This window comes from Enterococcus sp. FR204, from assembly GCF_031143325.1.
Taxonomy (GTDB): Bacteria; Bacillota; Bacilli; order Lactobacillales; family Enterococcaceae; genus Enterococcus_B; species Enterococcus_B faecium.
The window spans coordinates 1-57,671 of record NZ_JAKZIW010000005.1; the positions used below are offsets into that span (position 1 = coordinate 1).

Genomic DNA, 57,671 nt, shown 5'->3' on the forward strand with positions numbered 1-57,671 from the left:
TTATAAAAATAAAAGTTGTAGTGGAGGCTACGAAGTTTACTTTGTCTTTTTACACTTAATATTTTTTTGCCATCTTGTAATCAGAATGTTTTGATAACTATCGTTTTCAATTGATGGAAGCTATATTGTTTGCTATCAGTGAAATAAATATATGGTAAACAGTGTTCTTTTTCTTGTTTCCATTATAAAAATCGTATCGGGATTTTTCGTTCTTTTAAATTGAACATTTCTATCTATCCGCGTGTTATCAACAAAACAAAATCAGGTAAATAGTTGACGAAACAGAAATAAATACATAGTATTATGTTTTGAAGCCTAAGTACAACAGTCTATAGAAAAGGAGCGATACCATTGGCAAAACGCATTGACCGAATTTATATGTATGTCAAAGAAAAAACCGCTCATTTAACAAAGGCAGAATATGATCAAGGAGTAACAACACAGGAAATTGCTGAAGTGTTAGGGATTCAGCGAACAAATAGCAGTAAAGATCTGAATCAGCTAGTGCGCGAAGGGAAACTGATAAAGACAGACGGACGACCAGTACGTTACATATATCAAACACTCGTTACGCACGTAAAGCCAGTTACAAAACATGTAGTCAGTTACAAAGAAACGCCGGTCTCTGAAGAAAAAAATACACTCCAAATAGATACTAAGGATATCTTTGCAAAAATCATTGGAGCTAACGGCAGCATGAAAAATTCAGTGGAACAGGCAAAAGCTGCGATTTTGTATCCGCCAAGAGGATTAAATTGTTTGATTACAGGACCTACCGGATCAGGAAAGACTTATTTTGCACACGCGATGTATCATTTTGCAAAAGCGCATCATGTAATAGATGAGGAAACGGAACTGATTGTTTTCAATTGTGCTGATTATGCCAATAACCCTGAGCTTTTGATGAGTCATTTATTTGGGTACGCAAAAGGTGCTTTTACAGGCGCAGATGAAGAAAAAATGGGGATTATCGATCAAGCGGATGGCGGTATGCTGTTTTTGGATGAGATTCACCGGTTGCCGCCTGAAGGTCAAGAAATGATCTTTTACTTTATGGATCATGGAACTTACAGTCGTCTTGGGGAAACAACGAAATCCCATGAAGCAAATGTACGGATCGTAGGTGCGACCACAGAAGACCCAGGTTCTTCTCTATTAGAAACTTTTGTTCGGCGTATCCCAATCAATATCAAACTTCCGGCTTTTGAAAAACGTCCTGCAAATGAGAAAGTCGATTTAGTAAAAATCATGATTGCCCACGAAGCAAACCGCACGCAGCGAAAGATTTCTTTGACAGAAGATGTAGCAAAAGCATTGATCGGCAGTGTGACCTATGGAAATATAGGACAATTGAAGTCAAATATCCAGTTAGTATGTGCACGAGGATTTCTAAATCATATGCAATCACCCGAAATCTCGATCACAATCGATGATTTGACAGAAGGGATTCGTAGCGGATTGATTCAATTAGCAAGCAACCGCAGTGCAATGGCAGAGCTTTCTAAAATATTGGAGCCAAAGATAACTGTAGCACCAAATGATACGATCATGAAAATCCAATCGGACTCCTATGAGTTACCTTATAATCTATATGATATCATCGGAGATAAAGCAGCTTTACTGAAGTCGGATGGTTTGGATCAAGAAGCAATCAATCATTTCATTTCTACAGATATCAACATCCATCTGAAGTCTTTCTATAAAGACCATGGTTTTTCTTTTAATGCAGACAGCAAATTAGCAGAATTTGTAGATCCGAAAATCATAGAAGTGACCAATCAGATTTATGTAATGGTCAAAAGATCTTTACCATATGAGTTTCAGCAAAACTTTATTTATGCTATGAGCTTGCATATCAGTTCTTTTTTGAAAAAAATCAACTTAGGAGAAGAACGGCATACGAATGATAACATCCGTGAGATGGCTTTTGATTTTCCAGATGAATATGCTGTTGCGAAAGAAGTGCGTAGTTATATCGAAACGTATTTTCAAGTGGAGATTCCAGAAAGTGAAGACTATTACTTGACCGTTCTACTCGTCTCGTTACGGGCAAATCAAGCAAGCGGCAGAATCGGTGTAGTCGTTGCAGCTCACGGAAACAGCACAGCAAGCAGTATGGTCCAAGTTGTCCAACAGTTGTTAGATGCAGAGAACGTACGAGCAGTAGACATGCCTTTGGATATGGATCCGAAAACAGCATTGGACCGAATTGAACGCAATGTACAAGAAGTAGATGAAGGAAGCGGGGTCATACTCTTAGTAGATATGGGGTCCCTTGCGTCGTTTAATTCGCAAATTCAAAGAGACACTGGGATTCCAGTACGTACTGTTGATATGGTAACAACTTCTCTAGTTTTGGAAACTGTACGAAAGGTCTCAGTATTAGGGACAGATCTAGATATGTTGCATGAATCATTGAAAAATTTTCGAGGTTACGCAGAAATATCTTCTGTAGAATCTGTTCAGGAAGCAAAACCTATTCATAAGAAAAAAGCTGTTTTGGCTATCTGCGCATCTGGCGAAGGTACAGCACAAAGAATCAAAGAATTGATCGAACGAGCGGTAAACAAGCGTCAAGAAACAGAATTAGAAGTTCTAGCTTTGTCGATTGTGAAAGTGAAAGAAGAACTGCCAGTTATCCAAAAAGAATATCAGATCATAGCTACTACTGGGATTACTGATTTGAATATCCAAGCCCCATTTATTCCTTTAGAACGTTTTATTGATCAAAATATCGAAGTCATTTTGGATCAGTTGCTGATGGAATCAGAATTGGAGGAAACTGAATTCATCTCCCTAGATGAAGAGTCAGCTAAAAATACGTGTGTTGAGTTTATCTCTGATAACTTCATCTTTATTAATGGTAGTAAGTTAATCGATCCAATGTGGCAATTTTCTACACAAATCTCTCAGACGACGGGAATCGGCGATGAAGAATATGGATTCAAAATCAACCTAGTGATGCACACAGCAGGAATGATCGAACGTATTATTCGGAATGAACCATTGACTGTGGAAGAAAACGAATTGACAAATACAACGAATGATCCTCTTTATAGCCAATTGGCAGCCTCAGTTGTTCTGTTGGAAGATCAGATAAAAGTAAAAGTGCCGATAGAAGAAATGTATTATCTGCTACGTCTAGTCCATAATCAGTTAGATAAAAAAGAATACACTGTGCCATGAATACACAAAACCGATACACTTTTATAGTGTATCGGTTTTGTGTATTGGTTAAGAATCCTTTAAATTCAATTAGTGTATCGTAAAAAAGTTGGCACGCTTTTTGCTTATAGTAGTGTGTGCTAGGAGGTGGTTGTTCACACAGAAATGATAGGGGTTTCTGTGAAGTAGTGAGGAAGAAGGAGTTTTGCAGATGGATATTCGATTGGCACGTATAGATGATCGTTTAATCCACGGGCAAGTCGCAACAGTTTGGTCGAAGCAAACAGGTGTTGAACGTATCATTGTGATCAGCGATGTAGTCGCTCAAGATAAATTGAGAAAGTTTCTACTAAAAGAAGCTGCACCGCCGGGGATCACAGCAAATGTAATAACCGTGCAGAAAATGATTCAAATCTATCATAGTGGATTATTATCACGAGCAAAAGTGATGCTTTTATTCACCAATCCCCAAGATGTTGCAGCGGTTGTCCGCTGCGGTGTACAGTTGAAGTCGTTGAATATCGGCGGTATGAGTTTTACTGAAGGCAAATCAATGATTACCAATTTTGTTTCAGTAAATCAACAAGATATTGATTCCTTTCGTTACTTGAACAGTCAAGAAGTGGAGTTAGAGATTCGAAAAGTACCTGCTGACAGGAAAATCCTTTTGATGGAACTACTAGCGAAAATCAAAAAGGTGTAGCAAGAATGGTTGTTGGAAAAGGTCAAATAATTCTGTTGTAATGGTTAGCAATTATTAATATTTTTGAATTTGTTACAACAAAAGTAAATAGGAGGTATAAATATGGTAGGGATTATCCTAGCAAGTCATGGACAATTTGCTGAAGGAATCTTACAATCCGGTTCAATGATCTTTGGCGAACAAGAAAACGTCAAAGCAGTGATTTTGAAACCAAGTGAAGGTCCAGATGACTTGAGAGCCAAATTGGAAGAAGCGGTTGCTTCTTTTGATAATCAAGACGAAGTGTTATTCTTAGTTGATTTATGGGGCGGAACACCGTTCAATCAATCAAACACATTATTCGAAGAGCACAAAGATAAATGGGCAATCGTCAGCGGTTTGAATTTACCAATGTTGATTGAAGCCTACGCATCACGCTTTTCAATGGAATCTGCTCATAAAATTGCAGCACACATTATTGAAACAGCAAAAGACGGTGTAAAAGTAAAACCGGAAGAATTAGAACCGGCAGAAGCACCGAAAGCAGCAGTTGAAGACGCACAACCTAAAGGAGCACTTCCAGAAGGAACTGTGGTCGGAGACGGGAAAATCGATATTGTATTAGCACGTGTTGACTCACGTCTGTTACATGGACAAGTTGCGACAGCTTGGACAAAAGCAGTGCAACCAAACCGTATTATCGTTGTTTCAGATGCAGTATCAAAGGATGATCTGCGTAAGAGACTAATCGAACAAGCTGCTCCTCCAGGTGTAAAAGCAAATGTTATTCCTATTAGCAAAATGATCGAAGTGGCAAAAGACCCTCGTTTTGGAAATACCAAAGCATTGCTTTTATTTGAAAATCCTGAAGACGTATTGACAGCTGTTGAAGGTGGCGTGGACATCAAAGAATTAAATGTTGGATCAATGGCGCATTCGGTTGGTAAAGTCGTTGTAAGTAAAGTATTGTCTATGGGACAAGAAGATGTTGAAGCGTTTGAGAAGCTTAAACAAAAAGGTGTGAAATTCGATGTACGTAAAGTACCTAATGATTCACGCGATAACATGGATGATATTTTGAAAAAAGCAAAAGCTGAATTAGCAAAAGCTGAATTAGCAAAAGCGTAATAAATAATATTAAAATTTATAGGAGGCTTATCATGTCTATTATTTCAATAATTTTAGTCGTATTAGTTGCCTTTCTAGCTGGTATGGAAGGTATTCTTGATGAATTTCAATTTCATCAACCACTAGTGGCGTGTACATTGATCGGTTTAGTTACCGGTAACCTCGAAGCTGGTATCGTACTTGGCGGTACGCTTCAAATGATCGCTTTAGGTTGGGCAAATATCGGTGCCGCTGTAGCACCAGATGCTGCATTAGCATCAGTAGCATCAGCAATTATTTTAGTTTTAGGTGGACAAGGTGTTAAAGGTGTTCCTTCTGCGATCGCGATTGCCGTTCCTTTGGCTGTTGCAGGGTTGTTCTTAACAATGATCGTACGTACAATCGCTGTTCCAATCGTTCATTTGATGGATGCGGCTGCTGAAGAAGGAAACATCCGTAAGGTTGAAATGTGGCACATCATTGCTGTATGTTTACAAGGGGTTCGTATCGCGGTCCCAGCAGCAGCGTTGCTATTTATCCCAGCACAAACTGTGCAATCATTCCTTGAATCAATGCCAGCATGGTTAACAGATGGTATGGCTATCGGTGGGGGAATGGTCGTAGCTGTGGGTTACGCTTTGGTAATCAACATGATGGCTACAAAAGAAGTATGGCCATTCTTCGTTATTGGTTTCGTTGTAGCTGCAATTTCTCAATTAACATTGATTGCTCTAGGTGCTTTAGGTGTTGCATTAGCTCTTATTTACTTGAACCTTTCTAAAATGGGTGGTTCATCAAATAATGGAGGCGGAAGCAACTCTGGTGACCCTTTAGGCGACATTTTGAATGACTATTAATCTTGAAGGAGGAAAATAAAATGGCAGAAGAAAAAATCAAATTATCAAAAAAAGATCGTTTAGCTGTTGCGTGGCGCTCTACCTTCATTCAAGGTTCATGGAACTACGAACGTATGCAAAACGGTGGCTGGGCATTTTCTATGATTCCAGCAATCAAAAAATTATACAAAACAAAAGAAGAACGTTCTGCAGCATTAAAACGTCACTTGGAATTCTTTAATACACACCCATACATTGCTTCTCCAATTTTAGGGGTTACATTGGCACTGGAAGAAGAACGTGCGAATGGCGCGCCTGTTGATGATGTAGCGATTCAAGGGGTTAAAGTAGGTATGATGGGTCCTTTAGCTGGCGTTGGTGACCCAGTGTTCTGGTTTACAGTACGTCCAATGCTAGGTGCACTAGGTGCTTCATTAGCTATGGGAGGAAATATCCTTGGACCAATCATCTTCTTCTTAGGTTGGAACATTATTCGTTGGGCATTCATGTGGTATACACAAGAATTTGGCTACAAAGCTGGTTCTAAAATTACTGATGACCTTTCTGGCGGATTGTTACAAGACGTAACAAAAGGTGCTTCAATTTTAGGGATGTTCGTATTAGCTGCCCTGGTACAAAGATGGGTATCAATCAAATTCTTACCAGTTGTATCAACTGTAAAATTAGATAAAGGTGCTTACATCGAATGGGATAAATTGCCTTCAGGTGGTGAAGGAATCAAGAGTGCATTTGAACAAGTTAATAATGGCTTAGCCCTTTCTCCTGAAAAGGTAACAACATTACAAGACAACTTAGACCAATTGATTCCTGGTTTAGCTGCATTAGGGTTAACATTGTTATGTATGTGGTTGCTTAAGAAAAAGGTTTCTCCAATCGTTATCATCCTTGGTTTATTCGTAGTCGGTGTTGTTGGACACGTCATCGGACTTTTATAATCCATAAAAATATAGCTCGGGCGTTGTCCCGAGCTTTTTTTATATAGTATACTGTTCATAAACAAATATCTGGAGGGAGAAAATGGTTCAATCAATCAATACAAAAGTAGACTTGGTAATTGATGCTACTTCGTTTACGGGTCTGACAGATTACGGGCAAATCATGATAGGTGATAATGGTTTTGAGTTTTACCATGCGCGAGATAGACGCAAATATATCCAAATTCCATGGGAAGAAGTGGATTATGTACTAGCATCAGTCATGCTAAAGGGAAAATGGATTCCTCGATATGCCATTCAAACGAAAAAAAATGGTACATATACATTTTCTTCCAAAGAACCTAAAAAAGTACTTCGTGCGATCAGAGAATATGTAGATGAAGATAGAATGGTCCAATCATTGAGTTTCTTTGATGTAGTGAAACGTGGTATTCGTAGTATGTTTAAACGCAAGTAAAAAATAAAGAAAACTTCTAAGAGGAGGTTTTCTTTATTTTTTTACTTTGCAGAAGAAAATATGAAATAGCAAAACCAATTATTTGTCCCCTTTAAATCCCATATGCTAAAATTGATTAGCAAAGAAGGAGGTTATATTATGAGTTGGTTATGGACATTGATTGTTGGAGCCGTGATCGGAGCAATTGCAGGTGCAATCACCAGTAAAGGAAATTCGATGGGCTGTGTAACGAATATCATTGCTGGACTAGTCGGTTCAAGTATTGGACAAGCGATTTTCGGCGAATGGGGACCAAAAGCTGCAGGTATGGCACTTATTCCATCTATTTTAGGCGCAGTGATTTTGGTAGCAGTTGTCTCATTTTTCTTTGGAAAACGATCATAAGTTTTTACAAAATAGTAAACTAAAAGGAGTTGCAGCGAGACTGTGACTCCTTTTTGGCTTTATTTATTTAAAAGAAAAAGAAGTTTTCCGGAAATTTTTATTTAACTGTCGTGTACGAAGAAAAGTTTGCTATAATAGAAAAAAGCGTGCAAAGAAAGAGGGAGTTTCATTATGATGCTACGTGTAGAAAAATTGCGCAAAAAAATGCAAGAAGAAAATTTGGATTCATTTTTGGTTACCAGTCCGTACAATCTTCGTTACTTAACGAACTTTACAGGTACGACAGGATTAGCTGTTATTACTTTGGAAAAAGCATTTTTTATTACTGATTTTCGTTATACCGAGCAGGCGGCAGCGCAGGCTCAAGGGTTTGAAATTATTAAAAATGTCGGACCTATTTTTGATGAGGTAGCAAACTTAGTACGCAAAGAAGAACTGCACTCATTAGCCTTTGAGGAAACAACAGTCTCATTTTTAGAATATTCGGTTTTAGAAGAAATCATCGATGCGGAATTAGTACCTGTTTCACAGATGATCGAAGAACTCAGAGAAGTGAAAGATGAAGAAGAAATCGCTATTATCGAAAAAGCATGTCATATTGCGGATATGGCATATGATCACATCCTGAAAATGATCCAACCGGGCATGACTGAGATTGAAGTCGCAAATCAACTAGACTTTTATATGCGTTCTCTTGGCGCTTCAGGTGTTTCTTTTGATACGATCGTTGCTAGCGGATTGCGTTCGGCTATGCCGCATGGTGTAGCAAGCAAAAAAATCATCGAACAAGGCGACTTGATCACATTGGACTTTGGTTGCTATTACGAAGGGTACGTTTCCGATATGACACGTACATTCGCTATTGGTGATCCTGGGGAAAAATTAAAAGAAATTTATCAAATAGTCTTAGATGCTCAATTAGCAGTTATTGATGCTGCAAAACCAGGAATGACTGGTGTCCAATTAGACGCAGTTGCTAGAGATTATATTTCAAAACATGGTTACGGGGAAGCATTTGGACATTCTACAGGACATGGGATCGGTCTAGAGATCCACGAAGGACCAAACGTTTCTTCTCGTGCAGAAAAGCAATTTGTACCAGGAAATGTGATCACTGATGAACCAGGGATCTACTTACCAGGAATCGGTGGAGTACGTATTGAGGATGACTTGTTGATCACAGAAGATGGAAATCGTGTGTTGACTCGTTCACCAAAAGAATTGATCATCTTATAGTTTCATCAATAGAAGAAGTAAGCGTAAAAATCAGTGTTCACAGACTTTGTTATAGAAAATCACTCGATTTAATGATACACTATAGAAGAACTTTTAAGCTGTAAGAGATAATAAAGTTGGGTGTTTTCTCCAATTCATAGCAGTTTGCAGCTGATCGGCGGCAGTTTTCTTACCACGTGATCACTATAGCCGCATCATAGAGAATTCGGATGTATCTCGTGCTTAGGCAAAGGGAGGAATAAATAAATGGCAGATGAAAAAAATTTGATTTTAAACGCAAACCAAGATTTAGGAGAGATCGTGATCGCTCCTGAAGTCATCGAAGTAATTATCGGGATTGCAGCTTCTAAAGTAGAAGGCGTATACGGAATGCGCGGAACTTTTGCCAGCAATGTCACTGAATTATTAGGACGTGCAGCTCACGGAAAAGGTGTTTACTTAGCAAACGAGGAAGATGGCTTGAAAGTAGATCTTTACTGTTATCTAGAATATGGTGTTTCAGTTCCTAAAGTAGCAATGGAAATGCAGGAACGGGTCAGCCAGCAAGTCCTTTTCATGACGGATATCGATTTATCTGAAGTCAATATCCATGTAGTAGCTGTTGTTCCTGAAAAATTAGAACAACCAACAATCGAAGAACTTTTTGAAGACGAAGAGGAAGAGAATGAATAAAGAATTATCAAGACACGAGATTCGGGAAATGGCATTGCAGGCTTTATTTCCATTAGACTTCAATGCAGACCTAACAAAAGAAGATGCGATTTTCAACGCAATCGAATTAGACCACCGCGACATGATCAACGAAGATGAATCAGAGTTTGTTCCTGTTTATCTTGATACGCTAGTTGGCGGTGTCTGTGCAAAAAAAGATGAATTGGATAAAGTGATTGAAAAACATTTGAAAAACAATTGGCACATCAATCGGATCTCAAAAATGGATTTGGTGATCTTGCGTATCGCGATTTTTGAAATGACTTATGTGACAGATGTACCAGCGGCTGTTGCTTTAAATGAAGCAATCGAGTTGGCAAAAACATTTAGTGATGACCGTTCACGTAAATTCGTCAACGGTGTTTTATCCAATGTATTGAAAGAATTAGAAGCTGGGGCGTAAGTCCTAGCTTTTTTCTATGAATCATCATAAACCTGTTATAAATCGGGAAAATTCTATGGTAGAATGAAAACACAAAAAATATCTGGGAGTGGTTAGATGGCAGAATTGATTAACGGAAAAGAATTAGCTGAAAAAATGCAGGCAGAGATTGCTGAAAAAATCCAAAAATTGAAAGATAATGGTATCCATCCCGGATTAGTCGTTTTATTGGTAGGGGAAAATCCAGCCAGCCAAATCTATGTAAGAAATAAAGAACGTGTAGCAAAAGAAATCGGAATCCATTCATTGGTAGAGCGTTATCCTGAGACGATTTCTGAAGACGAACTACTTGCAGAAATTGAAAAATACAATCAAGATCCTAGTTTTCATGGTATATTGGTCCAATTACCATTGCCAAAGCATATAGATGAAGAAAAGATCCTGTTAGCTATCCGCCCTGAAAAAGACGTAGACGGTTTTCATCCGATGAATTTAGGCAAACTCCTTGCGGGTAAACCGGACAAGATTCCTTGTACTCCATACGGCATCATGAAAATGTTTGAAGCTTATTCTATCGATCCGGCGGGTAAACGAGCAGTAGTTATCGGACGAAGCAATATCGTCGGTAAACCGATGGCTCAGCTACTCTTGATGGCAGATGCAACTGTTACTGTTGCTCATTCTAAAACCGAAAATCTGGCTGAACTGGCACAAGAAGCAGATATTTTAGTCGTAGCAATAGGACGTGGACATTTTGTCACAAAAGAATTCGTAAAACCAGGTGCTGTAGTGATAGATGTAGGGATGAACCGTGATACTAACGGTAAGCTGATCGGTGATGTGAAATTTGATGAAGTGGAGCCTGTTGCAGGCTGGATCACCCCTGTGCCAAAGGGCGTAGGGCCAATGACCATCACGATGCTGATGTATCAAGCCGTAAAATCTGCCGAAGCTTTTGGAGCAGGTGAATAGATGGCACAAGAATATTTAACTGTCACTACATTAACGAGGTATTTGAAACGTAAATTTGATGCCGATCCTTATTTAGAACGCGTATATTTAACAGGCGAAATCTCGAATTTCCGTTTACGTGCCAATGCCCATCAATATTTCAGCTTAAAAGATGACCATGCAAAAATATCTGCTATTATGTTCAAAGGAGCATTCCAAAAATTACGATTCCAGCCAAAAGAAGGAATGAAAGTCCTTGTCGTTGGGCGTATTTCATTATATGAAGCGGGAGGTTCTTATCAAATCTATGTAGAGCACATGGAGCCTGATGGAATAGGTGCTTTATATCAAGAATTGGAAGAACGAAAAGAAAAGCTGATGAAGGAAGGCCTTTTTCAAGGGCCTAAAAAAATGCTGCCACGTTTCCCAAAGCGAATCGCGGTCCTTACCAGTCCAAGCGGAGCGGTTATCCGCGATATCATCACGACGGTGAAAAGAAGATATCCAATTGTCCAATTGGTTTTGTTCCCAACAGTTGTACAAGGAAACCAAGCAGCGGACAATGTTGTCAGGAATATCCAGAGAGTAGAAGAGATGGGCAATTTCGATACAATGATCATCGGTCGTGGGGGTGGTTCGATTGAGGATTTATGGCCGTTTAATGAAGAGCGGGTTGCTCGGGCGATTTATCAAGCTAATACGCCGGTGATTTCATCTGTAGGACATGAAACAGATACCACGATCGCTGATTTAGTAGCAGATGTTCGGGCTGCCACTCCAACAGCAGCTGCAGAATTAGCTGTTCCTGTTTTGTCAGAAGAGTTGATGCGCATTCAAGAACGGCAAGCTAGATTGCAGCAGGCGTTTGTACGCCAGATCCAGCGCAAACAAGAACGGTTCGAGCGTGCTCGACGTTCCTATGTATTTCGGCAGCCTGAAAGATTGTATGAAGGTCAGACCATCAAATTAGACCAGTTGAAACAGCGATTATATCAAGCTACACAGCAAATTTATCATGCGAAAGAAAAACAAACGATCGCATTAAGCCACCAATTGGAACAAGTGGCTCCGCTTTATCGAGTTAAAGCAGCTCGCCAAGAAACTGCTTATCTAGAAAAACGCTTAGAAGAGAAAATCCAACAATATATGAAACAACAGCAGCAGCGTTTTGCTCAAGCTGTTCAATCTCTTGATTTGTTGAGTCCATTGAAAATCATGGGAAGAGGCTACAGCTATACGACGTTAAATGATCAAGTAGTAAAAAGTGTCTCCGAGATTCATCAAGGGGATTTGCTGACGATCCATTATCAAGATGGAATCGTTAAAGGACAAGTACAAGAGATAGACAAAGGAGAATAAAAATATGGAAAATCCAACTTTTGAAGAGTCACTGCAAGAATTAGAAAAAATTGTCATGCAGTTAGAACAAGGAGACGTTCCATTAGAATCAGCTCTAGATTCGTTTAAACGAGGAATGGAATTAAGCAAACATTGCCAAGATACATTAGCTAAAGCAGAAGAGACCTTGACGAAAATGATGACAGAATCAAATGAAGAAGTTGATTTTGACGGAAACGAGGAAAGCTGAGATGAGATTAACTGACTTTTCAGCTATTCATCTACCTGCTGTAGAAAAAGAAATCTTGTCTTTTTTAGATGAGCATACAACGGATAGAGGACTCTATGATGCGATGAGTTATTCAGTGAAAGCAGGCGGGAAAAGAATACGTCCCTTATTACTTTTAACGGCCGTTGCTTCCTTTGATGAGCCTATTGATGTTCCCGTCTATCAAGTAGCAGCTGCTTTAGAAATGGTGCATACGTATTCCTTGATCCACGATGATTTGCCTGCGATGGACAATGATGATCTTCGTAGAGGAAAACCTACCAATCATAAAGTATTCGGCGAAGCATTAGCTATATTGGCCGGAGATGGTTTGCTTACAGGAGCGTTCCAGCTAATCAGTATGGCACACTTAGGTAATTCTCCTAAGCTTCTGCTGCTTCAGCAATTAGCTGTTTGTGCGGGATCACAAGGTATGGTTGCTGGGCAAGCTGCAGATATCGAGAGCGAATCGAAAAAGCTTTCTTTAGAAGAATTAGCATTTATTCATGAAAGAAAGACAGGGCATTTGATTCGTTATGCCTTGCTGGCTGGTGGCATATTAGCGAAGCAACCTGAAGAAATCATATTGCTACTTCAACGATTAGCCGAACATTTAGGTTTGGCTTTTCAGATAAGAGATGATCTACTCGATGTGATTGGTACAACGAAAACATTAGGGAAAACAGCTGGTAAAGATGAACGTATGGAAAAAAATACTTACCCGCGTTTATTAGGCCTAGAAAAGACACGTGAGGCGTTGGAGATTGAACTGTTATCCGCCAACAAGATCATAGACAAATTAGAAGAGGACGTTTTTTCTTTTAATGGCGGGCTGATGCGCCAGATGATCAAGCAATTTGATGTGGAGAAATGAGGGAAAGAATGGAAAAAGAACGCGTAGATGTATTAGCGGTCAAACAAGGATTATTTGAAACAAGAGAACAAGCCAAACGTTCAGTGATGGCTGGTTTGATTTACAACGAAAAAAACGAGCGGTTTGATAAACCGGGAGAAAAAATTCCAGTGAGTAGTGAATTAAGAGTCAAAGGTAAAAAACTTCCTTATGTTTCTCGGGGGGGATTAAAATTAGAAAAAGCACTCAAAGCATTTGATCTATCTGTTGAAGGAAAAACATTGTTAGATATTGGTGCATCCACTGGCGGATTTACTGATGCAGCTTTGCAAAATGGCGCAAAAATGAGTTATGCTTTAGACGTTGGCTACAATCAGCTAGCTTGGAAAATAAGACAAGATCCTAGAGTCGTCGTAATGGAAAGAGTGAATTTTCGTTATGCAAAACCCGAAGACTTTACCTTAGGAATTCCAGAAGTTGCTGTTATCGATGTTTCTTTTATTTCACTAAAACTGATGCTGCCTCCATTACATGCTATTTTAAAAGAAGAGGGAGAAGTGATTGCTTTAATCAAACCCCAATTCGAAGCAGGCAGAGAAGCTGTAGGGAAAAACGGAATTGTTCGTGACCCTCAGACCCATCAAAAAGTTTTAGAAGACATTTTGTCATTTGCGGCACAAGGTGGATATGATGTGCTGGAATTAAGTTATTCTCCGATCACGGGGGGAGAAGGAAATATCGAGTTCTTGGCTCACTTGAGGAAAGTACCCGAAAGCGGAACAATCAATTCAGCTATTAATATGGCAGAAGTGGTTTCAAATGCACACGAACAGTTTGACCATAAATAAATTGTAACTGTGAAAATCAAGTGAGAAGTATGCGGATTCTTCTTTATTATACCAAGGAAATAAGCTATCATTGATTAAGAAGAATATGCTAAGGAGCGAAGACGTAATGAGAAAAAAAGATCGGCATCGTTTGATTACTCGATTGTTGAGTGAGCAAGATATCCGAAAGCAGGAAGAATTTGTTGAAATCCTGAAAAGCAAAGGAATATCTGTTACTCAAGCTACGATTTCCAGAGATATAAAGGAACTGAAACTGATCAAGGTACCGGCTTCAGATGGCGGCTACCGTTATAGCATACCAGCTGAAACAAACGAAGATGTAAATACTAAATTGGAAAAACTATTAAAAGACGCTTTCGTGGCAGTTGACCAAATGGAAAAATTTGTTATTTTGAAAACATTGCCGGGAAATGCTTCGGCAGCAGCAAATTTGATTGATAAACGTTACAAGAAAGAATTATTTTCGATTATCAATGATGACGATAATGTTTTGATGATTACACGAACTGAAGACCAGGCAGTTTTATTGAAGAAAGACTTCCTGCATTACCTTTAAGTTGAGGAGCGAATGTGATGCTACAAGAAATCAGTATTACTAACTTTGCGATTATTCCGGAATTGCGGCTTTCTTTTCACGAAGGAATGACCGCGCTGACCGGAGAGACTGGTGCGGGTAAATCCATTATTATCGATGCTTTAGGTCTGTTAGCAGGAGGAAGAGGTTCAAGCGATTATATACGTCAAGGAGCAGAAAAATGTGTGCTTGAAGGGTTGTTTGAACTACCAAAACAAGAAGGATTCTCTGAACTGATGGTTGAATTAGGGATCGAAACAGATGAGGACAATCTGATTGTTCGACGGGATATGTCCTTAACTGGAAAAAATGTTTGTCGAGTGAATGGTCATATCATCACATTAGCTAATTTAAGAAGAATCGGCAGTTATTTAGTAGATATCCAAGGACAAAACGAACATCAGGAACTGCTCCAGCCTGAATCACATCTTGCTTTATTGGATCGTTTTGGAGATGTAGCTTTCCAACAGAAGAAAAAGAGTTATCAGCAAGAATATATCTCTTATCGTGAGCTGGAAAAAAGGGTACGAAAAGTGCAGCAAAATGAAAAATCCTATGTTCAGAGAATAGATATGCTCCATTTCCAGCAAGAAGAAATAGCTGCTGCTGATTTGCAAGTCGGAGAAGAAGAGAAATTAAAAGAAGAAAGAGAAAAACTTAGCAATTATCAAAAAATCGCTGATGGATTAGCTGCAGGTTACGGAGCACTGACGAATAATGAACAAAACAGTGTAGATGGTGTTGGCTTGGCCGTTTCAGAACTGCAAGGGATCGCCCATCTAGATGTGGAGTATGAAGCAATTTATGAAAATATCCAAAGTGCTTACTATTTGCTGCAAGATGCAATCGGCGATATGAGTCGTCAGATTGATTTATTGGAGTTAGATGAGAGTCGTTTAGAAGAAGTGACGCAACGTTTAGAATTAATCCGACAGTTGAAACGTAAATACGGCGAATCCATTGAGTCAATATTGGCTTACTATGACGAAATCACCGAAGAGCTAGCTTCTTCTGATTTTTCAGAAGGTCAATTGGACAAAATGAAAGCGGAACTAGAGCAAAAAGAGCTTCTACTTCAGCAACAAGCCGCAGATCTTCATGAAGCGCGTAAAAAAATCGCAAAAGAATTGGAAAAATCCATTCTGCATGAATTGAAAAGTCTGTATATGGAAAACACTGAGTTTGAGGTACGTTTCTTAAAAGAAGAAAATAGACAATTGAATCATGATGGATTTGACCAAATCGAATTTTACATTACGACCAATCCAGGAGAGCCACTGAAGCCTTTGGTGAAAGTCGCTTCTGGTGGCGAACTGTCTCGGATGTTGCTTGCTTTGAAAACTATTTTTTCTTCTGAGCAAGGTGTGACAAGTATTATTTTTGATGAAGTGGATACAGGTGTGAGCGGAAGAGTTGCACAAGCCATCGCAGATAAAATTTCTCAAATATCGAAATACTCTCAAGTTTTGTGCATCACTCATCTGCCTCAAGTTGCTGCAGTCGCCGACTATCAATATTATATTGTGAAAGCAGTGATTGATGGACGTACGCAAACTTCTGTTTCAGAGTTGAAAACAAAAGAAAGAGAAGAAGAAATTGCACGTATGCTGGCTGGAAGTGAGATTACAAAACTCACACTCGAACATGCAAAAGAACTATTGAAACTCGCAAAAAGGACCTGAGCCACCTCGCAGTGGTTCAGGTCCTTTTCAGCAGCTGATAGCTATATTTTATTTTTACATGACACTCATTACAGCAGTCAATACAACAGATCCAATCGTTAAAATCAGCATTGTCCAAATGACAAATTTTGTTACTTTAGCAAAAGTACTTGTTTGTTTTTTTTCACGCATTGTTTTCAACCTCGTCATTAATTAGTTGATTCAAGTGTACAATCTTTTTGCCATTTCCACAAGAGGGCTTTTTTATAAAAACTCCCCTTTTTTTAAATAATAGGTAGTTACGATACAAATAAATAATGTTAATAGAACTAGCCATATAAAGGCATCATCCCTTTCAGCAATAGGTAACTTAATGTTCATTCCATAGATACTGCCGACGATTGTCGGTATAGTTAAAATAATCGTTAAAGAAGTTAAAATTTTCATAATATTATTCAGATTATTCGATACGATTGCTGAAAAAGTCTGATTCATTTGTTCTACTAGTTTTAATTGAATGCGAGAAGTAGTCATTGCCTGCTCTGTTTCCACCAATACATCACGTAAATGATTTTTCAAAGCATGATTTTCTTGGAAAAGTTTATTTTGCGCTAGTTCTTTCAATGCATCTAAATTAGCAGAAGTCGCTTCTCTGAAATAAACGAGGCTTTTTTGGATATCCATGATTTGATAAAGTTGTTTGTTTTCAGTGGATACTTGAAGTTTGGCTTCCAAAGTATCGCATTGAGATTGAAGCGTAGCTAAATAACTGTTGTAAGAGAGTGTGACCTGCCAAATGAATTGAAAGAAGATATTGAGATTAGGCGAAATATCACTTTTTGGAAAGGTCTGGCTAAAGACTTTCTTTAAAAACAGTGGTTCATGATTCGTAATTGTGATAAGCTTCTTTTTGGGCGTCAAAATAATAGAGAGCGGGTATGTATCCACTTGAAAATAACCGCTAGGACTTGTTTTAGCAAAAGGATATTGTAACAATAATAACGCTGGCTTTGTCAACTTTGATTGATTGAATTCTTCTGTACGGGAATTTTCTGCATCGTCCAATATGGAAGTGATGTAATCTGACGGAATTTCAAATTGATGTGTCAGCTGATGAATCTCTTCTTGATTAGGACGTTCTACACAATACCAGATCGTTTGGTCAGTTTCCTTTCCGGTATTACGCAGTTTCTCATTATCTAATGTAAAATATTTGATCATGATTTTCCTCCTGTTGCCTGTTTCTTTTATTATAACGGATAGGGAATTGGAATACATGGAATGTGTTTGTAAGATATAGAATATAACTGCATAAATTTAAATAAAATGAAACAGTTGTGTAAAGTATATACAGTATACTTGAAGCAACGATAAAAAAGGAGTTTACGTTCATGGGCACATTCACACCACTTATCTTGTTTTGGTATATTTACCCGGTAATCGTTTTGTTTGGTTGCCAATTTCTTGTAAAATTATTTTCGTTAAATCGTCGTTTTAAAATAAAAGCCCCTGATTTGGCGATTCCTTTTTTGTGGGGCGGTATGCATGCATTGTCTAGAAATACAGGGACAATTTCTATCTTGCCGTTTTTCTTTATTTCTGTTTTGCTAATGGGAATTTGTATTGCTGTTTTTCAAGCATATTATTATGAAGAAATTATTTATCCGCGTTATTTCAAGATGACTTGGCGTTTGGTTTTTCTGTTGACAATCGTCTTGTACGCTGTCTTGATCATTGTGAACATACTTTCTTACCTATGAAAAAAATAGAAAAGCTGTAAAAAGTCTTTTAAAAGGCTTTTTGCAGCTTGATTTTTAAAAAAATGTTTATGAATAAAAAAAGTTGTTCCCGGATTTCCCAGAAAAGGTGGTAGAAAGTGGGGGATTGTGGTAGACTAATTTTAGTTAGTGGAGGAATGGGGGGCTTTCAATGTTGATGGGTGAATTCCAACATAATATTGATGCAAAAGGACGTTTAATCGTGCCCTCAAAACTTCGTGAAGAACTTGGCGAAAAGTTTGTTCTGACACGCGGATTGGATGGCTGTCTTTTCGGCTATCCGATGAGCGAATGGAAAAATCTGGAAGCTAAACTGAACGAAATGCCGTTGGCTAAAAAAGACGCACGTACTTTTGTGCGATTCTTCTATTCGGCTGCCACTGAATGCGAACTTGATAAACAAGGACGAATCAATATACCCAGCACGTTAAGAAATTATGCAGCTTTGACAAAAGGTTGCGTAGTCATCGGTGTATCTAACCGAATTGAAATTTGGGATGAGACACGATGGCAAGATTTTTCTGCAGGAGCAGAAGAGAACTTTGACGAAATTGCTGAAAGTATGATTGATTTCGGACTATAAGAATAGGAAGAGGCTGACTAATGACTGAAACATTTCAACACTATACAGTCATGTTGAAAGAAACGGTAGATGGATTGAACATCAAACCGGATGGCGTTTATGTAGACTGTACACTCGGCGGTGCCGGACATAGTGAATATTTATTAAGCCAACTAAGTTCTAAAGGGCATCTGTATGCGTTTGACCAAGATCAAAAAGCAATCGATCACGCCAAGCTGCGTTTAGCTTCTTATGTCGAACAAGGTATGGTCACATTTATCAAAGCGAATTTCAGAGAATTAGAAGAACGCTTGAGTGAGCATGTAGATAAGGTAGACGGCATTTTGTATGATCTAGGGGTTTCCTCTCCTCAGCTAGATGAAGCAGAACGTGGATTTAGTTATCATCAAGATGCACCGTTGGATATGCGCATGGATCAGTCAGCTCCTTTATCCGCTTATCACGTAATTAATGAATATTCCTACCATGAATTAGTAAAGATTTTCTTCCGCTATGGCGAGGAGAAATTTTCCAAACAAATTGCTCGTGAAATCGAACGAGTACGAAAAACAAAACCAATCCAAACAACTGGTGAGCTTGTCGAAATCATTAAACAAGTCATCCCAGCTCCCGCAAGAAGAAAAGGCGGGCATCCTGCAAAAAGAATTTTTCAAGCTGTGCGGATTGCAGTAAATGACGAACTCGGTGCCGAAGAGGCCTCTTTAGAACAGGCAATCCGGTTATTGAAAGTCAATGGAAGAATCAGCGTAATCACATTCCATTCATTGGAAGACAGAATTGTCAAAAGTATGTTTAAAGAATATAGTACGGTACAAGATCTACCACCGGGACTTCCTGTCATACCTGACGAATTCCAACCAGAACTGAAAGTCATTACTCGTAAACCAATCCTTCCTTCAGAGGAAGAGCTAGCAGAAAACAATCGATCACGCAGTGCAAAGTTACGTATTGCAGAAAAAATAAGAATGAAAGAGGAGTAGAATGATGGCAGAATTAAAGAAAATGCAAGATTACGAATATGATTTACCTGAATTGGTGGATCAGCCAGAACAACAAATGCCTGATTCTTCTTCGAATCAAGAAATCATTCTTCCACAATCACCGGCAAAACGATTGAAGCAGATTTCTGCTTTGGAAAAAATTGCTGTGGCAAGCGTGGCGATTGCTATTGTTGCTTTATGTGTTTTAACAGTTATGCTGCGCACAAATATCAGCGGAGCTGAAAAAGAAATCACGTCAATACAAACAGAAATCAATGATAAAAAGCAAGAAAAAACGAGTTTAGAACAAGAAAAAAACGAACTTTCTCGTACTGAACGGATTAAACAAATCGCAGAAGAAAAAGGATTGTCTATTAATGACGACAATTTAAGGAAAGTGAAGTAAATGAGTCTTAAAAATAAAATTCGGCGGTTTATGGAAAAGAAAAATCTAAATCCGATGAACAATCGCAAAAAAGTAGGTATCATTTTATTTGCTACGAGTATTGGATTGTTCTTTTTATTTGCCGTCCGTTTCTCGTATATCGTTATTGGAGGTCATGTTGCTGGTACCTCATTAGCTGAAAAAACAAAACAGTTGTACCAAGGAAGTGAAGTAGTAAAAGCAAAAAGAGGAACGATTTATGATCGTAACGGTGTGGCGCTCGCAGAAGATGCCTCCTCTTATTCAATTAAAGCGATACTCTCAAAAACATATACCTCTGGGGATAAAAAACTGTATGTTGAAGAAAAGAATTTTGATAAAATAGCAGAAATCCTGCATAAGAATCTTTCTATAGACAAAAAAGATGCACTGAATATTTTAGAAGACGGCGCAAAAAAAGAGCTGTATCAAGTTGAATTTGGTAGCTATGGGAAAAATATCTCCCAAGAAACCAAGCAAAACATCGAAGCGGACATGAAAAAAGAAGGTGTCGCTGGTCTTTACTTTGTCGACCATCAGGCTCGGATGTATCCAAATGGCGTCTTTTCTTCTCATTTTATTGGATACGCAGTTCCAGACAAAGATGAGAATGGCTTAGTTGGTAAACTAGGTTTGGAGTCTGCTTACAATGATATCTTGAGCGGTAAAGATGGTAAGATTATTTATCAAAAAGATAATTTTCAAAATCCTCTGCCAGGTACAGTGGCAGAAGAAGAAAAAGCTGTCGACGGACAAGATATCTACACGACTTTAGACAGCAGACTACAAAGTTATTTAGAAACACTGATGGATCAAGTAAATGAAGAATATCAGCCAGAAGAATTGACAGCAGTCCTGATGAAAGCAAAAACCGGAGAAATCTTGGCAATGGGACAACGACCTACTTTCAATCCTGAAACAATGGAAGGATTGACTGGAAAAGATGCTATCTGGCGTAATTTCTTGGTACAAGATAGTTATGAACCAGGATCAACCATGAAAGTTTTCACTACTGCAGCTGCTATCGAAGAAGGAGAATTCAACGAGAATGAAACCTTCCAATCTGGAAAAATCCAAGTAGAAGATGCTACGATCAATGACCATGACTTTGGTGAAAAAGGTGTGCTGACCATGCGTCAAGCTCTTTCATGGTCAAGTAACGTCGGGATGGTCATATTGGAACAGCGATTAGGCGGACGATGGTATAACTATTTACAAAAACTAGGATTTGGACAAAGTACTCATTCTGGACTAGATGATGAAGTAAACGGTGCTTTACCTACATCAAATATTGTCGACCGAGCAATGAGTGCTTATGGACAAGCGGTAGGTGTGACGAATTTCCAAATGATGAAAGCTTTCACTTCTATTGCTAATAACGGTACAATGATTCAACCTCGATATATCAGCAAAGTGGTGGATCCCCAAACTGGAGAAGAGCGAACAACTCAAACAGAAGTTCTAGGGCAACCTTTTTCAAAAGAAACAACAGAAAAAGTCCGTGAATATATGAGAGATGTTGTCGAAAGCGAAAACTACGGTAGTGCTTATGGTGTATATAGTGTACCTGGATACAATGTATCGGCAAAAACAGGAACAGCCCAAATCGCTTCTGATACAGGGGGATATCAAACAGGAGATACAGCCTACCTGTATTCGATTGTGGAGATGGTTCCTTCTGAAGATCCAGACTATGTCTTGTATCTAACAATGAAACACCCTAAGACATATGATCGAATGGCCTTGGCTAAAATCGCAAATCCATTGATGAAACGGGCAATGGATTTTAAAGAAACTGAAGAAGATTCAGATACAGAAACAAAAACAGAAAAAGTATCCGTAGCCGATTATCGTAATCTTGAAGCGGACGTTGCAGCAGCTGATGCTCAAAAAAGTGGACTGCAACCTGTAGTGATCGGTAATGGTAAAAAAGTACAAAAACAATCTACTGCCAACGGTGATCAGTTGATCTCTGGAGAAAAACTGATCCTATACACTGGTGGTGATAAGCTGATGCCTGACGTAACAGGATGGTCAAAAGCAGATATCATGAAGCTGGGGAAAATCCTCGGTATTGAAGTTAGTTTTGATGGAGATGGTTATTGTGTCAAACAAGAACTTGCTCCATATGAAAAAATCACTGAAGACAAACTTAGTTTTACTTTAGAAGAATAAGAAGAGAAATAGGAGAGAAAAGAGCATGGAATGGACACAAGCATTGATTCCCATTGTCAGCAGTTGTGCAATGACAATTGCCGCAATGCCGCTATTTATTGGTTACTTTCAAATGAAAAAGCAAGGTCAGGCGATTCGTGAGGAGGGACCAAAGTGGCACAATAGCAAAGCCGGAACTCCTACAATGGGCGGCTTAGTGTTTCTGATCGGCTCTATTTTGACAGGAATTTGGGTTGGAGCTTGGCAAAAACAGCTAACTCCTACTCTTTTCATCTTGCTTTTTGTATTAGCGTTATACGGAGTAATTGGCTTTCTTGATGATTTTATAAAAATATTCAAGAAAAGAAACATGGGACTGAACTCGAAGCAGAAATTGATTGGACAGATTCTAGGGGGAATCATCTTTTATCTTGTTTACCGTTCTGAAGGTTATCCAGGTGTATTGAATTTCTTCGGACTAGATCTACCTTTAGGAATCATTTATGGTATTTTCGCTCTCTTCTGGCTTGTTGGATTTTCAAATGCGGTAAACCTGACAGATGGCATCGATGGATTAGTTGCTGGCTTAGGAAGTATCTCTTTTGCAGCTTACGGTCTAATTGCTTGGCATCAGCATCAGTATGATGTATTAATCATCTGCTTAAGTGTTTTAGGAGGTTTACTGGGTTTCTTCGTCTACAACAGAAAACCTGCCAAGATTTTTATGGGAGATGTCGGTTCATTAGCGTTGGGCGGACTTTTAGCGGCAATTTCTATAATGCTAAACCAAGAATGGACATTGCTTTTGATTGGTTTGATCTATGTTATGGAAACAGCAAGTGTGATGCTTCAAGTTACTTCCTTTAAGCTTACAGGAAAACGAATTTTTAAAATGTCTCCAATTCATCATCACTTTGAAATGTGCGGATGGTCGGAGTGGAAGATTGATACAGTTTTTTGGTTGATCAGCATTGTGACTTCGTTGATCACATTATGGATCGTTTGGTAGGAGATGACGGGAAATGAAAAAAATATCAACATATGAAAATAAGAAAGTGCTTGTCTTAGGACTCGCAAAAAGCGGAGTAAGCGCGGCCAAATTATTACATGAATTGGGCGCACTTGTCACCGTTAATGATGGAAAACCTTTTGACGAAAATCCGGAAGCACAAGAGCTGCTTTCTTTAGGGATAAAAGTAATAACAGGTAGTCATCCAATCGAATTGTTGGATGAAGAATTTTCATTGATGGTCAAAAATCCAGGGATTCCCTACAGTCATCCTTTAGTAGCAAAAGCCCAAGAAATGGGTATTCCGGTAATTACGGAAGTTGAGCTAGCTTACGAAGTAGCGGAATGCCCAATTATTGGGATTACAGGAACGAACGGAAAAACAACGACAACAACGATGACAGGACTACTACTGAATGCAGGAGCAGATCAAGGAATTGCACGTTTAGCGGGAAATATTGGGTATCCAGCAAGTGGTGTCGCGCAAGAAGCGAAACCAGAAGATAAAATCGTGATGGAGTTATCTAGTTTTCAACTCATGGGAATCACAGATTTCCGCCCTCATATAGCGGTGATTACCAATATCTATGAAGCACATATTGATTATCATGGTACAAGAAAAGAATATGTCAAAGCTAAATGGAACCTTCAAAAAAACATGACAGAAAAAGATTATCTGATCCTTAACTGGAATCAGTCAGAACTACAAGAATTAGCGCAAAGAACAAAAGCACGTGTACTGCCTTTCTCGACAAAAGAAGTGTTGGAAGACAGTGTGTATGCTGACGATTACTCAATATACTATAAAAAAGAAAAAATAATGGAAATATCTGAACTTGGCGTACCAGGTAAGCATAATGTAGAAAATGCACTAGCTGCTATTTCTGTAGCAAAATTGTATGGTATATCAAATGAAGCTATACGAGAAACGTTGAATTTATTCCATGGCTTACCACATCGTACGCAATATGTAGGAGAAATCCAAGGCAGAAAATTTTATAATGATTCAAAAGCAACCAATATTTTAGCGACTAAAATGGCTCTAAGTGGATTTGAAACGTCTAAGGTCGTGTTATTGGCTGGCGGATTAGACAGAGGAAATACATTTGATGAATTAATTCCTTCATTAAAAGGAATCAAAGCAATGGTCGTATTTGGCCAAACAAAAGAAAAGTTGATGGATGCTGGAAAAAAAGCAGGCATCGAGACAATAGTAACAGCCGATTCTGTAGAACAAGCAGTTCCTTTAGCATTAGAAAACAGTACAGATGGTGATGTAGTTTTATTATCACCAGCGAATGCCAGCTGGGATCAATACCCAAATTTTGAAACTAGAGGAAACAGATTCATGGAAGCTGTGAACCGATTAAAATAGAAAAAGTAGAAGCGAGCGATAAAAAATGAAAATTTTGGTTACAGGCGGAGGAACAGGGGGACATATTTATCCAGCTCTTGCCTTTGTCAATTATGTAAAGACTCAAGAACCGAATGCTGAATTCATGTATGTGGGAGCAAAACGAGGTCTAGAAAACAAAATCGTCCCTGATACAGGAATGCCTTTCCATACCTTGGAGATTCAAGGATTTAAACGAAAAATTTCCATGCATAACATCAAGACGGTCCGATTGTTTCTTAAGAGTATCCGTCAAGCAAAAAAAATCCTCAGTGATTTTCAACCAGATATCGTTATCGGTACTGGAGGATATGTTTCCGGAGCGGTAGTGTACGCTGCAGCCAAAATGGGTATTCCAACAATTATCCATGAACAAAACAGTGTACCAGGTGTTACCAATAAATTTTTAAGCCGATATGTGGATCGGATCGCTCTTTCATTTAAAGATGCGGCTTCCTTTTTTCCTGAAAACAAAGCAGTTCTTGTAGGTAATCCTCGAGCACAAGAAGTAGCAAATACTAAAAAATCAGATATTTTGAAAACATTTGGTTTGGATCCAGAAAAGAAAACAGTCTTGATTTTTGGCGGTAGTCAAGGAGCACTTAAAATCAATCAAGCAGTATCAGTTTTTTTAAGTGAATATATTCCTTCTTCTTACCAAGTTTTGTATGCTTCAGGAGATAGATATTATGAAGAGATCCTAAATAAAATAAATCCTGAAATACAAAATATTAGTGTCCAGCCTTATATCAAAAATATGGCAGAGGTCATGGCTTCCAGTGATCTGCTGGTGGGGCGTGCTGGTGCAACTTCGATCGCAGAATTCACAGCTCTGGGGTTACCGGCAGTGTTGGTTCCCAGCCCATATGTTACGAATGATCATCAGACTAAAAATGCAATGAGTCTTGTTCACGCAGGAGCAGCAAAAATGATTGCAGATAATGAACTAACAGGTGAATCACTAAGTCAGACAATCAACGAAATCATGGGTGATGAAGAATTGCAAAAGCAAATGTGCCGAGCTTCTAAAGAACAAGGAATCCCTGATGCTTCAAAACGTCTTTATGACTTAGTAAAACAAATAATCAAAAAATAAAGGCGGTGGTCTTAGTGAGTAAGAAAAAAGAACCAAAAAAATTGTCTCATCCGTCTTCTGATGAAAACAATTTGACTCCTTGGCAAAAGGCTAACCGAAAATATCTGGCAGAACAAGAGATGAAAAACCAAGAGCCAAAAAAAGAAGACATAACATTAGATACACCCCTTTCAGATTCTGAAGAAGAAAAAACGGTTCAAGAGGAACAGCAAGAAGAAAGCCAGTCCGAGAAAAAAATCGAATTTTTTGAAGAGATCAAGCAAAAGAAAAACGGTGGGCCATATAACGGTTCTTTTTTGAACCGGCTGCCCAATTTAAAAAGTCAACGGCACAAAGTACTATTTCGTCGGTTAGCTTTGATCATCACTGTATTGGGTATACCGCTGATTTTTTTGATCTATTATGTTTCTCCTTATAGCAAATTACAAGCAGTTGCAGTATCAGGCAATAAGACAGTCAACAGCCAAGAAATCATCTCTGATACAAAATTGTCATTAGGAGAAAATGTTTGGGGACAGTATTTTCATCGATCTACTTATATCGATCGCCTTAAAAAAGCACAGCCAAGAATCGAAACAGCAAATATACATTTCAAAGGGATGAATGAATTCGATTTGGATGTAACAGAATATAAAGAGATTGCTTTGATCGCAAAAAACAATCAATACTACCCAGTGATTGAAAATGGAACAGTATTAGATGAAAAAGTAGCAAATCCTACAAAAAATCTCCCTATCTTGGAAGAGTTCAAAGACTCTGCAAAAATCAAAGAATTAACAAAGCAATACAATCAGTTATCATCAGAATTACAAAAAGCAATTTCTGAAATCAAGTACACGCCAAGAGCAAGCAATAAAAATCTGATCCAATTGAATATGAATGACGGCAATCAAGTTATTGTAAATATCAATAATCTTGCGAACCAAATGAAATATTATTCGCAAGTAGCCAAAGATATGGATGAAAAAGGTGTGATCGACATGGAAGTTGGTATCTTCTCGCATCCTTACGGTAGCACTCAAGAAACGGAAGAATCGGGCCAATCGGAAGAAACAACTGAAAGTGAAGAAAATGCGGATCAAACAAACGAATCAAGTGAAGAGGCAGAAACGCAAGCAGCACAAACACCTGGATCGTCTAACACAAACGGATCATCTGATTCAAATGATTCAAGTGAAACAAGTCAAATAGAAGATAATCCAAGTACAACTCCGTCAAGTTTAAATGAAAATTGATAAAACAACTTTAAAAAGTAAGAATGTACTTTCTAAAAACCAGTAATTTATGGTAGAATTGGAAGCAGTGAATATATCTATTAATAAGTATATTTTAAAACGGACGCTAGTTGTTCGCTTGTATATGGAATAGTAAGTAGGAGGGAATCCCATTCATGGCAAAAACAGGAATGTATGTAGGCCTTGATATTGGAACGACATCTGTTAAAGTTGTCGTGGCTGAATATATCGACAGCCAAATGAATATTATTGGAGTAGGAAACGCAAAATCAGAAGGGATTAACCGAGGCATTATCGTTGATATCGATAAAACGGTCCAAGCGATACAACGAGCAGTACGACAAGCAGAAGAAAAAGCAGGTATCCAGATCAAAGGCGTAAGTGTCGGTTTGCCAGCAAACATGCTTGAAGTAGAAAATTGCCAGGGAATGATTGCAGTTAACGGAGATTCAAAGGAAATCACCGATGAAGATGTCAGAAATGTGGCTTCAGCTGCCCTTGTTCGTTCAATACCTCCTGAACGTCAAATCGTGTCAATATTGCCACAAGATTTTACTGTCGATGGGTTCGAGGGAATCAAAGATCCTCGTGGAATGATCGGCGTAAGATTAGAAATGTACGGTCTGTTGTTTACAGGACCTAAAACGATCATCCATAACATACGTAAATGCGTGGAAAATGCCGGATTAATCGTCAACGAAATGGTGATTACTCCTTTAGCGCTGACTGAATCAATTCTTTCTGACGGAGAAAAAGATTTTGGTACGATCGTCATTGATATGGGTGGCGGCCAAACAACAACGGCTGTTATGCATGATAAGCAATTGAAGTTTACCAATCTTGACCAAGAAGGTGGCGAATTTGTCACTAAAGATATCTCTATTGTATTAAATACGTCATTTAACAATGCAGAAGCGTTGAAAATAAACTACGGTGATGCATACCCAGAACGGACATCACCAGATGAAGAATTTCCAGTAGATGTGATTGGTCAGTCAGAACCAGTGAAAGTCGATGAACGCTACTTGTCAGAAATTATTTCAGCTCGAATGGAACAGATTTTCAACAAAGCAAAAGATGCATTGGACCAAATCGAAGCATTAGAGTTGCCAGGTGGCGTCGTATTGACAGGCGGAGCTGCTAGTCTTCCTGGTGTTGTGGACTTGGCACAAGAAATCTTCGGCGTAAATGTAAAATTGTATGTTCCAAATCACATGGGGCTGAGAAACCCGGTATTTACAAATGTAATAAGTATCGTGGATTATTCAGCAAACTTGAGTGAAGTGTATCAATTGGCAAAAATTGCTGTTACGGGTGAAACCTCAGCAGCTCGTCAAATGGTAGTTGAACAAGAAACAACAAACACATATGAGAGCTATGAAGCACCTGAAGAAACAATCTACGATGAGCCGGAACCAAAAGAGTCCGGAGAAAATGTAAAAAATAAAATCAAGGGTTTCTTTACAAATATTTTTGATTAATTCATCCTGGGAGGAATAAGATATGGAATTCTCAATTGATAATAATATCAATGACGGCGCAGTAATCAAAGTCATCGGAGTCGGTGGTGGCGGTGGAAATGCTGTAAACCGAATGATTGAAGAAAACGTTAAAGGTGTTGAATTCATTACAGCCAACACAGATGTGCAAGCATTAAAAAATTCAAAAGCTGAAACAGTTATCCAATTAGGCCCCAAATATACTCGTGGTTTAGGTGCTGGTTCTCAGCCAGAAGTTGGACAAAAAGCGGCAGAAGAAAGTGAACAATCCTTACGCGAAGCTTTAGACGGTGCAGATATGATTTTCATCACTGCAGGAATGGGTGGAGGAACCGGTACAGGTGCTGCACCAATCGTTGCAGGTATCGCGAAAGAATTGGGCGCATTGACTGTTGGTGTCGTGACACGTCCATTCACTTTTGAAGGACCGAAACGTGGCCGTTTTGCTGCAGAAGGTATCGCTCGTTTGAAAGAAAATGTGGATACATTATTAATTATCTCAAATAACCGTTTATTAGAAGTTGTAGATAAAAAGACACCGATGCTTGAAGCTTTCCGTGAAGCAGATAATGTTTTACGACAAGGTGTACAAGGTATCTCTGATTTGATCACAGCGCCAGGTTACGTTAACCTTGACTTTGCTGACGTGAAAACAGTGATGGAAAACCAAGGTACAGCATTGATGGGGATCGGTGTGGCTAGTGGAGAAGATCGCGTAGTAGAAGCAACGAAAAAAGCAATCTCCTCTCCATTGCTTGAAACATCTATTGATGGAGCTGAACAAGTACTTCTTAACATCACAGGCGGTTTGGATATGACATTGTTCGAAGCACAAGATGCTTCAGATATCGTAGCAAATGCAGCAACTGGCGATGTAAATATCATTCTAGGTACATCTATCAATGAAGAAATGGGCGATGAAATCCGTGTGACGGTCATCGCAACAGGTATCGATGAATCAAAAAAGGAACGCAAGTCTAGCCGACCAGCTAGACAAGCACAAATGCAATCACCTGCTCAAAAGACTGTATTAGATATGGATCAAGCTAAACCAACTTCTTCAGAAGAAGAAAACAGTTTTGGCGATTGGGATATCAGACGTGAACAAAATGTTCGTCCTAGAGTTGATGATTCCAATTTTGACAATATCGAAAAAAAAGAATTTGATACATTCAACCGCGAAGAAACAAAATCTCATGGCGATGATGAATTAAATACGCCACCGTTTTTCCGTCGTAAAAAATAAAGGAGAGGAAGAGCACATGATTGCTGACAACTTGCAGAAAATCAAGCAAGAAATTCAGGATTCGTGTGCTCTTGTTCATCGTGATCCGAAAGAAGTTACATTAGTAGCTGTAACAAAATCTGTTGAATCCGCTCAAGCTGAAGAATTGGTTAGAGCTGGCGTTATGAATTGTGCAGAAAACCGAGTAGATAAACTATTACAAAAGAAACAAGATTTATTTGATTTTCCTGAAATAAAGTGGCATTTAATTGGTAATTTACAGCGCAGAAAGGTAAAATTGATTGTAAATGAAATTGATTACTTTCATGCGTTGGACAGTTTAAGATTAGCAGAAGAAATCCAGAAGCGGTTAGAGAAAGAATTATCCTGTTTTATTGAAGTAAATGTTTCTGGTGAGGAATCGAAACATGGAATTTCACCAGATGAGCTTTTACCGTTTGTGGAATCTTTAGCTGCCTGCACAAAAATCAAGGTTGTTGGGTTAATGACTATGGCGCCTAAAGAAGCTTCTGATGAGCAAATCCATAAAGTGTTTGGTACGCTGAAAGAATTGCGTGATCTTGTTCAAGCAAAAGGTTATGCCCATGCACCATGTAGTGAATTAAGTATGGGGATGAGTCAAGACTTTCAAATTGCGATTGAAGAAGGTGCAACATTTATCCGTGTAGGAACAGCGCTATTCAAAGACGAATAAAGGAGGAACAAAAATGCCGCTTTTAAACAGAGGAGCAATTGCTAATTTTTTCGGATTAGCTGATGAGGAAGAGTACGAATACCAAGATTATCCTGAAACAACAAAAAAGGCTGTACAGCCAACTAAAAAAAATACAACACAGAATCAATCAACTCATTCTGTATCTGCTGCGAATACTCATGAAAAACAAAAAACGGCGACTTCACGTCCTGTAACGCATGAAAGTATTCAGCCGGCTGAAAAGAAAAAAGTAATTGAACTACATCAATCACCTACAAAAACTGTAGCGAAAGAAAGAACAGCTTCAAGAACCTCTACACAACCTAAAGCAAATCTTGCTGGAAAAATCACTGTAATGGAACCAAGAGCTTATTCTGAAGCTATGGCGATTGCTAAACGAATCATTGCTGGAGAAGCAACCTTAGTGAATTTTCATTTAGTAGAAGAAAAACAAGCGAGAAGAATCGTTGATTTTCTAACAGGAACAGTTTATGCACTAGATGGAGATATCAAACGTGTTGGAGATGAGATTTTTCTTTGTACACCGACTGGGATGGAGATTGACAGTTCAACCGCTCAATCTTTTGCAGATGCGAATTTGTTTGATCTGTAAGAGGAGGAACTACGATTTATACTATTGCACTATTACTTCATTTACTTCAACGGGCAGCCTATTTCTATAGCATTATCTTGATGGTATATGCATTGCTCTCTTGGTTTCCAGGCGGATATCAATCAGGGCTAGGACGATTATTAGCTAAGATCTGCGAACCATATATCAGTTTGTTCGATCGTCTGCCTTTGAGGATTGGACCCTTGGATTTCACAATTTTAGGGGCAATCCTGATCTTGAACTTAGCCGTACAAGGTTTAGCACAGATCGTTATATGGATAACTGTCCATTTAGTTTATTGATTGAAGCAACAAAATCTTTATTCTCAGAATAGATAGGAGGGGAAAATTTTGGATGCAAATGTATACCAGCACTTTCGGGCAGATGAACGTACATTTATCGATTCGGTAGGCGATTGGATTGAACAAGTTCAAGGACAATATGCACCCTATCTGACCGAATTTCTTGACCCAAGACAATCCTATATTTTAGAAACACTGATTCGACAAAGCAGTGATTTGCGTTTCATGTTTTATGGCGGATATAAACAGGCAGAAAGAAAAAGATGTTTGATTTTCCCCGATTATTACGAACCTGTAGAGGAAGATTTTGAGACAGCATTGTATGAAATTCATTATCCTAGCAAATTTGCCAGCCTAAGTCATGGGAAAATCCTTGGAACTTTAGTGGGAACGGGGATCAAACGCTCTTACTTTGGCGATATCATCTCGGACGGTGATCGCTGGCAAGTATTTATTGCAAATGAGGTGGATCATTTTGTTGCTGCACAAGTAACAAAGATTGGAAAGGTTGCTGTACGCTTGGAACCAATCAAATACACAGAAATGATTATGCCGAAAGATAGCTGGACACAAGAAAGAGGAACAGTTAGTTCCATGCGACTAGACAGTGTGATCTCTGAGATTTATAATATTTCCAGACAGCGGTCCAAGCAGCTGATCGAAGCTGGTAAAGTAAAAGTGAACTGGACAGAAAATACAAGACCTGATTTTGTACTTGAACTATTAGATATTATTTCAGTCAGAGGTTATGGCAGAGTCCAGATCCAAGAACTTGAGGGGAAGACGAAAAAAGAAAAGTACAGGGTACTGTTCGGTGTATTACGTAAATAAAATAAAAAGGTGGTTTACTCATGGCTTTAACTCCATTAGATATCCAAAATAAGACATTCCCGACAAAAATGCGGGGATATAATCAAGACGAAGTAGATGATTTCTTAGATTTAGTTGTTCGTGACTATGAGGAATTGACTCAAAGAAATCGAGAATTAGAAAAAGCAGTCAAACATTCTGAAGAAAAACTTGAGTACTTCAATGAATTAAAAGATGCTTTGAACCAATCAATCATCGTAGCTCAAGATACGGCTGATAAAGTAAAAACAAGTGCAAGCAAGGAATCCGAAGTGATCGTTACTTCTGCACAAAACAAAGCAGATGAGTTAGTTGCGAACGCTGAAAAACGTGCACATCAATTAACAACTGATGCAGAAGAAAAAGCAAGAAAAATCTTGACAGATGCAACAGAAAAAGCAAGACAGCTTGCGACAGAAACTGAAGATCTTAAGAAAAAAACACGAGTATTCCATCAACGTATCAGCTTGATGCTTGAGTCTCAATTAGAACAAGTGAAAAGTCCGGAATGGGATGAAATTTTACAACCATTCTCCAGCTACGTGACTGACAGCCATGAAGTGATCAAAGAAGTTTTAGCAAAACAGCTTGACAATGAAAATGATACTGATGTAAACTCAGACACAGGAGTCATAGAAGCACCTATGACGGCATTTGATACACAGGCTATTGATATCTCGATCGTGCCTGGTGAAAATGAAAACGAGTAGAACAGAAAAGCACTTTGTTATTCTTAAAGCGAGCCGATGAGAGTGGAAGTTCGGTAAGACACTGCATGGTGAAAGATCCTCTACTTGAGACCTGCTTTTCCGAAATTAGAGTAAGAAGCAGCGGCTGACCTCGTTATTGGTCACAGAGAGTTTGCACTAGATAGATGCAACTAAATTTGGGTGGTACCACGGCATGTTCGTCCCTTGCGGCTGAACATGCTTTTTTGTGTCCGGAAAACAAATAAAGGAGTGTATGGTTGAATGAAAATGAAAGAAACCTTGCAATTAGGAAAAACAAAATTCCCTATGCGTGGTAATTTGCCAAACCGAGAAGGCGAGTGGCAAAAAGAATGGGAAGAAAATCGAATCTACCAAAAAAGACAAGAGTTGAACGAAGGAAAACCTAGCTTTGTTCTTCATGATGGACCTCCATATGCCAATGGTAATATCCATTTAGGACATTCATTGAATAAAATCAGTAAAGACATTATCATTCGTTCAAAATCAATGTCTGGCTATCGTGCACCATATGTTCCAGGATGGGATACACATGGATTGCCGATTGAACAAGTATTGGCTAATAAAGGCGTGAAACGTAAAGAAATGTCCATGGCAGAATACTTGGAAAAATGTCGTGAATATGCACTTTCCCAAGTAGATAAGCAACGAGCAGATTTCAAACGCCTAGGAGTTGCAGGAGATTGGGAACATCCTTATGTTACATTAGATCCTTCTTATGAAGCTGCACAAGTACGCGTATTTGGTAAAATGGCTGAAAAAGGCTATATTTACAAAGGATTGAAACCAATTTACTGGTCTCCGTCAAGTGAGTCTTCTTTAGCGGAAGCTGAAATTGAATATAAAGATGTAAAATCTCCATCTATTTTTGTAGCTTTCAATGTCAAAGACGGCAAAGATATTCTTGATGAAGATACAGCTTTTGTCATTTGGACGACAACACCATGGACATTGCCAGCAAACCAAGGTATTGCTGTAAATCCAAAATTTACGTATGTATTGGTGGAAGCCGATGGCCGTAAGTTTGTCGTAGCGAAAGATTTGCTAGAAACAGTCCAATCAGAAATCGGTTGGGAAAATGTAACAGTTCTAAAAGAATTTGCTGGACAAGAAATGGAATATATGACTGCAAGTCATCCATTCTATGAACGTGAATCACTTGTGATTTTAGGCGATCATGTTACTTTAGACGCTGGTACTGGATTAGTCCATACTGCTCCAGGACATGGGGAAGATGACTATATCGCTGGTAGCAAATATAAACTATCTGTAGTGTCACCTGTAGACTCAAAAGGATTGTTTACAGAAGAAGCACCTGGATTTGAAGGAATCTTTTATGACAAAGCAAATCCTATGATCACTGATCTATTAAAAGAAAAAGGAGCTTTGCTGAAGCTAGATTTCTTTACTCATAGTTATCCTCACGATTGGCGGACGAAAAAGCCTGTGATCTATCGGGCAACTCCACAATGGTTTGCATCTATCGATAAATTCCGTCAGAATATTTTGGATGAAGTAGAAAAAGTAGAGTGGGTTATCCCATGGGGTAAAACACGTTTGTATAATATGATCCGTGACCGCGGCGATTGGGTAATTTCCCGTCAGCGTGCATGGGGAGTACCACTTCCGATTTTCTATGCTGAAAATGGAGAAGCAATCATCACACCAGAAACAATCGAACATGTGGCAAAATTATTTGCTGAACATGGATCAATTATCTGGTTTGAAAAAGAAGCGAAAGAACTTCTTCCTGAAGGATTTACCCACCCAGGTTCTCCTAATGGCGAATTTACAAAAGAAAAAGATATCATGGATGTCTGGTTTGATTCTGGTTCTTCTCATGAAGCTGTTTTACGTCAGCGACCAGAATTATCATTCCCAGCAGATATGTATTTAGAAGGATCAGACCAATATCGTGGCTGGTTCAACTCAAGTATCACGACTAGTGTGGCTATCAATGGTGTAGCACCATACAAATCAGTTATTTCTCAAGGATTTGCTTTAGATGGTGAAGGCCGTAAGATGAGTAAATCTTTAGGAAACATCATTGCACCAGAAAAAGTGATCAAACAATTTGGTGCAGATATCCTTCGCTTATGGGTATCTAGTGTAGATTATGAAGCAGATGTTCGTGTTTCTATGGATATCTTAAGTCAAGTGGCAGAAGTATATCGTAAAATCAGAAATACGATGCGTTTCTTATTAGCGAATACAGAAGATTTCGATCCTAAAAAAGATACTGTTTCGTACAATGATTTACGTTCTGTAGACAAATATATGACCGTTCGATTGAACCAAGTAATCAAAGAAATCCGAGAAGAAGGGTACGACAAATATAACTTCATGCATATTTACCGTACAGTTATGAACTTCTTGACGGTTGATCTATCGTCATTCTACCTGGATTTTGCTAAAGATGTAGTTTATATTGAAGCAGAAGATGATTATCAACGTCGTTGCATGCAAACTGTTTTCTATCAAACAGCTGTAGCTTTGACAAAATTATTGACTCCTATCATTCCGCATACAGCAGAAGAAATCTGGTCATTCCTGAAAGAAGAAGAGGAGTACGTTCAGTTAAGCGAGTTTCCTGGTTATGAAGAGTTTGCAAACCAAGAAGAATTGATGGATACCTGGACTGCTTTCATGGACTTCCGTGATAATGTCTTAAAAGCATTGGAAGAAGCAAGAAACAGCAAATTGATTGGTAAATCTTTGGAAGCAAAACTAACTGTTTATCCAAAACAACAAGTTCGTGAAATGTTAAAAGCTTTGGATGCAGATATTGCACAATTATTGATCGTTTCACCAGACTACTTTGAAGTTATGGCAGCAGATGAACAAGTGCCAGATAACGCTATGGTATTTGATGATGTTGCTATTACAGTGGAAAAAGCAGACGGGGAAACTTGCGATCGCTGTCGCCAAGTTCGTAAAGATGTAGGAGTAGATGAAAAACTTCCTCATCTATGCGGTCGTTGTGCAAAAATCGTTGAAGACTTCTATCCTGAAGCTGTAGCTGAAGGATTCGAAGAAAAGTAAAAGGGAAAAGGGGGTGTGACATGTTCTTTGTCACACCCCCTTTTGTTATCAATCGTTTAATTTTCCACGTTCACGATACCAGTTATCTGGTTGCCAGATCCATTCGAATCCGTCTTTTTCAAGTAGTTCGAAAGCTGCTTTAGGTCCCATTGATCCAGCTTTGTAGTTGGGAAAATCCGGTTGTGTTTGGTCCCAAGCTTTTCGAATGACATCCACGATATGCCAAGATTGAGCGACTTCTTCCCAATGAGAGAAGTTCGTTCCATCACCATTCAACGCATCTAATAGTAATTTTTCGTAAGCTTCTGGGCTATTTTCAACCATTTCTGCACTATTTCTAAATTCCAATTTGATTGGTTCCGTTTCAAATCCTTGCCCTACTTCTTTCCCATTCAAGGATAAAGAAAATCCTTCAGTTGGCTGAATATAGATCGTTAGAACATTAGGTGGAAGTGTCGTATCGTCACATGGTTCATCGACAGATGTTTTGAATACATTAACAGGAACTTGTTTGAATACGATGTTGATCCGAGTCCCTTTTTCAGTCAAACGTTTGCCTGTACGTACATAGAAAGGAACACCTGACCAACGGAAGTTATCGATAGTGAATTTGCCTGCGACGAATGTTTCAGTCTCTGATTGAGCATCCACTTTGTCTTCTTCGCGATAGCCCTTGAATTGTACACCATCCAATTCACCTTGAGCATATTGCCCGCGAACGAAGTTTTCTAACACTTCTTCTTCGTTATAAATGCGGATAGCTTTCAATGCTTTGATCTTTTCTGTACGGATTTCTTTTTCGGAAAATGCTACTGGCGGTTCCATTGCAAGTAATGCTACAACCTGTAAAATATGATTTTGCACCATGTCTTTAAGTGCGCCACTATGATCGTAGTAGCCCCCGCGATCTTCTACACCGAGGTTTTCGCCAAAAGTAATTTGGATATTGTCGATATAGCGATTGTTCCATTGAGCCTCAAAAATATTATTGGCAAAACGGATAGCTGAGATATTTTGGATCATTTCTTTTCCTAAATAATGATCAATCCTAAAAATATCTTGTTCTGGGAATACTTCTCTGATTTGCTGGTTCAATTCAAAAGCAGACTGGTAATCAGAACCGAACGGTTTTTCTATGATCAAACGATTGAAGCCATTTTTTGTCATAATATTTTGTGATTTCAAATGAGAAACGATCGTTCCAAAAAATTGAGGTGCCATAGCCAAATAATAGACACGATTACCGTTTAATTGATAGTGTCCATCTAATCGGTCAGACAATTCTTTTAATGTCTGATAATGCGTTGAATCATTTACATCATGGGATTGATAGTAAAAATGGCTTGCAAAGGTAGTTGCTTCTTCATCTGAAGGATTCAATGCACGGATTGTTTCTTTGACAACTTCACGGTAGTGCTCATCGCTCCAGGGACGGCGAGCGGTTCCGATTACAGCAAAATGCTCGCCTAAATTTCCTTTTCTGTAAAGGCGGAACAAAGACGGGTACAATTTACGCTGGGCTAGGTCACCTGTACCGCCGAATATCGTAAACAATACATTTTTTTCATTAGACATGTGGATACACTCCTTTATATTTTATCGACAAAAATCGTGCTGGCCGCCTTGAAGCTGACGGGGATTTTCTTTCTATCATTTTGGATAGTGATCGGTCCTTCATAAGCTGCGATGTCAACGATCTCATATTCTTCGTTGATATTCAGGTCAATAGTGACTAAGTAATCCAACAATTCTTTTTCATCAAGCACTCGTGCGATACGCACTTTTGTACCGACAGGATAGGACTCCAATGTTTGTCGGCGTTCTTCATGGACAACTTCCTCTTTTTTAGGAATCGATCCTCCATGAGGACAATGTTCAGGATGATTCAAATAGTTTTCTAAATGATCTGCAAGATGTTCCGAAGTCACATGTTCCAATACTTCAGCATCATCATGGACTTCATTCCAGCTATAGTCTAAATGTTCAACTAAAAAAACTTCCCATAAGCGATGTTTGCGAATCAGACTGCTAGCTTTTTGCAGTCCGCTTGCAGTCAATTGTACACCTTGATAAGGGGAATGTTCTACAAGCTCTTCTTTCACAAGTTTAGAAATCATTTCACTGACAGATGCAGCTGAGACATCTAGACTAGATACGATTTGTTTATTGTTGACTTTCGTTGTATCTCCACCTAGTTCTAAAATGATTTTCAAATAATCTTCTCGATTTGGTGTCATATTCGATCATCCTTTCATGGTAAAAAACCATCATTAGTAAGTGTAACAAAAAAAACGTTAATTGACTATTTTCTAAATAAAAAACAAAGGATTTTTAGACGTTTTTACAACAAAAAACGAAAGATGATAGAGAAGACTCATTCTTTCGTTTATAAAGGATATATATATACATTGGGAGGGATCTATTTTTCAGATAACAACTTATATGAAGTGTCTGCAGATTCGTCATAAAGAGTTTGTTCGGGATAAGAAAAGATAAGATAAAAACCATACTGATCACGTACGACTAAACGATATTCATCTATTTCTACCACAGATGTGCCAAGAGACTGACCGTTGATCAAAAACGTGTAATCAGATGTAATCTGTAATTGTTGTTTTTGCTGGCTATCACTAAAGAACCATGTACCTTGATACTTTGAGAGTCCTTCTGACTTTTCCGCTTGTTTTTTCTTTTTCAAGTAAATAAAACTTGAGAGAACGGTAATGAGTGAACCAAGAAAATAGATCATTTTTTTTATCACCAAATCACTCCTTTATGAGAAAATAATCGCATAGACATATTCTTTCTTCTTTATTTCATTGTACCGAATAAAAGCTAAAATTTCTCTAAGACTTTCGACTGGTTTTTTTACTGTTTTTCTACAAATTATGATAGGATACATAGTAGGAAGAAAGGTGACATAATTTGAAGTATCAGCAAGTGGAAATAGCTTTTTTTATTGACCGCCCGAATCGGTTTATAGCACATTGTATGAAAAAAGACGGAGAAATAATTATTGCGCATGTCAAAAATACAGGTAGAGGAAAAGAGGTCCTGATACCAGGCGCTGAAGTGGCTATTGTATTTGCTCCTGGACCTAAACGGAAAACCGCCTATGATCTGATTGCTGTAAAAAAGAAGGGTGACTGGTTTAATATCGATAGTCAATTGCCTAATCGGCTGGCAATTGATGGTATTTTAGACGGCACGATCCTTTTACCAGGATTAACTGGTCCATTTACGGTATACAAGCGTGAAGTAACTTATCTTCACTCCAAATTTGATATTTATTTAGAGACGGTGGTCGGACAAAAAGCATTTGTTGAAGTCAAAGGTATGACACTTGAAAATAAAGCGATTGGTGCTTTTCCTGATGCGCCCACACTCAGAGGATTGAAACATATAGGAGAATTAACGTATGCCGCACAAGATGGTTATGCCGCTTATGTCTTGTTTATTGCTCAATTCGAACATCTTCATCTGGCAACGATCCATGAAGAAATGCAACCAGCACTAGCTGATATGGTTCGACATGCGCAGCAAAGCGGAGTTCAAATCCTCGCCTATAATTGTCAAGTATCGGCAGATGAGGTAACTGTCAAGCAGGCCATTCCATTTGATGTAGATATCCCTTTTGAAGATCCTATACAATAGAAAGAAGGTAAAATAATGATCAACTTAGGTATTATCGGAACAAATTGGATTACTCATCAATTTGTCCAAGCAGCTTTAAGCACAAAAAAATATGAATTGACAGCGGTATATTCTAGACATTTGGAAAAAGCACAGGAATTTGGTTCTCATTATGAAGGGGATATCGAATTCGCAACAGATTTGAAGACTTTTTTCAATATTACTCATATGGACACCATTTATATTGCTTCTCCGAATAGTCTTCACTTTAGTCAAGCTAAGCAAGCAATTTTGGCAGGAAAAAATGTGATAGTTGAAAAGCCAGCTTTTTCGACGCCAAAAGAAATGGATGAAATCATCCATTTGGCAAATGAACACAATGTGTATTTTTTTGAAGCAGCAAGAAATATCCATGAATCAGGTTTTAAAAAGATTGCCGATTACTTACCATTAAAAGACGAGATAATCGGTGCAAATTTCAGCTATATGAAATATTCTTCGCGCTATGACCAAGTATTAGATGGAGAAGAACCGAATATCTTCTCGACTCATTTCTCAGGTGGTGCATTGATGGATTTAGGTGTTTACCTTGTATATGCAGCTGTTGCTTGGTTTGGAATGCCAAAAGAAGTCCATTATTTCCCAAGAAAGATTTCTACTGGTGTAGATGGTCTTGGATGGGGGATCTTACGTTATGAGAATTTTGATGTATCGATCCAGCCAGGTAAAATCGGTGATTCTTATTTACCGTCAGAGATTTATTTTGACTCAGGAACGCTAGTGATGAATGGAGTCAATGCAATTGAACAAGCACAATTTCATGATCGCGCGCATAAAGAAATCATTGATTTGGCGGTAACAGCTGCAGAAAATCCAATGACAGATGAAGCAGAGGATTTTGCCAATGTCATGGCTCATCCGAAAGATCCAGCTTGGGGATTGTTGTATGAAGAGTGGATCGAGCTAGCTAGAAATGTGAACCAAGTGATTTATGATTTAAGAAAAAATGGCGGCATCAAATTCGATGCAGATAATGAGGAAGATTTTTAATGAACGAATTTGTACAAGTATTTCCCGAAAATTGGCAGAAAAAATATGAGGATAAAGGGTTTATCTCACCTTCTCTTATTCAACGAGCAGTTTTTCAGCCACTAAGTAATAAACAAAGTATAGTAGCGGTTTCTCCTACAGGTTCAGGTAAAACACTGGCTTATCTTTGGCCTCTACTACTAAACGTGGAACCAGGTGAAGCAAGTGCGTTGGTCATTTTTGCTTCTTCTCAAGAACTAGCTATTCAAGTAGCAGATGTTGCACGTGAATGGGGAAAAGACAAAGAGTTGAAAGTCCAATCTTTGGTGGGCGGAGCCAACGTCAAACGTCAGATTGAGGGTTTGAAGAAAAAACCAGAAATCTTGATTGGTACACCAGGAAGAATATTGGAATTGATGAAAGCAAAAAAAATAAAAGCACATCAAGTGAAAACAATGGTATTTGATGAAGCAGACCAGCTATTTGACGCTGGGAACAGCCAAATCATTGATCAAATTCTTCATCAAGCTCCAACAGAGTATCAGCTAGCCTTTTTTTCAGCGACAGCAGATCGTTCCCTTGAAAGCATTGAAAAAATCACTGGGAAAACGTTTGAGACAATTGACGTGACAGCAGAGGACGATTCTCGAAAAGGACTGAGACATTACTTTTTACGTGTACCGATACGAAAGAAAGATGACTATTTGAGACGTCTCACGCATATAGAAGATTTTCATGGTCTGATTTTCTTTAATCAACTGACTGAATTAGGCGTGATGGAAGAAAAATTGCTGTATAGAGGTGTACCGGTAGGAAGTCTGGCCTCTGATCAGAACAAGCTACTCCGAAAAGCAGCGCTAGAACAATTCAAAAAGAAAATGGTCAGAGCACTTTTGACCACAGATGTGGCGGCTAGAGGTTTAGATATTACAGGTCTTCCTTATGTAGTGAATGCAGAAGTTCCGTTAAGTGAAGAAGCTTATTTGCATCGTTCGGGAAGAACTGGTCGAATGGGTAATGAAGGAATAGTAATTACACTCGTACAAGATAATAATCTAAGAGATTTAAAACGGCTTTTACGTCCATCAAATATAACACTTGAAGAGATTTTTTTATACGGAGGTAAGCTGCAAACTGAGCAGCCAACCAAAGAAGATGCAGCTCCTGCAGTAAATAAAAAGTATGCGAAAACTTTTTCTGGAAAGGAGCAGAACCCAGAATATAACAAAGAAAAAATAAGAAAAAAAGTTAAAAATAAATCAAAAAAAGAGAGAAATAAAGGAGCAAGGCGCAAATAAGCGCCTTTTTATGCTATGATTATGAAAACGGGAACAAAATTGGTTGCCAGAGGAGGGGTTATGTGAAAGAACGTCAAGAAGAGATCTTGCAGCTATTGACAGAAAACCAACAAGGATTGACAGCAAGTGATGTAGCTGAGCGCTTAACTATCGATCGAAGCAATGCAAGCCGATATTTAAGTGAACTATACAAGGCCCATCATATTGTAAAAACCGCTGGCCGACCAGTCGTTTACTCTTTGCCAACGGAAAAGTCAAAATCTGATGAAGTGCATGTCGACTCTTCTACGCAAGTGACTTTTGAAACACTCGTTGGAGAAAATGATTCTTTAAAAGTCAGCATACAGCAGGCAAAAGCTGCGATTCTTTATCCACCGCGGGGGCTGCATACGATTATTTTTGGAGAAACTGGTACAGGAAAGTCGATGTTTGCTGAATGTATGTATCATTTTGCAATCGATTCAGAGATGCTTTCTGCAGATGCGCCATTTGTTTCTTTCAATTGTGCGGATTATGCTCAAAATCCGCAACTGCTCTTTGGACACATCTTTGGGATCAAAAAAGGGGCTTACACAGGAGCAGCTCAAGATAGTCCCGGTCTAATAGCCAAAGCAGACGGCGGTATATTGTTTTTAGATGAGATCCACCGTTTACCGCCGGAAGGGCAGGAAATGCTGTTTACTTTCATTGATAAAGGTATTTACCGTCCGCTTGGAGAAAGTGCACAAGTACATGAAGCATCTGTTCAGATCATTGGGGCGACGACTGAATCTTCAGAAAGCTTCTTATCTACGTTCAATCGACGGATTCCTATGGCAATCACCTTGCCGAATCTTGCTTCACGTTCACTGGATGAGCGTTATGAAATCATCTCTCTTTTTATCAAACAAGAAGCGAATCGTTTGAATCAACGCATCGATATCGAAAAAGAAGCGATTCTTGCCTTCATGCTTTATGATGCGGAAGGAAATATCGGTCAAGTGAAACGAGACTTGAAACTAGTCTGTGCAAAATCTTTTTTACATTACCGTACTCATCATGAGAAAAAGCTAATCATTCGAAAAGAAGAACTTTCCCTTCAAGTACAAAAAGGATTACTGAAAATCAAGGAAATACCGGAACGTCTCGACCGATTCATGGACAGCAAAAGTCAGTATTTGACATTTGAACCAGGATTTGCTGATGTTGTCTGGTCACAAGATCCAGAACGAAACATGCAGGTCTATAACGATATTGAGGAAAAAGTCACTTCTCTTTCCGAAACCGGTGTGGAGAACATTGATCTAGAGACCCTCATTTCAAAAGATGTGGATGCTTATTTCCAGACATATGTCAAAGAATTGACTAAAAGTTCGATTCCCAAAGATCTTTTGCCAGATGAAATCTGGCGGTTAACCAATCAATTGTATGATGTGGCTGAAAAACGGTTAGACCGTATTTATAATGAAAAAGCTCGTTTTGCTTTTGCTTTGCATCTGCAAAGTACATTGGATCGTGTGAGAGAAGGTCATATGATCGTCCACCCAGATTTGAATAACGTACGGAAAAATTTTAAGAAGGAATTTCAAGTAGCAATCGATCTTTCGACGATCATTGAAGAAGAAGAACAAGTTGAGATTCCTTTTGATGAAATCGGCTTTATTAGTATGTTTCTTTCTATCAATCTAGGAGAAAGTGAGCCTGTTAAAGAAAACAAAGTAGATGTTCTCGTATTGATGCACGGCAGACAGACTGCTTCAAGCATGTTGGAGATGGCACAAGAACTATTAGGAACAAAAGTAGGGAAAGCTTTTAATATGCCACTGGTTATGGAAGTTCAAACAATGTATGAAGAAGTGTTACAATATGTCAAAAACTATCAAGGGCATTTGACGAATGGCCTACTCTTGTTAACAGATATGGGATCATTAAACACCTTCAGTGATTTGATTTATGAAGAGACTGGCATTCGGACGAAAGCTATCACGATGACAAGTACCATGATTGTGATAGAAGCGATACGGATGGCAAGTGTTGGAAGAAGCTTAGAAGACATTTATCAAAATATCCAGCTTTCCTTTGAATCGATCGTACGTGATCAGTTCAAAGCGGAAAAGTCTGAAACTTTACAGCGTAAAAAAGCCGTAATCGTGACATGCTTTACTGGTGAAGGAGTAGCTGCCAAATTATATCAGCGTATTATGCCAGTGATTAATCAAAATAAGGTAGAACTGATCCAGATGCAGTTTTTAGAACGTGAATCATTCAAAAAACACATCGATGCCTTATTGGAAGAATATGAGATCAAAGCAATTGCGGGAACAGTTGATGTTGATTATCAAAATATCCCATTTTTTTCAGCCTATGACGTTTTTGATGATGAAAAACTAAATATTTTAAAGCGTATAGCTGATGATGAGATCCCGACAGCTAAAATTGTCGATTCACTTTCTGGATCATTAAGCGATGTCTTTTCTATTGATGAACTGATCCGTTCATTGCAAAAGACAGTTCAGCAGATCCAGACCGATTTGTCGATTATCGTGGAACCTGGAGTAGATACTGGAATCGTTATCCATTTAGCCTTCATGTTAGACGGATTGATCAAACAAGAAAGCCATCGGCAATTTGAGAAACTGTCTATTTTCTCAAAAATTTATCGTTTGGAAATGGATATCGTTCGGGCAAACTTGATGGCACTAGAACGAAAATATCAGGTAAAAATTCCAGAAGATGATATCGCATTTCTTACACAAATGTTTCTTGAAAATAAAATAAAAAAATGAACACACTAATCATACTGTTTACACACTAAACATCTGTGTGCGCACTATAAAAAAGAGCTAAAAAGCATGAAAACGCTATTTCAGCTCTTTTTTTTATTGGCATGCTTCTTGCGTTATATAAAAGTGTAAAAAATAAAAGGAGTGTTAAAAATGGCAAAAAAAACAATCATGTTAGTTTGTTCAGCAGGGATGAGTACGAGTTTATTGGTCACAAAAATGCAAAAAGCAGCAGAAGAAAAAGGGATGGAAGCCGATATTTTTGCGGTCTCTGCCTCAGATGCAGATAATAATTTAGAATCTAAGAATGTCGATGTATTATTATTAGGTCCTCAAGTACGTTTCATGAAAGCTCAATTTGAACAAAAACTTGCGCCTAAAGGTATTCCATTAGATGTCATCAATATGCAAGACTATGGCATGATGAACGGAGAAAAAGTTCTTGCACAAGCAGAAAATCTAATGAAATAAATCAAGTATGCAGTTGGGGGTATAACAACGTGGAAGATCAACAAAATCTAGAAGCCATCATGGGGTTAATCATGTTTGGCGGTAATGCAAAGAGCGATGCAATGGAAGCGATTGCGGCTGCTAAAATCGGTGATTTTGAGTTAGCGGATAGGAAAATCGCTGATGCAGAAGAATCACTTATACAAGCGCATCATGCACAAACAGACATGTTGACACAAGAAGCACAAGGAAATCATATGCAAGTGACATTATTGACTGTTCACAGTCAAGATCACTTAATGACATCTATTGCGTTTACTGATTTAGCAAAAGAAATCATCGAACTTTATCGTCGCGTATACAGCGAATAAATACAACTTCTTTTTTGAACGGAAGAAGAAAAATTTTTGAACGGATTTTTTATTTTGTTATAAGGAGAACTCTCTTTATATAAAAAACTTATAGGAGGAAGTAAAAAATGAACGGACTATCAAGTTGGATGGAGAAATACATCCTGCCGGTTGCCGCAAAAATCGGAGCGCAAAAACATTTAGTTGCTTTGCGTGATGCTTTTATCGGCACACTGCCCGCAACAATGGCGGGATCAGTCGCTGTAATGATCAATGCAATTATTCGTGATTTACCGCAACAGTTTAACAGTACCTATGCTGACAGTTTAGCAGCAGACAAAGGAATCTTTGCCGTATTGAATGTCATCATCGGAATCAATGGTTTTGTCTGGAACGGTACACTAGCAATCGCCGGATTGATCTTTGCCTTTTCTTGGGGGTATAATCTTGCCCGAGCTTATGGAGTAAATGATCTAGCTGGGGGATCGTTGGTTTAGCTACCTTGATTCAAGGTATTTCCTTTGGTCCAGCATTATCAGCAGCATTAGATGTGAATGTTCCTTCAAATGTCGCAGATGCAATTAATAGTTCTGAGATTGGTGCAACGATTGCAGATGGCACACTGTCAGTTGGATTATGGGGTTGGCTAAAACTAGATCATTTGAATGGAAACGCTTATTTTACAGTTATGATCATGGGAGCTATTTCAGTCATTATTTTTTGTGAATTGATGCTTGCCAACATTACGATCAAAATGCCTGATTCAGTACCACCAGCAGTATCTAAAGCATTTGCAGCCATTTTACCAGCGACGATCGCTTTATACGTCATTGCTATTATCAATTATATCGTAGGTCGTGTAGCTGATGGGCAACTGATCATTGATTTGGTGCAAAAATATATTGCAGAACCATTCCTAGGATTATCTCAAGGGTTGGGAGCAGTATTGATCGTCACAGTATTTGTTCAAGTATTCTGGTTCTTTGGTATTCATGGACCAAATGTATTGGCACCAGTGCTAGAGGGAATTTGGGGACAAGCACAACTAATCAATATTGATATTTTCCAAAAAGGTTATAACGGAAAAACTGGTACACCAGCCGTGTTAGATGCAATCGAAGATGGAAAAGCTTATATGTGGGTCCGCGGATCGTTCGATGCTTTTGCATGGTTTGGCGGATCAGGCGGAACGATCGTCTTACTGATAGCTATCTTGATTTTCTCTAAACGTGCAGATTATCTAACAGTAGCTAAATTATCCATTGGGCCTGGTATCTTCAATATCAACGAACCAGTGATGTTTGGTCTGCCAATCGTATTGAATGCAATCATGTTTATCCCATTCTTGATTGCTCCAGTAGTAGCAACAGCAATTGGATGGACAGCTACTTATCTTGGCCTAGTCGCTCCGGTATCGCAGCAAGTCACATGGGTAGTACCGCCGTTCTTATTGTCATTCTTAGCAACAGGTGCGGATTGGCGGGCACCGATCGTAACATTAGTATGTATGGTCGTGACTTTCTTGATTTGGGCACCATTTGTCATCTCTGCAAACAAAATGGACCCTGCCGCAGGAGAACAACAATAAGATGAACGTGAGGAGCGGAACGCTTTAAGTTTCGTTCCTCATAATGAATTTTAGAGGAGGAACTGAAATGATTACAATTGCCAGTGCAATGCAACAAGATGAAATCAAAGAATTGTTAGAAGGATACAATGAAGAAGGAATGACTTTTACATTTAAAGAAAAACAAGGAATCAAGCTGTTCTTTGAAACAAGTGCAGAAGATCCGGAAGTTGCGGCTAAAAAAGCAAAGGAACTGATCAAAGCACAGCCTTGGGGAACAGTCCTTTATTTTCAATCAACAGCTGTTTAGAAAATGGTTTAAAAAGATAGGATGGTTGAGATGATAAAAAACGGTTTATTTTTATGTAGTATTGGTTCTTTGATCGTGTTGTATAGTTTGAATCCACATTCGCAAAGGTATGATTTGTATAGTATGGTCACAGGTCTTTTTCTAACAGGATTAGGAATCTATTTCTTCATGAAGGGAAAAAAAAGAGAAGAAGCAAAGGAGAAAAATAACTAATGGAAATCACGAAAAAATTAAATATTCCAGCATCGTTTTTTTACGATAAAGTTATGGACTCTGTCCTTTTCGATGTACGTAAAGCGACCGGCAAATCAGTAACTAGAAAACAGCTGAAAAATTTGGAGTACGTCAAACAATTCTCGCAAAATAACCGGGCTCGCATAAAAATCGAAGAAGTCATTGAAAACCAGTCTTATAAGTTTCGTACATCGACAACGAAGAATGAATTCGTCGTTCATTATCAAATCAAACCAGCAGACGATTCGACCTGTGAGGTTCATTACACAGAAAAAATGGAGTCTTATGGCATGCTTCAAAAGTTGAATGATATGCTTTTAGGAACGATCTTGATGTACTTTAAGCGGAGACGTTTCAAAAAAATGCTAGAGATGATCGAAGCAACGTATTAAATCAATGAAACATGGTACTATTTAGTTATTGAAAAATGAAGTAAGCTAGAAGGAATTTTTCATAGGAAGATAGGTCTTTCCTGTGAATCCTCACTAGCTTTTTTGTAGGAAGGGGCAGCAAAATGACAAACAAAGTAAGAGAGCTAGGTGTATCTTCGATTGAGGAAATGTTTGATTTAGCCACTTATGCATTTAATGGGGCAGATACACCTGAAAGGCGAGAACGTTTTCGTACACTTGCGGAGAATTCTTGGAATTACGGATTTTTTGATGAGGAGGATCGGCTAACAAGTCAAGTCATGGCAACCCCTTTTCCAGTGAATTTTTACGGACAAGAGTACCTAATGGCCGGCATTGGCTATGTTGCTTCTTATCCAGAAGCAAGGGGACAAGGCGGGATCAATCAGATCATGGAAAAGATCCTTGAAGATTGCCGTGATCGTAAAGTAAGCTTATCTTATCTGGCGCCATTCTCCTATCCCTTCTATCGGCGCTATGGCTATGAACAATCATTTGATAAAATCAGTTATCAACTAAACAGTCGTGATGTGCCGTTTATCAAAAAAAAATCTGGAAAAATAAAGCGTATGGATTTTGAAGATGCAAAAGCTGCAATCAGAAGAATTTATGAACAGATGCCGGAAAACCAACGAGCTGGTCTGAAGCGCGAAGACTGGTGGTATACGTATAAATTCAAGCAAAAAGGCAATTACCAGTTTGCTTTGCATTTTGATGATAATGAGGAAGCAACGGGATATATCGTTTATCAGCTTGCAACGTCTTCCTTTATTATTGCGGAGTGGGGATTTTTGGATCATGATGCTTTTTGCAGCCTTGTTCGCTTCGTAAGTTCTCACAATGGTGCTTTTGAAACATTTGAATATTCATGCGGCTACGGCGGTAATGATCAAAATTATCTATTAGAAAATCCATTTGCTTCTGTAATGATCACACCTTATATGATGGCGAGGATCGTAGATATTTCTTTGTTTTTGGAAAATTATCCATTTAAAAAGAGACAAGCTGCATTTGCCCTACAAATAGAAGAAGATCATTATGCGAAATGGAATGAAGGAATCGTGGAAGTAACAATCGAAAATGGAAAAAATCATCTCTCAAAAGTAGAACAAACAAAACTCCCAATCGTTCGAGGAAGTATCCAACATATCACGCAGCTATTATTAGGGTATCGTAAAGTGGAAGAGTTGGTATTCCAAGAAAGAATACAGGTGACAAAAGAATATGAAGAAACGTTAAGCTCAATCTTGCCACAGCAACAGCCAATTCTTAATGACTATTTTTGATAAAAAACGGGTGATGACAATATTTTTGTCACCACCCTTTTGTTTTTCATTTGGCATTTGAAGGAAAATGTTAAAGTAAATCCTCTTTTTTCGTAAATTTGAATTTTTTGTTTTCTTTTGTTTTAGGGTTTTCTTTTTTGTGGTCTTGGATTGCTTCTTTCGTAATCTTTTCCCGATTTTTTTTAGATGAATCTAAGCGTTCTGCGTATACTTTTTCTTTTGGCTTATCATTCATTGGAAAGAACCTCCCTACATTATTTCATTCTACCTCTAGTTTATCATCTGTTAAGGACTAGTGGAAACGTTTTGCCTAACTTATAAGCTGATTTTTTTAGCAGATAAGCTTGCAAGTAAAAAACAAACAAGCTACAATTGATTTATTGAAATTGTTCCTGTAGCTCAGTAGGATAGAGCAATCGCCTCCTAAGCGATAGGTCGCTGGTTCAATTCCAGTCAGGAACGTACAAATAACCCCTGTATCCTTTGCGGTACAGGGGGTTATTTTGTGTTTGTGCCAAAAATGTGCCGAACTAGTTATCATTTTTATATAAACTATCGAACACAGCATTGATTTTTTCTTTATCCTGATCTTCAAGTTCTCGAACAATATGAAGATAAGTAGGCATTGTAGTTTCTAAACTGCTATGGCCTAAACGTTTCGATACGCTAAGTATATTTACTCCTTGATAAAGTAAAATAGATGCATGCGTATGTCTTAGTCCATCAATAAACAGTCGAAGAGAAAATAGGCAAAAATTGATTACTAAAGAAAAACTTACTAGGTCGACGGTGTAGTTGATTTTCATACTTCAATAGATTCGAATTAAACGATTTCGATTGGCTTATACCAGTCCTATCCGACGAAAGATATATCGTTCTTAACTCTAGCGGTATAACTTGAAGCTTTACGTAAAGCCAATGGGAATGAACTGGAGATGACTTTTTATTATTTTTAGTAATAGCTGATGGGTTAATACTTACAACTTTCCTTTTCAAAGTACCATATAAAAAAACGGTGGGATTGTTTACGGTGGGGTTGTTTAGCGAAATAAAGGATCTAAGCCAATAGCTTAGATCCTTTATTCTATGCTTTATATTATTTTTTGCATGTGTGCGAAAGTATACTCAAGCCCAATCGCCATTTCGGAAAATCGGTACTGTAGAGCCATCTTCACGGATTCCGTCGATATCCATCTTGTCAGATCCTACCATGAAATCTACGTGGGTTTGACTTCTATTCAATCCAGCTTCTGCTAATTCTTCATCGGACATTTCCGTACCGCCTTTCACACTGAAGGCATAAGCAGAACCTAGTGCTAAGTGATTCGATGCGTTTTCATCAAATAATGTATTGAAAAAGATGATGCCAGATTGAGAAATAGGTGAAGGGTCAGGTACAAGTGCGACTTCTCCTAAACGACGCGCACCTTCATCTGTATCAAGCAGTTTTGCTAAGACATCTTCTCCTTGTTCGGCAGAAAAATCAACGACTTTTCCATCTTTAAAAGTAAATTTCATACCCGAGATGATGGTGCCAGCATAACTCAGTGGCTTTGTACTTGAAATGTAACCATCTACTCGATGACTGTCAGGTGCTGTGAACACTTCTTCCGTCGGCATATTTGCCATGAATTTTTCTCCACGAGCATTATAGCTTCCAGCGCCTTCCCAAAGATGGTTTTTAGGCAATCCGATAATGATATCTGTACCGGGAGCAGTATAGTGCAGGGCAGAAAATTGTTCTCGATTCAATTCTTCTGCTTTTTTTGCTAATTTTTCATCATGCTTCTTCCATGCTAAGACAGGGTCTTCTTCATAGACACGAGTCGTTTTGAAAATCTGATCCCATAATGCCTCAACTTGTTTTTCTTCTGGCAGTTCTGGGAAGACTTTTGCTGCCCATTGTTTACCAGCCGCAGCCACGACAGTCCAACTGACTTTATTTGCTTGAGTTGCCTTGCGTAAATTCATTAGTGCTTTGCCAGCCGCTGATTGATAAGACGCTACTCGATGGCTATCTACACCAGCAAATGCATCGGGATCGGCAGAAACAACACTGATCCTGCTTGCTCCTTTTTCAAGCCATTCATCCGCTTGATCGATTTTAGATTGTGGTACATTCTCAATACGATCCGTTGCAGCATGTAAAAGAAATTCTCTTTGGATCTGGTCGTCAGTCCATTGAACGATAACCTCAGCGGCTCCTAGTTTATAAGCTTCTTGTGTGATCAATCGAGCAAGGGGTGCCTGTTCCACGCTGATCTGTAAAACAACTGTGTGTCCTTTTTCTGTGGCTACGCCAGTTTCTGCAATTAAGCGTGCATATTTTTTTAGAAGTTCATTAAAATCAGATAACATAATAAAAATTCCTCCTCACCATTTTTTCTGGTAACTATTAGCATGATACCATTTAATTATGATTCAAACAATGAGGCTTTAAATAAAAAAAGGAGGTTATTTTTTTAAGGTTAAGTTTCATGATATATGTTATTACTTGCTATTTCAGCTTGTGAAGAAAATCAAAAACTAATTTTGCATATCAAAAAAAACATGTTACAATGAAATTAATCAATGGTGGAAGCGTTATAAAAAAATTAAGGAGATTAAAAAAATATGGCAAGAAAAAAGACGATTACTAGAGAACAGATTTTGGCAGCTGCTTATGAAGTAGCTGCCACCGATGGATTTACACGATTTACTGCGAGAAACATCGCGAACAAAATGAATTGTTCCACGCAACCGATTTATCTTGAGTTTAAAAATATGGATGACTTGAGACAAGCTCTTTTTGAGCAGATCTATGATCATTTACAATATGAAGTGTTCACTGTTGAGCATACAGGGAATACGATTATCGATCTTGCTTTTAATTATATCCATTTTGCAAGAAGAGAGAAGAAGTTGTATCGTTCACTGTACTTAGAAGAATATGGTGGAGGAAAAGAGATGCAGAATTTCTCTTATACTTACTTTGTGAATACAGTGAAACGCGATCCAGCTTATGTGAATCTTTCAGAAGAGCAGATCGAATCTTTGTATATTGGGACATGGATCATAGCTACTGGGATCGCAGCTTTGATGTCTTCAAGCATCATCCATCCAACTGATGAACAGATTGAAAAGATGATCCAAGACAGTATAGATGCTATCTTGAAATTCAAAGAACCAATCGAAATCGATTGAATATACTCAAAAGTTCCACAAATCAGTAGATAACAAGAGATGTGTCAAAATAAGGAAAAGTTCGTTTTTCTTACAGCGTATGCATTTTTAACTCCCGAAGAACTCTTCCATGAATGCAATGAATAAAAGAGCCATCCAGATTTATTCAATCTGTACGGCTCTTTTATTGCAAGTATATTAAATTTTTGCGACTAGTTCTTTAGCGAAAGCTTCTAAATTTTCGATATCTTCTTCTTCAGCATTCAGATCCACTTTAACATTTTCGGCTCCTTTTGATGCGCCTGTTTTTGCAAAAGCAGCATCGAAATCATCCACCGATTTGCAGAATTCATCGTAAAAAGTATCACCAGATCCGCAGACACCGTAAATTTTTCCCGATAGATCCAATTCTTGCAAGTCTTCATAAAAGTCTACGATCTCATCAGGCAGATCGCCATCATCGTATGTATAAGTAGCTACTACGCAAATATCTGCCTCCTCGAATTCATCTGCATCTACTTGGGTACATTCGTTGATTTCGACTTCGATATCCAGATTTTCAAATGCTTCTGCAACAATATCGGCGATTTCTTCAGTGTTTCCTGTCATGCTAGCATATACGATTTTTGCTAAAGCCATGATGTGCCTCCTCGTTTATAATTATTTAACAATTATGAATTATACCAAAACATCATTGAAAAGAAAATAAAACCTAGAGACACCTGTGGAATGTCATTTGGCTAAATGTATGCCGCTATGTTAAAATGAGAAGGATTTGTAAAAAGGAGACGAAAATATGATTACTTTAAAATCAGCACGTGAAATTGAAATGATGGCAGAATCTGGAGCTTTATTAGCAGATGTACATAAAAATCTGCGTGATTTTATAAAACCAGGAATCACAAGTTGGGATATTGAGGTATTTGTCAGAAACTATATCGAGAGTCATGGCGGAATTGCTGCGCAAATTGGCTTTGAAGGGTATGAATATGCGACTTGTATCAGTATAAATGATGAAATTTGTCATGGATTCCCTCGTAAAAAGCCTTTGAAAAACGGTGATTTGGTAAAAGTCGATATGTGTATCGATTTGAAAGGCGGCATTTCTGATTCTTGTTGGGCCTATGTAGTTGGAGAATCTACACCTGAGATCGACCGATTGATGGAAGTAACGAAGAAAGCTTTGTACATCGGTATTGAGCAAGCACAAGTAGGGAATCGGATTGGTGACATCGGTCATGCTATCCAAACTTATGTAGAAGGCGAAAATCTAGCGATCGTTCGTGATTTTATTGGTCATGGCGTTGGTCCTACGATTCATGAAGAACCAGCAGTTCCTCATTACGGAGAAGCTGGAAAAGGGTTGCGGTTGAAAGAAGGCATGGTTATCACGATCGAACCTATGGTTAATACCGGAACTTGGAAAATGAAAATGGATCCTAACGGCTGGACTGCGTATACAAGAGACGGCGGACTTTCTTGCCAATATGAACATACATTGGCTATTACTAAAGATGGTCCAAGAATTTTGACATCACAAGGAGAAGAAGGCACTTATTGATCTAGCCAGTCAATAGGTACGGGAGAGGTACATGAAAGTTTGGAACAAAATAAAACAAAATGAAAATCTGATGCGCTTTATTGAGACGACTCAAAAGCGCATCACTGATTCAGAAATGAGTACGACCTCTGTCGTCGTTGCTTATTATTTACTCTTGTCTTTATTTCCATTGATTATTGCTTTTGGTAATATTTTACCGTTTCTCCACATCGATCAAGAGACTGTACTGACCTATTTACGAGAAGTGATTCCTGAGACCGTTTACCAGTTTATCGGTCCTGCAATCAAAGACCTTTTGACACAAAGTTCAGGAGGCTTGTTATCCGTTTCTGCATTAGCGGCTTTATGGTCTGCAAGTCAAAGTATCAATGCTTTGCAAATTGCGATGAATAAAGCGTATGGCGTAGAAAATAGAAAAAATTTTTTGATCGTCCGTTTCTTCTCACTAATTGTCATTGTCTTGTTCATGATTGCTATTAGTGGGGTAACTATCGTTCTTGGGTTGGGACAGCTGATTTTGGATGCTATTCAGCCAATCGTACAAATACCCGTGAACTTTATCGATCAGTTCCAAACTTTGAAGTGGCCAATCACATTGGTAGCTTTATTTGTCATCATGTTCTTGATTTATTTAATTGTCCCTAATGCTCAGTTGAAGTTGAAGACGATCATTCCGGGCACGATCTTCGCTACTGTCGGCTGGATGCTGTTATCACAAGTGTTTAGTATCTATGCTAGGTATTTTGCAACGAGGATCAGCGGTTATCAGATCATAGGAAGTTTTATTGTACTCATGCTTTGGCTTAATTTTGCTGCTACGATCATCATTTTGGGCGGAATCATCAATGCAGTTGTTCAAGAATACGTGACGGGTCATCAAATCAAAAAACGTCGAGATCCAAGCCGAAAATGGTTCAATAAATTGAAAACTAAATTTTCTCATAAAAAAAAGTAGAAACAAGAGTTCTTATTGTAAATTTATATCAGTAATTTATAATAATTATGACTCTTAATTAAAGTAGGTGCCCATATGCTTGTTTCTTTTAGTATGGTTATAAGATTTTTTCTGACAATTTTATTATCACTGATATTAACACCTGTATTCAAAATCATTTCAGTACAAACAGGTATGGTCGACAAACCAAATGAAAGAAGAATAAATAAAGTTCCAATGCCTTCAGCGGGCGGACTGCCTATCTTTATTTCATTTGTTATATCGACTTTATTCTTATTCCGTAAAATTATCCCTCAATCGTATATTGTACCGATCTTGATTGCTTCTTTAGTAATCATAGTCACAGGAGTGCTCGATGATAAATATGAGCTGACACCTAAACAAAAAAGTATAGGGATCTTGATTGCTTCTCTTATTATTTATTTTGTAGCAGATATACGTATTGATTCCTTCACGCTTCCTTTTATTGGATATATCCAACTAGGCTGGCTTAGTTTTCCCGTAACGATTTTTTGGATCTTCGGTATCACGAATGCGGTCAATCTGATTGACGGTTTGGATGGGCTGGCGGCCGGGATTTCATTGATCGGTTTAATTACGATAGGAATCATTGGATATTTTTTCCTCCATGCTTCTACAGTGTATATTCCAGTTGTTATTTTCTGTCTTGTAGCAAGTATTATCGGTTTTTTTCCTTACAATTTTTATCCGGCAAAGATTTATTTAGGCGATACAGGAGCTCTATTCCTAGGGTTTATGATGGCCGTCCTTTCACTACAAGGGCTGAAGAACGTGACTTTTGTTTCATCGATTTCTTTGCTGATCGTCATGGGAGTGCCGGTAACAGACACGTTTTTTGCTATCATTAGGAGAAAAGCAAACCGTGTTTCTTTTTCTACAGCAGATAAAAAACATCTTCATCACCGACTAATCTGTTTAGGCTTTACTCATAAAGGTGCTGTCCTGACGATTTATGCGATGGCTTTGATGTTTTCTTTCACAGCTATGGTCATGAATTATACTGGAAGAATCGGAACGATCATATTGATTATTGCCATGTTGTTTGCTGCAATTTTATTATTTGAATTGATTGGTCTGATCAATGAGAAACATCAGTTTATTTTAAAAACATTGCGATTTTTAGGGAATAAAGAGTACCGTACGCAAGTAAAACAGAAATATTTGAAGAAATGGAACCGTCATATAGATGAATAACAAATTAAACCAGCCGATCCTTATTAGTATTGTGACGGCAAACAGTGATAAAATTTTTCGGACACTAGATAATTTTATTTCAACTGTAAAAGATGAAACAGCAGTAAAAATCCGAATTTTTGACAACAATTCACTTCCAGAGTACAAAAAAAGACTAACAAAGTATAGGAAATATCCCTACATCGATATCTATTTTCATGATGAAAATTCCGGATTTGGTTATGGACATAATCACAATCTGATAGCTAGCGATTCTCGCTATGGCATTATTTGTAACCCAGATATTTTAGTGGATGAAGAGACAGTTACAGCATTGGTGTTGTTACTGAAAGAACATCCCGAATGCGCGATGTTAGCACCTAAGATTCTTAATGAAGATGGGACCACTCAGCACCTCATCCGTGAGCGGCTGGCTGTTTTTGATTATGTTTTGCGCTTTGTGCCTTTCAAATGGGTCAAAAAAAGGTTTGATAAACGGCTGGCTGTCTTTGAATGCCGTGGCTTGCCCACTGATGTTGATAGTTATGTGCGAATGATCTCGGGCAGTTTTATGGTAGCTGATATTGATAAATTTAAAGAGATAAGGGGATTTGATGAGCGTTTCTTCATGTACTTTGAAGATAATGACTTGTGTTTGAGTTTTGAAAAAGCAGGTTACAAATTATTGTACACACCCTTTTATGCAGTCGTCCATTTTTATGGAAAGGGTGCACATCGAAATGCAAAACTTTTTCGTGTGTTTTTGACTTCTATGATGAAATTTTTCAATAAGTGGGGGTGGCGTTTTTTCTGATGAAACCAGAAATAGTAGTAGTAGTCGTGCTCTATCAGCAACTATTCAGCCAATCTCCAACTTATGGACCATTAAGCAAAGCACTTAGCGAAAAGCATATTCAGCTTGTTATTTACGATAATAGTCCTCAAAGACAGCAAAATGAGCTGTTTGAAAAAGAAAATACCATTTACTATCATGATCCGCAAAACCCTGGATTAGCGGCGGCTTATAATTATGCGTTGTCTCAAGCAAATGAAAGAACACGTTGTATCGTTACATTGGATCAGGATACGAGGCTAGTCGACGACTATTTTGGAATCTTGCGTAAAGTAGCTTTTACAGATGAATGTGTTGCTGCAGTTCCGATGATTTTTTCTGGGGGACGGCAAGTTTCTCCCGTCTATTCGAATCATTATATCAATCGTACAGCACAAGCAGTAGAAGTAGACGGTACGACAGCTGAAAGAATCATGGCAATCAATTCAGGTGTGGCATGGTCTGTCAAATTTCTAAAAAAGATTGGCGGGTTTAATCCTGCTTTTTCTTTAGATTTTTTGGATCATTGGCTGTTTTGGAAAGTGAATCAGTTGGAAAAAACGGTGGAGATACTACCAGTACGACTGGAACATGATCTTTCGGT

The 57,671-nt window shown here is 38.4% G+C and carries 58 protein-coding genes, 1 tRNA gene and 2 pseudogenes (1 of these 61 running past the window's edge); 52 read left to right on the plus strand and 9 right to left on the minus strand.

Features of this window, described 5'->3' with window-relative positions; translation table 11 throughout:
- The first annotated feature begins 378 nt into the window (after nucleotides 1-378).
- From RG571_RS02265 to recN, 17 genes are all read left to right on the plus strand, one after another.
- Nucleotides 379-3,186: a sigma 54-interacting transcriptional regulator gene (locus RG571_RS02265; protein WP_195193422.1), complete on the plus strand. Its 2,808-nt coding sequence runs from the start codon at nucleotides 379-381 to the stop codon at nucleotides 3,184-3,186.
- A 190-nt stretch (nucleotides 3,187-3,376) separates the two neighbouring features.
- Nucleotides 3,377-3,868: a mannose/fructose/sorbose PTS transporter subunit IIB gene (locus tag RG571_RS02270; protein ID WP_010723822.1), complete on the plus strand. Its 492-nt coding sequence runs from the start codon at nucleotides 3,377-3,379 to the stop codon at nucleotides 3,866-3,868.
- Between the two features lie 102 nt (nucleotides 3,869-3,970).
- A complete protein-coding gene (locus RG571_RS02275) occupies nucleotides 3,971-4,975 on the plus strand; it encodes a mannose/fructose/sorbose PTS transporter subunit IIB (RefSeq protein ID WP_131774333.1) in 1,005 nt (334 codons plus the stop codon).
- A 32-nt stretch (nucleotides 4,976-5,007) separates the two neighbouring features.
- Nucleotides 5,008-5,811, plus strand: a complete 804-nt coding sequence (locus RG571_RS02280; protein ID WP_002294546.1) for a PTS mannose/fructose/sorbose transporter subunit IIC — start codon at nucleotides 5,008-5,010, stop codon at nucleotides 5,809-5,811.
- Nucleotides 5,812-5,831: 20 nt separating this feature from the next.
- Nucleotides 5,832-6,746 carry a PTS system mannose/fructose/sorbose family transporter subunit IID gene (locus RG571_RS02285; RefSeq protein ID WP_002286670.1) on the plus strand — a complete coding sequence of 305 codons (915 nt, stop codon included), beginning with the start codon at nucleotides 5,832-5,834 and terminating at the stop codon, nucleotides 6,744-6,746.
- A gap of 82 nt (nucleotides 6,747-6,828) precedes the next feature.
- On the plus strand, nucleotides 6,829-7,203 hold the full coding sequence (locus RG571_RS02290; RefSeq protein ID WP_002286668.1) for a DUF956 family protein: 375 nt from the start codon (nucleotides 6,829-6,831) through the stop codon (nucleotides 7,201-7,203).
- Nucleotides 7,204-7,341: 138 nt separating this feature from the next.
- Nucleotides 7,342-7,587 (plus strand): GlsB/YeaQ/YmgE family stress response membrane protein, encoded by a 246-nt coding sequence (locus RG571_RS02295; protein ID WP_002286666.1) that lies wholly within the window; start codon nucleotides 7,342-7,344, stop codon nucleotides 7,585-7,587.
- 171 nt (nucleotides 7,588-7,758) lie between these two features.
- Nucleotides 7,759-8,823 carry a Xaa-Pro peptidase family protein gene (locus tag RG571_RS02300; protein ID WP_002286665.1) on the plus strand — a complete coding sequence of 355 codons (1,065 nt, stop codon included), beginning with the start codon at nucleotides 7,759-7,761 and terminating at the stop codon, nucleotides 8,821-8,823.
- A 246-nt stretch (nucleotides 8,824-9,069) separates the two neighbouring features.
- Complete coding sequence (locus tag RG571_RS02305; RefSeq protein WP_002286664.1) at nucleotides 9,070-9,495, plus strand: Asp23/Gls24 family envelope stress response protein; 426 nt, start codon at nucleotides 9,070-9,072, stop codon at nucleotides 9,493-9,495.
- Nucleotides 9,488-9,937 (plus strand): transcription antitermination factor NusB, encoded by a 450-nt coding sequence (gene nusB / locus RG571_RS02310; RefSeq protein ID WP_002286662.1) that lies wholly within the window; start codon nucleotides 9,488-9,490, stop codon nucleotides 9,935-9,937. Before RG571_RS02305 ends, nusB begins: the two co-directional genes overlap by 8 nt.
- 96 nt (nucleotides 9,938-10,033) lie before the next feature.
- Nucleotides 10,034-10,888 carry a bifunctional methylenetetrahydrofolate dehydrogenase/methenyltetrahydrofolate cyclohydrolase gene (locus RG571_RS02315; RefSeq protein WP_131774334.1) on the plus strand — a complete coding sequence of 285 codons (855 nt, stop codon included), beginning with the start codon at nucleotides 10,034-10,036 and terminating at the stop codon, nucleotides 10,886-10,888.
- The gene (xseA, locus tag RG571_RS02320; protein WP_002301369.1) at nucleotides 10,889-12,226 is read left to right on the plus strand and encodes an exodeoxyribonuclease VII large subunit; all 1,338 of its coding nucleotides are present in this window, start codon (nucleotides 10,889-10,891) and stop codon (nucleotides 12,224-12,226) included.
- Nucleotides 12,227-12,230: 4 nt separating this feature from the next.
- Nucleotides 12,231-12,455: an exodeoxyribonuclease VII small subunit gene (locus RG571_RS02325; protein WP_002286657.1), complete on the plus strand. Its 225-nt coding sequence runs from the start codon at nucleotides 12,231-12,233 to the stop codon at nucleotides 12,453-12,455.
- Nucleotide 12,456: 1 nt separating this feature from the next.
- Nucleotides 12,457-13,347: a polyprenyl synthetase family protein gene (locus RG571_RS02330; protein WP_131774698.1), complete on the plus strand. Its 891-nt coding sequence runs from the start codon at nucleotides 12,457-12,459 to the stop codon at nucleotides 13,345-13,347.
- Between the two features lie 8 nt (nucleotides 13,348-13,355).
- Nucleotides 13,356-14,174: a TlyA family RNA methyltransferase gene (locus RG571_RS02335; protein ID WP_002286655.1), complete on the plus strand. Its 819-nt coding sequence runs from the start codon at nucleotides 13,356-13,358 to the stop codon at nucleotides 14,172-14,174.
- Between the two features lie 106 nt (nucleotides 14,175-14,280).
- Nucleotides 14,281-14,730 (plus strand): arginine repressor, encoded by a 450-nt coding sequence (locus RG571_RS02340; protein ID WP_002286653.1) that lies wholly within the window; start codon nucleotides 14,281-14,283, stop codon nucleotides 14,728-14,730.
- Between the two features lie 17 nt (nucleotides 14,731-14,747).
- The gene (gene recN, locus RG571_RS02345; RefSeq protein WP_010723826.1) at nucleotides 14,748-16,430 is read left to right on the plus strand and encodes a DNA repair protein RecN; all 1,683 of its coding nucleotides are present in this window, start codon (nucleotides 14,748-14,750) and stop codon (nucleotides 16,428-16,430) included.
- A gap of 54 nt (nucleotides 16,431-16,484) precedes the next feature.
- Here the strand turns inward: recN and RG571_RS02350 are convergent, their stop codons facing one another.
- Both RG571_RS02350 and RG571_RS02355 read right to left on the minus strand, forming a co-directional pair.
- Nucleotides 16,485-16,601 carry a DUF4044 domain-containing protein gene (locus RG571_RS02350; protein WP_002291876.1) on the minus strand — a complete coding sequence of 39 codons (117 nt, stop codon included), beginning with the start codon at nucleotides 16,599-16,601 and terminating at the stop codon, nucleotides 16,485-16,487.
- A 72-nt stretch (nucleotides 16,602-16,673) separates the two neighbouring features.
- Entirely contained in the window at nucleotides 16,674-17,630 is a 957-nt protein-coding gene (locus RG571_RS02355) for a magnesium transporter CorA family protein (protein WP_258430237.1), read from the minus strand.
- A gap of 170 nt (nucleotides 17,631-17,800) precedes the next feature.
- Here RG571_RS02355 and RG571_RS02360 point away from each other — a divergent pair, with 170 nt between their 5' ends.
- The 17 genes from RG571_RS02360 (at nucleotide 17,801) to ileS (ending at nucleotide 36,034) form a co-directional block, all read left to right on the plus strand.
- The gene (locus RG571_RS02360) at nucleotides 17,801-18,169 is read left to right on the plus strand and encodes a DUF3397 domain-containing protein (RefSeq protein WP_002286647.1); all 369 of its coding nucleotides are present in this window, start codon (nucleotides 17,801-17,803) and stop codon (nucleotides 18,167-18,169) included.
- Between the two features lie 169 nt (nucleotides 18,170-18,338).
- Entirely contained in the window at nucleotides 18,339-18,770 is a 432-nt protein-coding gene (mraZ, locus tag RG571_RS02365; RefSeq protein WP_002339619.1) for a division/cell wall cluster transcriptional repressor MraZ, read from the plus strand.
- Nucleotides 18,771-18,790: 20 nt separating this feature from the next.
- Complete coding sequence (gene rsmH / locus RG571_RS02370) at nucleotides 18,791-19,750, plus strand: 16S rRNA (cytosine(1402)-N(4))-methyltransferase RsmH (RefSeq protein WP_002297994.1); 960 nt, start codon at nucleotides 18,791-18,793, stop codon at nucleotides 19,748-19,750.
- A 4-nt stretch (nucleotides 19,751-19,754) separates the two neighbouring features.
- Nucleotides 19,755-20,156 (plus strand): cell division protein FtsL, encoded by a 402-nt coding sequence (gene ftsL, locus RG571_RS02375; protein ID WP_002294542.1) that lies wholly within the window; start codon nucleotides 19,755-19,757, stop codon nucleotides 20,154-20,156.
- On the plus strand, nucleotides 20,157-22,349 hold the full coding sequence (locus tag RG571_RS02380) for a penicillin-binding transpeptidase domain-containing protein (protein ID WP_002286640.1): 2,193 nt from the start codon (nucleotides 20,157-20,159) through the stop codon (nucleotides 22,347-22,349). It abuts the gene before it with no gap.
- A gap of 25 nt (nucleotides 22,350-22,374) precedes the next feature.
- Complete coding sequence (gene mraY / locus RG571_RS02385; RefSeq protein ID WP_002286639.1) at nucleotides 22,375-23,337, plus strand: phospho-N-acetylmuramoyl-pentapeptide-transferase; 963 nt, start codon at nucleotides 22,375-22,377, stop codon at nucleotides 23,335-23,337.
- A gap of 13 nt (nucleotides 23,338-23,350) precedes the next feature.
- The gene (gene murD, locus RG571_RS02390) at nucleotides 23,351-24,712 is read left to right on the plus strand and encodes a UDP-N-acetylmuramoyl-L-alanine--D-glutamate ligase (RefSeq protein WP_308947763.1); all 1,362 of its coding nucleotides are present in this window, start codon (nucleotides 23,351-23,353) and stop codon (nucleotides 24,710-24,712) included.
- Nucleotides 24,713-24,737: 25 nt separating this feature from the next.
- Complete coding sequence (gene murG, locus RG571_RS02395; protein WP_002339622.1) at nucleotides 24,738-25,826, plus strand: undecaprenyldiphospho-muramoylpentapeptide beta-N-acetylglucosaminyltransferase; 1,089 nt, start codon at nucleotides 24,738-24,740, stop codon at nucleotides 25,824-25,826.
- A 14-nt stretch (nucleotides 25,827-25,840) separates the two neighbouring features.
- On the plus strand, nucleotides 25,841-27,061 hold the full coding sequence (locus RG571_RS02400) for a cell division protein FtsQ/DivIB (RefSeq protein ID WP_002339623.1): 1,221 nt from the start codon (nucleotides 25,841-25,843) through the stop codon (nucleotides 27,059-27,061).
- A 155-nt stretch (nucleotides 27,062-27,216) separates the two neighbouring features.
- Nucleotides 27,217-28,542 (plus strand): cell division protein FtsA, encoded by a 1,326-nt coding sequence (ftsA, locus tag RG571_RS02405; RefSeq protein ID WP_002286631.1) that lies wholly within the window; start codon nucleotides 27,217-27,219, stop codon nucleotides 28,540-28,542.
- A 22-nt stretch (nucleotides 28,543-28,564) separates the two neighbouring features.
- Nucleotides 28,565-29,806 (plus strand): cell division protein FtsZ, encoded by a 1,242-nt coding sequence (ftsZ, locus tag RG571_RS02410; RefSeq protein ID WP_002286629.1) that lies wholly within the window; start codon nucleotides 28,565-28,567, stop codon nucleotides 29,804-29,806.
- A 16-nt stretch (nucleotides 29,807-29,822) separates the two neighbouring features.
- Nucleotides 29,823-30,500, plus strand: coding sequence for a YggS family pyridoxal phosphate-dependent enzyme (locus RG571_RS02415; RefSeq protein WP_002324421.1), 678 nt, complete (start codon nucleotides 29,823-29,825; stop codon nucleotides 30,498-30,500).
- A gap of 13 nt (nucleotides 30,501-30,513) precedes the next feature.
- Complete coding sequence (locus RG571_RS02420) at nucleotides 30,514-31,113, plus strand: cell division protein SepF (RefSeq protein ID WP_002286627.1); 600 nt, start codon at nucleotides 30,514-30,516, stop codon at nucleotides 31,111-31,113.
- Between the two features lie 23 nt (nucleotides 31,114-31,136).
- Nucleotides 31,137-31,415 (plus strand): YggT family protein, encoded by a 279-nt coding sequence (locus tag RG571_RS02425; protein WP_033582058.1) that lies wholly within the window; start codon nucleotides 31,137-31,139, stop codon nucleotides 31,413-31,415.
- Nucleotides 31,416-31,463: 48 nt separating this feature from the next.
- Nucleotides 31,464-32,246 (plus strand): RNA-binding protein, encoded by a 783-nt coding sequence (locus RG571_RS02430; RefSeq protein ID WP_002339625.1) that lies wholly within the window; start codon nucleotides 31,464-31,466, stop codon nucleotides 32,244-32,246.
- A gap of 20 nt (nucleotides 32,247-32,266) precedes the next feature.
- The gene (locus RG571_RS02435) at nucleotides 32,267-32,974 is read left to right on the plus strand and encodes a DivIVA domain-containing protein (protein ID WP_002286622.1); all 708 of its coding nucleotides are present in this window, start codon (nucleotides 32,267-32,269) and stop codon (nucleotides 32,972-32,974) included.
- A gap of 261 nt (nucleotides 32,975-33,235) precedes the next feature.
- Complete coding sequence (ileS, locus tag RG571_RS02440; RefSeq protein ID WP_002286621.1) at nucleotides 33,236-36,034, plus strand: isoleucine--tRNA ligase; 2,799 nt, start codon at nucleotides 33,236-33,238, stop codon at nucleotides 36,032-36,034.
- A gap of 48 nt (nucleotides 36,035-36,082) precedes the next feature.
- Here the strand turns inward: ileS and zwf are convergent, their stop codons facing one another.
- The 3 genes from zwf to RG571_RS02455 form a co-directional block, all read right to left on the minus strand.
- Nucleotides 36,083-37,609: a glucose-6-phosphate dehydrogenase gene (gene zwf / locus RG571_RS02445; protein ID WP_002286618.1), complete on the minus strand. Its 1,527-nt coding sequence runs from the start codon at nucleotides 37,607-37,609 to the stop codon at nucleotides 36,083-36,085.
- 14 nt (nucleotides 37,610-37,623) lie between these two features.
- Entirely contained in the window at nucleotides 37,624-38,271 is a 648-nt protein-coding gene (locus RG571_RS02450; protein ID WP_002286616.1) for a metal-dependent transcriptional regulator, read from the minus strand.
- A 182-nt stretch (nucleotides 38,272-38,453) separates the two neighbouring features.
- The gene (locus RG571_RS02455; RefSeq protein ID WP_002286678.1) at nucleotides 38,454-38,783 is read right to left on the minus strand and encodes a DUF4828 domain-containing protein; all 330 of its coding nucleotides are present in this window, start codon (nucleotides 38,781-38,783) and stop codon (nucleotides 38,454-38,456) included.
- A 176-nt stretch (nucleotides 38,784-38,959) separates the two neighbouring features.
- Here RG571_RS02455 and sfsA point away from each other — a divergent pair, with 176 nt between their 5' ends.
- The 11 genes and pseudogenes from sfsA to eis all read left to right on the plus strand — a co-directional run bounded on the left by sfsA (nucleotide 38,960) and on the right by eis (nucleotide 49,363).
- Complete coding sequence (gene sfsA, locus RG571_RS02460) at nucleotides 38,960-39,688, plus strand: DNA/RNA nuclease SfsA (protein WP_002286614.1); 729 nt, start codon at nucleotides 38,960-38,962, stop codon at nucleotides 39,686-39,688.
- Nucleotides 39,689-39,703: 15 nt separating this feature from the next.
- Nucleotides 39,704-40,717, plus strand: a complete 1,014-nt coding sequence (locus RG571_RS02465; RefSeq protein WP_131774338.1) for a Gfo/Idh/MocA family protein — start codon at nucleotides 39,704-39,706, stop codon at nucleotides 40,715-40,717.
- Entirely contained in the window at nucleotides 40,717-41,994 is a 1,278-nt protein-coding gene (locus RG571_RS02470; RefSeq protein WP_002294535.1) for a DEAD/DEAH box helicase, read from the plus strand. Before RG571_RS02465 ends, RG571_RS02470 begins: the two co-directional genes overlap by 1 nt.
- 62 nt (nucleotides 41,995-42,056) lie before the next feature.
- Nucleotides 42,057-44,759 carry a sigma 54-interacting transcriptional regulator gene (locus tag RG571_RS02475; RefSeq protein ID WP_142976403.1) on the plus strand — a complete coding sequence of 901 codons (2,703 nt, stop codon included), beginning with the start codon at nucleotides 42,057-42,059 and terminating at the stop codon, nucleotides 44,757-44,759.
- A gap of 150 nt (nucleotides 44,760-44,909) precedes the next feature.
- Complete coding sequence (locus RG571_RS02480) at nucleotides 44,910-45,227, plus strand: PTS sugar transporter subunit IIB (protein ID WP_002286606.1); 318 nt, start codon at nucleotides 44,910-44,912, stop codon at nucleotides 45,225-45,227.
- Between the two features lie 29 nt (nucleotides 45,228-45,256).
- Complete coding sequence (locus RG571_RS02485; protein ID WP_002286604.1) at nucleotides 45,257-45,577, plus strand: PTS lactose/cellobiose transporter subunit IIA; 321 nt, start codon at nucleotides 45,257-45,259, stop codon at nucleotides 45,575-45,577.
- A 107-nt stretch (nucleotides 45,578-45,684) separates the two neighbouring features.
- Nucleotides 45,685-47,144, plus strand: a pseudogene (locus tag RG571_RS02490) (PTS sugar transporter subunit IIC).
- Between the two features lie 67 nt (nucleotides 47,145-47,211).
- Nucleotides 47,212-47,433, plus strand: a complete 222-nt coding sequence (locus RG571_RS02495) for a hypothetical protein (RefSeq protein ID WP_002286598.1) — start codon at nucleotides 47,212-47,214, stop codon at nucleotides 47,431-47,433.
- A gap of 30 nt (nucleotides 47,434-47,463) precedes the next feature.
- Nucleotides 47,464-47,646, plus strand: a complete 183-nt coding sequence (locus tag RG571_RS02500; protein WP_002286596.1) for a DUF3188 domain-containing protein — start codon at nucleotides 47,464-47,466, stop codon at nucleotides 47,644-47,646.
- On the plus strand, nucleotides 47,646-48,059 hold the full coding sequence (locus RG571_RS02505) for a DUF3284 domain-containing protein (RefSeq protein WP_002339629.1): 414 nt from the start codon (nucleotides 47,646-47,648) through the stop codon (nucleotides 48,057-48,059). The genes RG571_RS02500 and RG571_RS02505 overlap by 1 nt, the downstream gene beginning before the upstream one ends.
- 122 nt (nucleotides 48,060-48,181) lie before the next feature.
- The gene (gene eis, locus RG571_RS02510) at nucleotides 48,182-49,363 is read left to right on the plus strand and encodes an enhanced intracellular survival protein Eis (protein WP_002286589.1); all 1,182 of its coding nucleotides are present in this window, start codon (nucleotides 48,182-48,184) and stop codon (nucleotides 49,361-49,363) included.
- 70 nt (nucleotides 49,364-49,433) lie between these two features.
- Here the strand turns inward: eis and RG571_RS02515 are convergent, their stop codons facing one another.
- Nucleotides 49,434-49,598, minus strand: coding sequence for a hypothetical protein (locus tag RG571_RS02515; RefSeq protein ID WP_002286676.1), 165 nt, complete (start codon nucleotides 49,596-49,598; stop codon nucleotides 49,434-49,436).
- 153 nt (nucleotides 49,599-49,751) lie between these two features.
- Here RG571_RS02515 and RG571_RS02520 point away from each other — a divergent pair.
- Nucleotides 49,752-49,825, plus strand: a tRNA-Arg gene (locus tag RG571_RS02520).
- Nucleotides 49,826-49,893: 68 nt separating this feature from the next.
- Here RG571_RS02520 and RG571_RS02525 read toward each other — a convergent pair.
- Nucleotides 49,894-50,091, minus strand: a pseudogene (locus RG571_RS02525) (tyrosine-type recombinase/integrase); the annotation flags it as partial.
- A gap of 397 nt (nucleotides 50,092-50,488) precedes the next feature.
- Nucleotides 50,489-51,721, minus strand: a complete 1,233-nt coding sequence (locus tag RG571_RS02530) for an aminopeptidase (RefSeq protein WP_002297964.1) — start codon at nucleotides 51,719-51,721, stop codon at nucleotides 50,489-50,491.
- 255 nt (nucleotides 51,722-51,976) lie between these two features.
- Here RG571_RS02530 and RG571_RS02535 point away from each other — a divergent pair, with 255 nt between their 5' ends.
- The gene (locus RG571_RS02535; protein ID WP_258430240.1) at nucleotides 51,977-52,546 is read left to right on the plus strand and encodes a TetR/AcrR family transcriptional regulator; all 570 of its coding nucleotides are present in this window, start codon (nucleotides 51,977-51,979) and stop codon (nucleotides 52,544-52,546) included.
- Nucleotides 52,547-52,723: 177 nt separating this feature from the next.
- On the opposite strand, the gene RG571_RS02540 is transcribed toward RG571_RS02535, so the two are convergent.
- Nucleotides 52,724-53,164 carry a flavodoxin gene (locus tag RG571_RS02540; protein ID WP_002297963.1) on the minus strand — a complete coding sequence of 147 codons (441 nt, stop codon included), beginning with the start codon at nucleotides 53,162-53,164 and terminating at the stop codon, nucleotides 52,724-52,726.
- Nucleotides 53,165-53,321: 157 nt separating this feature from the next.
- On the opposite strand from RG571_RS02540, the gene map reads away from it, so the two are divergent.
- The 5 genes from map to RG571_RS02565 all read left to right on the plus strand — a co-directional run.
- On the plus strand, nucleotides 53,322-54,086 hold the full coding sequence (map, locus tag RG571_RS02545; protein ID WP_002294533.1) for a type I methionyl aminopeptidase: 765 nt from the start codon (nucleotides 53,322-53,324) through the stop codon (nucleotides 54,084-54,086).
- A gap of 31 nt (nucleotides 54,087-54,117) precedes the next feature.
- Nucleotides 54,118-55,041: a YihY/virulence factor BrkB family protein gene (locus RG571_RS02550; protein WP_002286461.1), complete on the plus strand. Its 924-nt coding sequence runs from the start codon at nucleotides 54,118-54,120 to the stop codon at nucleotides 55,039-55,041.
- Between the two features lie 75 nt (nucleotides 55,042-55,116).
- Nucleotides 55,117-56,256, plus strand: coding sequence for an MraY family glycosyltransferase (locus RG571_RS02555; protein WP_002339631.1), 1,140 nt, complete (start codon nucleotides 55,117-55,119; stop codon nucleotides 56,254-56,256).
- Nucleotides 56,249-57,049 carry a glycosyltransferase gene (locus RG571_RS02560; protein WP_002339632.1) on the plus strand — a complete coding sequence of 267 codons (801 nt, stop codon included), beginning with the start codon at nucleotides 56,249-56,251 and terminating at the stop codon, nucleotides 57,047-57,049. Before RG571_RS02555 ends, RG571_RS02560 begins: the two co-directional genes overlap by 8 nt.
- Nucleotides 57,049-57,671 carry the 5' portion of a glycosyltransferase gene (locus tag RG571_RS02565; protein ID WP_024634784.1) on the plus strand. It continues 205 nt past the right edge of the window, so the window shows 623 of its 828 coding nt (coding positions 1-623); it begins with the start codon at nucleotides 57,049-57,051; the stop codon falls past the right edge of the window. Before RG571_RS02560 ends, RG571_RS02565 begins: the two co-directional genes overlap by 1 nt.

Excerpts from the sequence above, each read along its gene's own strand:
- ileS (WP_002286621.1), top strand. The coding sequence starts at position 33,236 with ATGAAAATGAAAGAAACCTTGCAATTAGGAAAAACAAAATTCCCTATG.
- recN (WP_010723826.1), top strand. The coding sequence starts at position 14,748 with ATGCTACAAGAAATCAGTATTACTAACTTTGCGATTATTCCGGAATTG.
- RG571_RS02305 (WP_002286664.1), top strand. The coding sequence starts at position 9,070 with ATGGCAGATGAAAAAAATTTGATTTTAAACGCAAACCAAGATTTAGGA.
- RG571_RS02415 (WP_002324421.1), top strand. The coding sequence starts at position 29,823 with ATGATTGCTGACAACTTGCAGAAAATCAAGCAAGAAATTCAGGATTCG.
- RG571_RS02435 (WP_002286622.1), top strand. The coding sequence starts at position 32,267 with ATGGCTTTAACTCCATTAGATATCCAAAATAAGACATTCCCGACAAAA.
- nusB (WP_002286662.1), top strand. The coding sequence starts at position 9,488 with ATGAATAAAGAATTATCAAGACACGAGATTCGGGAAATGGCATTGCAG.
- RG571_RS02420 (WP_002286627.1), top strand. The coding sequence starts at position 30,514 with ATGCCGCTTTTAAACAGAGGAGCAATTGCTAATTTTTTCGGATTAGCT.
- eis (WP_002286589.1), top strand. The coding sequence starts at position 48,182 with ATGACAAACAAAGTAAGAGAGCTAGGTGTATCTTCGATTGAGGAAATG.
- RG571_RS02295 (WP_002286666.1), top strand. The coding sequence starts at position 7,342 with ATGAGTTGGTTATGGACATTGATTGTTGGAGCCGTGATCGGAGCAATT.
- mraZ (WP_002339619.1), top strand. The coding sequence starts at position 18,339 with ATGTTGATGGGTGAATTCCAACATAATATTGATGCAAAAGGACGTTTA.
- ftsZ (WP_002286629.1), top strand. The coding sequence starts at position 28,565 with ATGGAATTCTCAATTGATAATAATATCAATGACGGCGCAGTAATCAAA.
- RG571_RS02360 (WP_002286647.1), top strand. The coding sequence starts at position 17,801 with ATGGGCACATTCACACCACTTATCTTGTTTTGGTATATTTACCCGGTA.
- RG571_RS02350 (WP_002291876.1), bottom strand. The coding sequence starts at position 16,601 with ATGCGTGAAAAAAAACAAACAAGTACTTTTGCTAAAGTAACAAAATTT.
- RG571_RS02530 (WP_002297964.1), bottom strand. The coding sequence starts at position 51,721 with ATGTTATCTGATTTTAATGAACTTCTAAAAAAATATGCACGCTTAATT.
- RG571_RS02280 (WP_002294546.1), top strand. The coding sequence starts at position 5,008 with ATGTCTATTATTTCAATAATTTTAGTCGTATTAGTTGCCTTTCTAGCT.
- RG571_RS02335 (WP_002286655.1), top strand. The coding sequence starts at position 13,356 with ATGGAAAAAGAACGCGTAGATGTATTAGCGGTCAAACAAGGATTATTT.
- RG571_RS02540 (WP_002297963.1), bottom strand. The coding sequence starts at position 53,164 with ATGGCTTTAGCAAAAATCGTATATGCTAGCATGACAGGAAACACTGAA.
- RG571_RS02500 (WP_002286596.1), top strand. The coding sequence starts at position 47,464 with ATGATAAAAAACGGTTTATTTTTATGTAGTATTGGTTCTTTGATCGTG.
- RG571_RS02555 (WP_002339631.1), top strand. The coding sequence starts at position 55,117 with ATGCTTGTTTCTTTTAGTATGGTTATAAGATTTTTTCTGACAATTTTA.
- RG571_RS02470 (WP_002294535.1), top strand. The coding sequence starts at position 40,717 with ATGAACGAATTTGTACAAGTATTTCCCGAAAATTGGCAGAAAAAATAT.
- RG571_RS02465 (WP_131774338.1), top strand. The coding sequence starts at position 39,704 with ATGATCAACTTAGGTATTATCGGAACAAATTGGATTACTCATCAATTT.
- ftsL (WP_002294542.1), top strand. The coding sequence starts at position 19,755 with ATGGCAGAATTAAAGAAAATGCAAGATTACGAATATGATTTACCTGAA.
- RG571_RS02480 (WP_002286606.1), top strand. The coding sequence starts at position 44,910 with ATGGCAAAAAAAACAATCATGTTAGTTTGTTCAGCAGGGATGAGTACG.
- RG571_RS02290 (WP_002286668.1), top strand. The coding sequence starts at position 6,829 with ATGGTTCAATCAATCAATACAAAAGTAGACTTGGTAATTGATGCTACT.
- RG571_RS02515 (WP_002286676.1), bottom strand. The coding sequence starts at position 49,598 with ATGAATGATAAGCCAAAAGAAAAAGTATACGCAGAACGCTTAGATTCA.
- zwf (WP_002286618.1), bottom strand. The coding sequence starts at position 37,609 with ATGTCTAATGAAAAAAATGTATTGTTTACGATATTCGGCGGTACAGGT.
- RG571_RS02315 (WP_131774334.1), top strand. The coding sequence starts at position 10,034 with ATGGCAGAATTGATTAACGGAAAAGAATTAGCTGAAAAAATGCAGGCA.
- RG571_RS02450 (WP_002286616.1), bottom strand. The coding sequence starts at position 38,271 with ATGACACCAAATCGAGAAGATTATTTGAAAATCATTTTAGAACTAGGT.
- RG571_RS02380 (WP_002286640.1), top strand. The coding sequence starts at position 20,157 with ATGAGTCTTAAAAATAAAATTCGGCGGTTTATGGAAAAGAAAAATCTA.
- RG571_RS02535 (WP_258430240.1), top strand. The coding sequence starts at position 51,977 with ATGGCAAGAAAAAAGACGATTACTAGAGAACAGATTTTGGCAGCTGCT.
- RG571_RS02300 (WP_002286665.1), top strand. The coding sequence starts at position 7,759 with ATGATGCTACGTGTAGAAAAATTGCGCAAAAAAATGCAAGAAGAAAAT.
- RG571_RS02550 (WP_002286461.1), top strand. The coding sequence starts at position 54,118 with ATGAAAGTTTGGAACAAAATAAAACAAAATGAAAATCTGATGCGCTTT.
- RG571_RS02560 (WP_002339632.1), top strand. The coding sequence starts at position 56,249 with ATGAATAACAAATTAAACCAGCCGATCCTTATTAGTATTGTGACGGCA.
- murG (WP_002339622.1), top strand. The coding sequence starts at position 24,738 with ATGAAAATTTTGGTTACAGGCGGAGGAACAGGGGGACATATTTATCCA.
- RG571_RS02325 (WP_002286657.1), top strand. The coding sequence starts at position 12,231 with ATGGAAAATCCAACTTTTGAAGAGTCACTGCAAGAATTAGAAAAAATT.
- murD (WP_308947763.1), top strand. The coding sequence starts at position 23,351 with ATGAAAAAAATATCAACATATGAAAATAAGAAAGTGCTTGTCTTAGGA.
- RG571_RS02340 (WP_002286653.1), top strand. The coding sequence starts at position 14,281 with ATGAGAAAAAAAGATCGGCATCGTTTGATTACTCGATTGTTGAGTGAG.
- RG571_RS02355 (WP_258430237.1), bottom strand. The coding sequence starts at position 17,630 with ATGATCAAATATTTTACATTAGATAATGAGAAACTGCGTAATACCGGA.
- RG571_RS02455 (WP_002286678.1), bottom strand. The coding sequence starts at position 38,783 with ATGATCTATTTTCTTGGTTCACTCATTACCGTTCTCTCAAGTTTTATT.
- RG571_RS02330 (WP_131774698.1), top strand. The coding sequence starts at position 12,457 with ATGAGATTAACTGACTTTTCAGCTATTCATCTACCTGCTGTAGAAAAA.
- RG571_RS02265 (WP_195193422.1), top strand. The coding sequence starts at position 379 with ATGTATGTCAAAGAAAAAACCGCTCATTTAACAAAGGCAGAATATGAT.
- RG571_RS02495 (WP_002286598.1), top strand. The coding sequence starts at position 47,212 with ATGATTACAATTGCCAGTGCAATGCAACAAGATGAAATCAAAGAATTG.
- rsmH (WP_002297994.1), top strand. The coding sequence starts at position 18,791 with ATGACTGAAACATTTCAACACTATACAGTCATGTTGAAAGAAACGGTA.
- xseA (WP_002301369.1), top strand. The coding sequence starts at position 10,889 with ATGGCACAAGAATATTTAACTGTCACTACATTAACGAGGTATTTGAAA.
- RG571_RS02505 (WP_002339629.1), top strand. The coding sequence starts at position 47,646 with ATGGAAATCACGAAAAAATTAAATATTCCAGCATCGTTTTTTTACGAT.
- RG571_RS02270 (WP_010723822.1), top strand. The coding sequence starts at position 3,377 with ATGGATATTCGATTGGCACGTATAGATGATCGTTTAATCCACGGGCAA.
- ftsA (WP_002286631.1), top strand. The coding sequence starts at position 27,217 with ATGGCAAAAACAGGAATGTATGTAGGCCTTGATATTGGAACGACATCT.
- map (WP_002294533.1), top strand. The coding sequence starts at position 53,322 with ATGATTACTTTAAAATCAGCACGTGAAATTGAAATGATGGCAGAATCT.
- RG571_RS02285 (WP_002286670.1), top strand. The coding sequence starts at position 5,832 with ATGGCAGAAGAAAAAATCAAATTATCAAAAAAAGATCGTTTAGCTGTT.
- mraY (WP_002286639.1), top strand. The coding sequence starts at position 22,375 with ATGGAATGGACACAAGCATTGATTCCCATTGTCAGCAGTTGTGCAATG.
- RG571_RS02275 (WP_131774333.1), top strand. The coding sequence starts at position 3,971 with ATGGTAGGGATTATCCTAGCAAGTCATGGACAATTTGCTGAAGGAATC.